This window comes from Teichococcus aerophilus (assembly GCF_014490485.1).
GTDB lineage: Bacteria > Pseudomonadota > Alphaproteobacteria > Acetobacterales > Acetobacteraceae > Pseudoroseomonas > Pseudoroseomonas aerophila.
In genome coordinates, this window is sequence record NZ_JACTVA010000020.1 from 1 (window position 1) to 55,983 (window position 55,983).

Here is a 55,983-nt window from a genome sequence, read left to right on the forward strand (position 1 = left end):
CGACCGCCAGCGCGCGCCGCGCGACGACGACCGCCAGCGCGCGCCGCGCGACGACGCCCGCGCGCCGCGCGAGGAGCGTGGCCCGCGTGACGACCACCGTGTTGCACGCGATGACCGCGGCCGTGGCCGGGACGAATCCCGCCGCGACGAGTACCGGCGCGAGCGGCGTGACCGTGACGACCTTGGCCCGTCGGTGCTGGGCTTCGGCGACGCGGTGCCTGCCTTCATGCTGATCCCGATCCCTCGCCCGAAGCGGGATTCCCGCCCGGCCGAGGCCGACGCCGAAGCGGCCTGATCCGCACGGGCGGGGCGCTGCCACCTGGCATCGCCCCGCCCGGCGCCTGTGCGTGATGCACGCGCACCTGGGGCTCTACGGCCCGGGCGCCCACGCCCCGCCACCCCGGTGAATGCAACACGGGGCCGGCTTGCCGCATGAGGCGGAGGGCGTCACTCTCTGTCTGCTGAGCTGCGCGGCCGAAGGTCTCCGCGACCGCCGGCCGACCGAGGAGGAATACCCAATGAACGTCGTCACCCAGTCCGCCCGCCCGTCCTTCAGCTGGGAAGACCCGCTGCTGCTGGAGGACCAGCTCAGCGAGGACGAGCGGATGATCCGCGAGGCCGCGCACCAGTACTGCCAGGAAAAGCTGTTCCCGCGCGTGCTGGAAGGCAACCGGCACGAGATCTTCCACCGGGAGATCATGAACGAATTCGGTGAGATGGGCTTCCTGGGCGCGACGCTGGACAGTCACGGTTGCGCCGGCGTCAACTATGTCTCCTATGGCCTGATCGCCCGTGAGGTCGAGCGCGTCGATTCCGGCTACCGCTCCGCCTTCTCGGTGCAGTCCTCGCTCGCCATGTTCCCCATCTGGGCCTATGGCACCGACGCGCTGAAGGACCGGGTGCTGCCCGGCATGCAGCAGGGCCAGCTGATCGGCTGCTTCGGCCTGACCGAGCCCGATGCCGGCTCCGACCCCGCCTCCATGCGCACGCGCGCCAAGAAGGTGGATGGCGGCTACCTGCTCTCCGGTTCCAAGACCTGGATCACCAATTCCCCCATCGCCGACATCTTCGTCGTCTGGGCGAAGGACGAGGCCGGCGACGTGCGCGGCTTCGTGCTGGAGAAGGGCGCCAAGGGCCTGACCGCGCCGAAGATCGAAGGCAAGTTCAGCCTGCGCGCCTCCACCACCGGCATGATCATGATGGAAGAGGTGTTCTGCCCGGAGGAGAACAAGCTGGACGTGAAGGGGCTGAAGGGCCCGTTCTCCTGCCTCAACCGCGCCCGCTACGGCATCGCCTGGGGCGCGCTGGGCGCCGCCGAGTTCTGCTGGCACGCCGCGCGTGACTACACCATGAACCGCCAGATGTTCGGCCGCCCGCTGGCGCAGACCCAGCTGATCCAGAAGAAGCTGGCGGACATGCAGACCGAGATCACCCTCGGCCTGCAGAGCGTGCTGCGCCTCGGCCGGCTGTTCGACGAGCACCGCGTGGCGCCGGAGATGATCAGCCTGTGCAAGCGCAATTCCTGCGGCAAGGCTTTGGACATCGCCCGCGTGTCGCGTGACATGCACGGCGGCAACGGCATCGCCGACGAATACCACGTCATCCGCCACGTGATGAACCTGGAAGCGGTGAACACCTACGAAGGCACCCACGACGTGCACGCCCTGATCCTGGGCCGGGCGCAGACGGGGCTGAACGCGTTCTGAACTAGAGCGAGGGAGAAGGCCGGGGGAAGGAATTTCCCCGGAACCCCCATCTTTTTTCTTCGAGTTTAAGACAGGGCTTTGGTGGCAGCGGTAGCGCTGGCATCGAAGCCCTTTTTGTATTCTGGATGCCACGCGCGCGGGGGCATTGGTCGCCGGATGTCCTGCTTTCGGCGCCAGACTGTAAGGGCGTCCTTTAGGGAGGCGGGCTCGGGTTACGCTGGGCCGATGTCCTCCCAACCCTTTCCCTTTTATTTCAATAAACTCCGCTGCCGTGCGTGCCTCCGCCACAGCTTCGACGGCGGTCACTGCCCTGGAACAACCCGCCCTCAGCTCGTCCCCAAAAACTAACAGAAAAAAGGAGGGGGTTTGGGGGAGTTCACTCCCCCAGCCTTTGCTCCCCCAAACACACTAAGGCATGCCCACGGTCATCCCGGCGGAACAGCAGCCCCCGGGTCCAGCGACACGGTGGCGCGAGCGGCGGGCCCCGAGGCCGTGTCGATGCTGACGACGACGGACATGCCGGGCGCAAGGTGCTCGACCTGCGGCTGGTCGGCGTCGATGGCGATCCGCACCGGCAGGCGCTGCGCCACCTTGGTGAAGTTGCCGGTGGCGTTGTCCGCCCGCAGCACGCTGAATTCGGAGCCGGTGGCAGGCGAGAAGGCCTCGATGCGGCCGCGCAGGACGGTATCGGGCAGCGCATCCACGGTGAAGCTGACGGGCTGGCCGACGCGCATGCCGTGCAGCTGGCCTTCCTTGAAGTTGGCGATCACCCATTTCCGCTCCGGCACCAGCGCCGCCAACTGGCTGCCGGCGGCGACGTACTGGCCGAGGCGGACGCCGATCTCGCCCAGCCGGCCATCCTGCGGCGCGACGATGCGGGTGTTCTGCAGGTCGATCTCGGCCAGGTGCACCGCGGCCTCGGCGTTCTCCACCGCCGCCTGCAGGGAGGTGCGGTTGACGATGATGGTCTGCAGGTCCTGGCGGGAGACCTCCAGCGAGGCTTCCGCCTGATGCACGGCCGAGCGCGCCTGGGCGAGGCCGGAGCGCGCCTGATCCGCCGCGCTCTGGGTGGAGATGCCGCGCCCGGCGAGGGAGCCGATGCGACGGGCATTGGCCTCGGCGGTGTCCAGCGCGCTGCGGGCGGCGTCCAGCTGCGCCTCCCCGGCGCCGATGCGCGCCTCGGCGGAGCGGCGGCTCTGGTCGGCATTGCCGAGGTTGGCGCGCTGGATGTCCAGCGTGGCGCGGGCCTGCAGCAGCTTCTGGGCGTAGATGCGGTCGTCGATGCGCGCGACCAGTTCCCCGGCCCGGACGCGCTGGAAGTCCCGCACCGGGACCTCGGTGACATAGCCGGCCAGCTGGGGGGCAATGATGGTGACCTGGCCACGCACATAGGCGTTCTCGGTGGTCTCGACCGCGCTCTGGAAGGGCGGCAGGCGCCAGGCATAGAGGACGGTCAGGGCCCCGGCGAGGCCGACCATCAGGGCGGCGGCGAAGCGGACGATCTGGGCGGCTTTGGGCATGGTTCCCGCGATCCGGGTCAGGCGGCCGTGGCAGGATGGCGGGCGGAGAACCGCGCGCGCCACCAGCCATAGCCGGAGTGGAGGAGGATGAAGGCGAGCGCGGCGACGGCCAGGGCGGCGATCAGCAGGAAGGCGTCGTTATAGGCCAGGATGTTGGCCTCCCGCGTCGCCTGCTGCGCCAGCAGGGCCAGGCCTTCAGCGCTCAGCAACTGGCCGTCGGTCAGCACGCGGCCATAGGCGGCGGAGAGCTGGTGCACACGCTCGGCCACCACCGGGTTGGTCAGGGTGATGTGCTCGACGATCTGGGAGGAGTGGAACTTCTCCCGCAGCGTGACGAAGGTGCCGAAGAAGGCCGAGCCCATCAGGCCGCCGATGCTCTGGGTGAACAGGAACACCAGCAGGAAGCTGGTCATGTAGGCCGGCCCCTGCCGCATGGTCTTGGTCAGCCCCACCAGCAGGGCCGGCGGCAGGAACAACGCGCCGCCGAAGGCGATGAGCGACTGGCTGAGATACATGTCCCCCGGCCGGGTCAGGTTGGTGGCGTGGCCGTCCATCCAGGCGCCGGCGGCGATGAACACCAGCGCGACGGCATGCAGGGTGTTCACCCGCTCCGGCCGCGTCAGCAGGGCGCAGACAACGCCGCCGAGGAAGGTGGCGGCCAGGATGGCGAGGTAGAGCAGCCGGCTCTGCTCGTTCATCAGGCCGAGGGTCTGGAACAGGCCGATGGCGCCCGCGGTCTGCTCTGCCAGCACGATGCGGAAGGCCAGCAGGATCAGCGTGAAGTGCACGATCTCCGGGCTGGTGAGCCACTGGATGTTCATCAGCGGCGTCTGCCGGTTCAGCTCGATCGCGGCGGCCAGCCCGATGGCGAGGGCGGCGATGGCCAGGCAGGCGCCGATCCAAGGCGCTTCGAACCACCAGTAGTAGCGGCCTAGGGCCAGCACCACGGCCAGTAGTCCGAAGCCGAGCGCGACCAGCGGGTAGCTGATGAAATCCAGCCAGTGCAGCACCTTGGCGCGTGGCACCGGCGTCAGCGGCAGCAGGTAGACGACGCAGAGCGCCACCAGCGCCAGCCCGACCTCCAGCAGGTAAAGCCCGTGCCACAGGCCGATATCCAGCAGCCCGGGGGAGAGCAGCCGTGCCACCATCGGCGTGGCGGAAGAGCAGGCCAGCGCCATGCTGAGCCCCCAGCTCATCTTCCGCGCCGGCGGGAAGGCATCCAGCATGTAGAGGAAGGCGAGCGTCGACATGGGCGAGGCCGCGGCACCGGCGAAGAAGCGCACCACCACCGCCGAGTGCAGGTCGAACACAAACAGGTGCAGCAGGGAGACGGCGACGAAGATGGCGATGCTGATCTCGGCGAAGCGGCGCAGGCCGAACTGGGTGCGCACCTTGGTCAGCAGGATCGTCAGGCTGACATTCGGCGCCATGTAGGCGGCGACCAGCCAGGTGGATTCGTTCAGCGTGGCGCCGAGCGCGCCCTGGATCTGCTGGGTATTGACCGCGATCAGGTTCATCCCCAACCCCTGCGTCAGCCACAGCAGCACCGAGGCCGCGATGCAGGCCAGCATGCGCGGCAGCGGCACCGTATCCGGCGCGGGTGCGGGCGCGGCCGGTGGCGCGGGGGCCGGCGTCTCAGCGCCGCTCATCGGCTGCGTCGCCAGCGAGGCTGCCGGCAGGCTGGGCCTCGATATTGCGGATGATGCGGCCGAGGACGCGGCTGGCGACCGCCAGCTCCTCCTCCGTGATGTCGTGCAGCAGGGTGTCGCGCAGGGCAGCGACCAGATCGTCCAGCTGGGCGGCCTGGGCGCGACCGGGGGCCGTCAGCGTCACCTGCTTCGCACGCCGGTCGCCATCGACGGCACTGCGCAGGATCAGGTCCTGCTTCTCCAACCCATCTAGCAGGCGGACAATGGTCGGGTGTTCCAGCTCCAGCATCGCCGCCAGTTCGGTCTGGTTGACCGGCTCGTGCTTGCCGAGTTGCAGCATCAGCCGGGCCCGGGCCAGGTTCAGCCCACGCTCCCGTACCACCCCATCGAACAGCGTCCGCATCTTGCGGCCGGCCACGGACAGCTCCGTCAGGAAGCCGCTGCGCAGGGTGGAGGGGGGCATGTGTGTTGGCGCCTTATATATAGCCAGCTAACTATTAGGTGGCCATCATATGGACTTTGGAGGGACGGAGCGGCAAGCGCGTTGTGCGCAGGTCTCCTGCGATGTCTGAGATGGCTGGCTGGGGTGGACGAGCAAGGGAAGCGGAAGACCGGGGAAGGAATTCCCCGGACCCCTTCTTTCTCTTCTGCGAGTTTGGCGAAGCGCTGCAGGACTGAGAGCGGCGCTGCTTGATGATTTTAAATGGGGCCACCAGGGCTGAACCCTCAGTCGCCGGAGGTCCTAGACCTCCGGCGCACCCCGGCCATCTCCCAAGACCGCCCCCTCAGCAGCCACGCCCGGAAAACTCGAAAGAAGAAAAGATGGGGTCCGGGGAATTCCTTCCCCGGCCTTCCGCCAACGCTTCTTGCGCCAGCGCCGATACGGGGCAAGGCCTTTCCTGCCCCATGTCGTTCGTCAGAGGGCCGCGAGGACCGTCTCGGCCTTCGAGACTTCGAATGCGCCGGATTCCTCGATGCCGAGGTAGGTGACCTTGCCGTCCTTCGCCACCAGGGCGAAGCGCTTGCAACGGACGCCCATGCCGCGCGGCGTCAGGTCCAGTTCCAGCCCCAGCGCCTTGGTGAACTCGGCCGAGCCGTCGGCCAGCAGCACCACTTCATCCGTGATGCCCTGGTCCTTGCTCCAGGCCTGCAGCACGAAGGCGTCGTTCACCGCCATGCAGGCGATGGTGTCCACACCCTTGGCCTTCAGGGCGCCGGCCAGCTGGACGAAGCCGGGCAGGTGCTTGGCGGAGCAGGTCGGGGTGAAGGCGCCTGGCACACCGAACAGCACCACTGTCTTGCCGGCGAACAGTTCGGCGGAGGGCAGCTCGCGCGGCCCTTCGGCGCCGGCCTGGGTCAGCTTGGTGGCGGGGATGGTATCGCCGATCTGGATGGTCATGGGGTGCGTTCCTCGCAGCCTGTGGTGCAGCCTGAGTTTACGACATCGGGGTTGCTGTCAACCGCGGTGCTTGCACGGCGCCGCTGCTGCCGCCATCTTCGTTGAACCATGCCCAAACGTGCGCGCGATCACGAATTCACCGACGCCCGCCTCACCGCTTCACAGGATGGACCGGGCGATGACAGCCGCCCGATCACCGCGCGGGAGGCACCCCCGGTCCAGCAGGAAGGCTATCTTGGCGGCCAGCTGCTGGTGGCCATGCCGGGACTGAACGACCCCCGATTCACCCGCGCCGTCATCTGCGTCTGTGCCCACTCGCCCGATGGCGCGATGGGCATCGTGCTGAACAAGCCGCTGGAGACGCTGAGTTTCGAGGACCTGCTGAAGCAGCTGGAGGTGGAGCCGGTGCCGCCGCAGCGGCAGATCCGCCTGCTGACCGGCGGTCCGGTGGAAGGTGGCCGCGGCTTCGTGCTGCACACCGCGGACTGGGAAAGCGATGCCAGCCTGAAGGTGGCCGGCAACCTGGCGCTGACCGCCAGCGTGGATATCCTGAAGGCCATCGCCGGCGGCGGCGGCCCGCGCCAGGGTCTGCTGGCGCTGGGCTATGCCGGCTGGGGCCCCGGCCAGCTGGAGGAAGAGATCCAGCGCAATGCCTGGCTGAACGTGACGCCCGACGAGGGCCTGCTGTTCGAGGGCGAGGCTGAGAGCAAGTGGCGCCAGGCTCTGGCCAAGCTGCGGATCGACCCGCTGCTGCTCTCCGCCAGCGCCGGACACGCCTGACTGACGTCATCCTGACCGCCGCGGGCTTCGCAGGCCCGCCGTTTCGCGCCAGGATGACCGACCCTGGAGGAAACAAAAACGATGGATATCGCGGTCGATACGCCCTTCATCCGCCTGCACCCGGAGGACACGGTGCTGATCGCCCGGCGCGCGGCGCCGGAGGGTACGCCGGTCGCCCCGGGCATCACCGCCGCCGCCCGCATCCCACCCGGCCACAAGGTGGCCATCCGCGCCCATGCGGTGGGCGACGTGGTCAAGCGCTACGGCCAGATCATCGGCTTCGCCACCCAGCCCATCGCCCCGGGCGACTGGGTGCATGTGCAGAATTGCGGCATGGGCGAGTTCACCAAGGATTACGCCTGGGGCGTCGATGCCAAGCCGACGCTGTATGTGCCGCAGCCTGCCACCTTCATGGGCATCGTTCGCCCGGATGGGCGGGTGGCCACGCGCAACTACATCGGCATCGTCACCAGCGTGAACTGCTCGGCCCACGTCGCCTCGATGATCGCGGATGCGTTCAAGCGCAACCCGTTCATCGGCAACGACCCGCTGGCCGAGTACCCGAACGTGGACGGCGTGGTGGCGCTGACGCACAAGACCGGCTGCGGCATGGGCGACAATGACGGGCTGCGCATCCTGCGCCGCACGCTCGCCGGTTTCGCCCGGCACGTGAATTTCAGCCACGTCATCGCCATCGGCCTGGGCTGCGAGGTCAACCAGATCTCCGGCCTGCTGGAGGAACAGAACCTCGCCGGGCGGCTGCGGAACATGGACATCCAGTCCATGGGCGGCACCCGCAAGACGGTCGAGGCCGGCATTGCCTTCGTGCGCGAGGTGCTGGACGAATCCAACAAGGTGCACCGCCAGCCGGTGCCGGCCAGCCACCTGACCGTCGCCCTGCAATGCGGCGGCTCGGACGGCTATTCCGGCATCACCGCCAACCCGGCGCTCGGCGCGGCGTCCGACCTGCTGGTGCGCAACGGCGGCACCGTCATCCTCTCCGAGACCCCGGAGACCTATGGCGCCGAGCACCTGCTCACCCGCCGCGCCACCTCCCGCGAAGTCGGCCAGAAGCTGGTGGATCTGATGCGCTGGTGGGAAGAATACGCCGAGCGCGGGCAGGCGGAGCTGAACAGCAACCCCTCCCCCGGCAACAAGGCCGGCGGGCTGACGACCATCCTGGAAAAGTCCCTCGGCGCCATGGCCAAGGCTGGCACCACCAACCTGACCGCCGTGTACGACTACGCCGCGCCCGTAACGGACAAGGGTTTCGTCTTCATGGACACGCCGGGCTACGACCCGGTGGCCGCCACCGGCCAGGTGGCCGGCGGCGCCAACCTGGTCTGCTTCACCACCGGGCGCGGCAGCGTGTTCGGCTGCAAGCCCGCTCCCTCCATCAAGCTGGCGACCAACAGCGCCATGTACGAACGGATGGAAGAGGACATGGACGTGAACTGCGGCACCATCCTCTCCGGCCGCGAAAGCGTGGAGGAATGCGGGCAGCGGATCTTCGAACTGATCCTGCGCGTCGCCTCCGGCGAACACACCAAGAGCGAAAGCTTCGATTTCGGCGCGGCGGAATTCGCGCCCTGGCCGATCGGCGCGACGATGTGACGCGACTGGAAGATCGGGGAGCATCCCTTCCCGGTCTTCCCGCTTACCGCTTTTCTTTTTTCGCTGGCTTTGATGCGTGGTGTTGGCGGCCTGTCGAGTGTCGACCGCCTACTGCGTGGCGGTACCGCGCTCTCGCTTCGCTACCTGATGAACAGATTTTTGGAGGCTGGATGGAAGGGGAAGGCCGGGGAAAGAATTCCCCGGACCCCATCTTTTTTTCTGCGAGTTTGGCGAAGCGCTTCAGGACTAGGAGCGGGCGCTGCTTGATGATTTTAATAATGGGCCACGCGGCTGAGCCCTCAGTCGCCGGAGGTCTAGGACCTCCGGCGCACCCAGCCGTGTCTCAGGCGCGACTCATCAATAGCCACGCCCGAAAAACTCGAAAAAAGAAAAGATGGGGTCCGGGGAATTCCTTCCCCGGCCTTCCCCTTCCCCTACCCCTACCCTTTAAACACTGGCTTACGTTTCTCCGCGAAAGCGCGCTGGGCTTCCTTGGTGTCGTCCAGCCCGGCCAGGGCCACGGTCTGGGTTTGCTCGTAGCGGTAGCCGTCGCGCAGCGGCATTTCTTCGGTCAGGCCGAAGGAGCGTTTGGCGGCCTGAACGGCGGAGGGGCTTTTTGCCGCGATTTCGTGCGCGATGCCGAGTGCGGTGGGCAGCAGGTCGTCCGGCTTCACGCAGGCGGAGGCGGCGTTCATCCGCAGCAGCTCCGGCCCGCTGATGCGCCGGGCGGTGTAGATCATCAGCCGGGCGTCGGACTGGCTGAAGGCGCGCATGATGTGACGCACGCCGCCGGCGAGGCCGACATCGACCTCGGTCATGGCCAGGAAGGCGGTGTCGGACACGACCAGGATGTCGCAGCACAGGGCCAGGACGCAGCCGGCGCCGATGGCGGCGCCGTTGACGGCGGCGATGACCGGCTTGCCGCATTCCATGACGGCGTCGAAGGCGGCGCGCACGGTGCGGTTGTGGCGCGGGTAGGCGCCGGCTTCACCGGCCAGGTTGGGGCGCTCGCGCAGGTCGGCGCCGGCGGAGAAGGCGCGGCCATCGCCGGTCAGCACCACGGCGCGCACTTCGGGCAGGTCATGCAACAGGTCGAACAACCGGATCAGTTCCTCGCGGAACAGCCGGTCCTGCGCGTTCACCGGGGGGGCGTGCATGGTCACGGTGGCGACGTGGTCCTGCAGCGTCACGCGGAAACGTTGCAGGTCCTGCAAGGCGGGAAGGGTTGCCATGGCTCAGCCGGCCACCTGGGTGGTGCGGGCGGGCGGCAGGGGCGCCAGGCCGTCCTCCACGTCGCGCAGCGGCTCGGCTACGCCATCCGGCAGCGGGATCTCGTGCGCGTTCAGCGTCATGGAGACCATGGTGTAGTAGCCGATCACCGCCGTCAGCTCGACCACGCCGCGCGCGCCCCAGCGTTGCTCGACGGCACGGTAGAGCGGCAGGGGTACGCGGCCGGTTTCCTGCAGCGCCCTGGCGAATTCGTAGATCTCGGCATCCTCCGGTGCATCCAGCTGCGGCGGCTGGCCGGTGCGGATGGCCTCGATGGCGTCGGCGGGCAGGCCGGCCTCGGCGGCGGCGCGGGCATGCACCCACCATTCGATCTGGCTGCCCCAGCGGCGGCCGGTGACGATGATGGCCAGCTCGTTCAACCGCTTGGGCAACACCGTGTCGAAGCGCAGGATCTCGCCCAGGCTGGACCAGCGCGCGGCGAGTTCGGGGCTGTGGATGACAGCGCGCAGCGGGCCGATCATGGCGCCACGCGGGCCGGCGAGGACGGCATCGTGCACGCGGCGCTGTTCGGGTGACATCTCATCCGGGCTCGGCAGCGGGATGCGGGCCATGGCGGGTCCTTTCATATCCGGCGTTCAGACGACGCCACGTTCGGCGAGGCTGGCGCGCGCGGTGGCATCGATGCCCAGCGCCTCCAGGATCTCGTCGGTATGCTGGCCCAGGGTGGGCGGCGCGCGGTCGTAGCGCAGCGGTGACTCGGCGAAGCGCAGCGGGCTGACCACCTGCGGCACGGTGCCGGCCAGCGGGTGCGGCAGGTGGCGCAGCATCTCCCGGTGGCGGATCTGCGGGTCATCGAAGACCTGTGGCACGGTGTTGATGGGCGCGCAGGGCACGCCGGCCGCATCCAGCCGCGCGATCAGCTCGGCCTGGGTGAGACGGCCGAACGCCTCGTGCAGCAGCGGCGTCAGCTCCGCATTGTTGCGGACACGGCCGGCATTGGCGGCGAAGCGCGGATCGGTGCCCCAGCCGGGCTGGCCGATGGCCTCACACAGCTTGCGGAACTGGCCGTCATTGCCCACCGCCAGCACCAGGTAGCCATCGGCACAGGGGAACACGTCCTGCGGCTGGATGTTGGGGTGGCGGTTGCCGCCACGCTGCGGCGTCTTGCCGCCGACCAGCCAGTTCATCGCCTGGTTGGCCAGGAACGCGGCGCCGACATCCAGCATGGCGAGGTCGATCGTCTCGCCCTGCCCCGTCTCCGCCCGCCGCGCCAGGGCGGCCAGCACGGCGACGGCGGCGTACATGCCGGTCATCAGGTCGATGATCGGCACGCCGACCTTCTGCGGGCCGGCGCCGGGCATGCCGTCGCGCTCGCCGGTCACGCTCATCAGCCCGCCCATGGCCTGGATGGCGAAGTCGTAGGCCGCCTGGTCCCGCCGCGGCCCGTCCTGGCCGAAGCCGGTGACGGAGCAGTAGATCAGCTTTGGGTGCGCGGCGCGCAGGGTGGCGGCATCCAGCCCGTACTTGGCCAGCGCGCCGGCCTTGAAGTTCTCGATGACAATGTCGGATTCGGCGGCGAGCCGGCGCAGCACCGCCTGGCCCTCCGGCTGCGCCATGTCGATGGTCAGCGACCGCTTGCCGCGATTGACCGAGAGGAAGTAGCCGGCCTCCTTCGTCGGGTTGCCGTCCCGGTCCTGCAGGAAGGGCGGGCCCCAGCCGCGGGTGTCATCGCCGGCGCCCGGGCGCTCCACCTTGATCACGTCGGCGCCCATGTCGGCCATGATCTGCGTGGCCCAGGGCGCGGCCATGATGCGGCTGAGGTCCAGCACCCGCACATGGCTCAGCGGGCCGCTGCGGGGCGCGTCCTCAGCCATCGACCGCTTCCGTCGCCTGGAAGGACGGGCGGGCCCGGATGGCCGCGTGCCAGGCCGCCAGCTTCGGGTGCCCCGCCCGCCAATCCAGGTCCGCGAAGCGGAAATCGAGATAGGACAGCGCGCAGCCGAGCGTGACGTGGCCAATGTTGAACGGCGCGGCGTCCAGCGCCGAAGTCTCGCTTTCCAGCCGATCCAGCGTCTTGCCGGTCTTCACGGCGAAGGCGTCCATCCAGGCCTGGGTCTGCCGCTCCACCGGCTTCTCCCGCTCGTTGCGCCACAGGATCAGCGCATCGAGGAAGCCATTGCCGAGGGACTGCCAGGTCAGCGCCTGCCACCGTGCAGCACCCGCCGCCGGGAACAGCCGGCCGCCTGCCAGATGATCCAGATACTCGCAGATGGTCAGCGAGTCGTAGAGGACGGTGCCGTCCTCCAGCACCAGCGTGGGGATCTTGCTGAGCGGGTTGTCTTCCAGCAGTGCCGCGTTCGGCGTGTTCATCGCCGCGACGGTGCGGATGGTGGTAATGCGATCCGCCAGGCCCAGCTCCTGCGCCGCTACCATCACCTTACGCACGAACGGCGAGCGGGGAGACCAGTGCAGCTTCATGGCCGGGAGCGCCACTTCGTGGCAGCGGGACGGTGCATTGGCATGGCGGTGTCTCCCCGGATGGCCACGCCCTGCGGCACGGCGTCCAATATTCTTTAGGTCAGCTTTATGTCCTTTTAAAAGGGGTGGTGTGGTGGCGTCAAGCGGCGGGTCTGGGTGTGGCTGGACAGGGGAGAAGGCCGGGGAAGGAATTCCCCGGTCCCCTTCTTTTACTTTTTCGAGTTTTCAGGCGGGGCTGTTGATAGGTCGGCCTACGAGACGGCTGAGCGCGCCGGAGGCCTGAGACCTTTGGCGACTGAGGGTTCAGCCCGCGTGGCCCATCATCGAAATGATCGAAAGGCGCCCGCTCTCAGTCTGAAGCGCTTCGCCAAACTCGCAGAAAAAAAAAGGGGTCCGGGGAAGCCTTTCCCCGGCCTTCCCTTCCCCTGCCAAGGACCTCAGGCCAGGCTATCCGTCGATAGCTTGATATCGATCCGCACCACGTCCCCACGATAGATGCCATCCGCGATCAGGATCAGCGTGCCGCTGGCATCGGCGGCGGCGCGGCGCACATAGGCCACGGGTGCGTTCAGCGGCATCTTCAGTTGCTCCGCCACTTCCACGTCGGCGGAGCCGATGGTCAGCACCTGCCGCGCGTCGGCGATGGTGACGCCGGGCAGGCTGGCGGCCAGGTTGAGCGCGGTGCGGGTACGCAGGTCGTGCGCCTTCACCTTGGGCCACAGACGCTCATCCAGATACACGTCGGCCAGCAGGAAGGGCTGGCCATCGCGCCAGTGCCGGCGCCGCAGGTGGCGGTAGGAGGGTGCGGCACCGCCCAGCTCGGCCGGCAGGTTCGGCGGGGTCGCGCCGCCCTGGCTGCTGAGGATCTCGATCTCCGCCCCTTCGCGGGACCGCAACAGGCCGGACCAATCGGTCTGCACCTCGCACCACAGCGGGTTGCGGGTCTGGCCGCGGACGAAGGTGCCCTTGGCGCGGAAGCGCTCGATCAGCCCCTCCGCTTCCAGCTGGCCGAGGGACTGGCGGATGGTGGCGCGCGCCACGCCGCATTCGGCCGCCAGTTCCTCCACCGTCGGGATCTGCGCGCCCAGCTTCCAGGCGCCGGAATTCACCCGGCTGCGGAACAGCGTCGCCAGCTGCAGGTAGCGCGGCACGGCGCTGCGGTTGAGATCGACCGCGCCCTTCGGGGTCCGCGCGGCAGGGGACGACTTCATCATGCTGTCTCTTTGCGGCAAGCGGCCGGGCCCGCCAAGCCTTGCCATCGGCCGGGCACACCCCGCACTATAAAGCCCAAAAGATCAATTCTACGGCCTTAAGGCTGATATGGAGGACATCGGACCATGACACCACCCCCGACCAGACGGGCCATCATCGGCGCCAGCCTGGCCCTGCCGGCCCTGCTCGCCCGCCCAGCCCGCGCCCAGGGCGGCCGCCCGGCACGGATGATCGTGCCCTACCCGCCCGGCGGCATCACCGATCTCGTCGCCCGCCGCGTCGCGGATGCGTTGGCGACCCTGCAAGGCCGACCTTTCGTGGTGGAAAACCGCCCCGGCGCCAGCGGTAACCTGGCGGCGGAAGTGGCCGCGCGCGCGGCGCCGGATGGCAACACCCTCTACATGGGCTTCGCCGGCACCCATGCGATGAATGTCAGCCTGTTCCCCAAGCTGGGCTACGACCCAGTGAAGGACTTCACGCCGATTTCCCTGCTGATCGAATCGCCACTGGCGCTGACCGTGCATCCCTCCCTGCCCGTCCGCTCCCTGGCCGAGCTGACGGCCTACGCCAAGGCGCATCCGGACGCGTTGGCCTTCGGCTCCTCCGGCAATGGCGGCGCATCGCACCGGGCGCTGGAACTCTACAAGGCGGCGGCGGGGGTGCAGATCCTGCACGTGCCGTATCGCGGCGCCGCGCAATCCAACACGGACCTGCTGGGCGGCAAGATCCAGGGCATGTTCGATACGCTGATCACCGCCATGCCCAACATCACTGGCGGCACCGTGCGCGTCCTGGCCGTGACCGGCCGCGGCCGCGCCGCCCTGCTGCCAGACACACCCTCCATGGCCGAAGCCGGGTTGCCCGGCTACCTCTTCGTCACCTGGCTGGGCCTGCTGGCGCCCGCCGGCCTGCCCGACGCGCAGCGGGACCGCCTCAACGCCGAACTCCACCAGATCCTCGCCGATCCCGCCATGGCACGCTGGTGCGCCGAGAACGGCCTGGAACCCCGCCCCGGCACGCCACAGGACTTCGCCACCTACATGACAGACGAAACCACTCGCTTCGCCCAATTCGTGCGCGAGACAGGCATGCGGATCGAATAACGCCACCACGCCGGGACGGGACCCGCAACGCACGATGGAGAGGTGGTCTTACCTCTTTCGTCGTTCCTTCTAGATTGGCGCAGACAATGTGGAATGATCCTTCCGGACCCGTCGTGCTGAGAAATCCTTGATATTCTCGAAGGCGAAGAGAAGCGGTAAAGGCCGGGGAAAGAATTCCCCGGACCCCTTCTTTTCCTTTTTCGAGTTTTCCGGGCGGGGCTGTTGAGGGGTTTGCCCGGAAAGACGGCTGGGTGCGCCGGAGGTCCGAGACCTCCGGCGACTGACGGTTCAGCCCGCGCGGCCTATTTTAAAATCATCAAGCAGCGCCCGATCTCAGCGCAGAAGCGCTTCGCCAAACTCGCAGAAAAAAAGAAGGGGTCCGGGGAATTCTTTCCCCGGCCTTCCTCCGCCTCTTCATCAGGCGTGCACGCCCGAAGTTCCAGATAAATCGTCAATCTTATTCGATGGTGATCTTCGCCTCGCGGATCAGCGCGGCCCACTTCTCCGATTCCCGTTTCAGCATGGCGGAGAAGGTGGCGGCATCGGAGCCGACGATGCGGACGCCGAGGTCGGTCAAGCGCTTGCGCGCTTCGCTTTCGGCCAGGGCGGCGAGGATGCCGGTTTGCAGGCGGGCGATCCGGTCGGCCGGTGTGGCGGCGGGGGCGATGACGCCGTACCAGTTTTCCACATCGACGCCGCGGATGCCGGCTTCGTCCACGGTCGGCAGGTCTGGGAGGACGGCGGAGCGTTCGGCGCTGCCGACGGCCAGGGCCTTGATGCCGCCGTCCCGGGCCGGGCCGACCATGGCTGGCAGGTCGGCGAACATCAGGTCGACCCGCCCGGCCATCAGGTCGGTGATGGCGGGGGCAACGCCGCGATAGGGCACGTGGATCAGTTCCATGCCGGAGCGGAGCGCCAGGGAGGCCATGGCGAGATGCGGGGAAGTGCCGTTACCGGAGGATGCGTAGGTCAGTGTGCCCGGCTTGGCCTTCGCCTTCGCCACCACCTCGGCCAGGCTGCTGGCGCCCAGCTTGTTGCTGCAGGCCAGGAGTTGCGGCACGCCCACCACCTGTGCCACCGGCGCCAGGTCGCGCGCGACGTTGTAGGGCATGTCCGGCAACAGGTGGGGCGAGACAGTCATGCTGCCAACGCCGACGAGGCCGATCGTGTAGCCATCCGCCGTGGCCTTGGCCACCGCGTCGGTGCCGATGACGCCGCCGGCACCGGAGCGGTTCTCGACGATGGTGTTTTGGCCGAGATGCTTGTCCAGCGCACTGGCGAGGATGCGGCCGATCGGGTCGGCCGAGCCGCCGGGCGGGAACGGGATGATCAGCCGCACCGGACGGTTGGGGAAGGCGTCGGCGGCGCTTGCGCCACGGGCGGCGGCCAGCCCGGCGAGGCCGGCAAGAATCATCACGTCGCGTCGCAGCATGGCCTTGTCTCCTCATCGCCGGATCGGGAGGGCGCCGGCGTTTGCGCGGAGCCTGCTCGACGCGGGGCCTAAAAGTCAATAAGCTGATTGATAAGATGAACGGCCTCCGCAGGCCGCCACGGGGAGGACGATGCCCATGCTGTTCGATTTCGCGACCCTGCCGCGGGACAAGCGCGCCAAGCTGCTGCTTTCCACCGTCGTGCCGCGCCCGATCGCCTGGGTCACCACCCAGGACGAGGCCGGGCAGTTGAACGCCGCCCCCTTCTCCTTCTTCAACCTGCTGTCGACGGAACCGCCGGTGCTCGGGCTCGGCATCGCGCCCCGGGGGGCGGGGCGGAAGGACACGGCGGCCAACATCCGCGCCGGCGGCGAGTTCGTGGTCAACCTGGTCAGCGCCGCGCTGGCGCAACCAATGAACGTCACCGCCGTGGATTTCGAAGCCGGCACCGATGAGCTGGCGACCGCCGGGCTGCACCCCGCCGCCTCCGACACCGTGGCGCCACCACGCATCGCCGAGACGCCGGTCGCGCTGGAATGCCGGGTCCTCAGCCTCACCGAGTTACCCAGTGGCAGCCTGATCGTGCTGGGCAGCATCCTGGCGCTGCATATCGACCCGGCGCGGCTGCTGGATGCCGAGCGGTGCCACGTGGATACCCCGTCGCTGGACCTGATCGGCCGCATGCACGGCGCCGGCTGGTACGCCCATACCCGCCCGGCCGGACTGTTCGAGATGCCACGCATCCAGCCCGCCGCCCTGGCGCCGGCACAGACACCAGGGCCCCGGTAGCACCGCCGCCCAGCCACCGCGCATTCCCGCGCGACACGCCGGCGGAACACGGCTATGGACACACCGTTCCGCCCGGTTCTCCCAGCCATTCATCTCAGCCGCACGGGCCCGGCCCGGGCCAGCCGCAGGATACCCCCATGGCACAATTGCCGCAGACCCAGGTGCCCGGAGTCTACCACCGCCGTGTCGGCGACATCCTGCTGACGACGCTGGAAGACGGCTTTCAGGACGCGCCGATGGCCAGCGTCGTCAACATCCCCGCCGACGAAGCCGTGGCGATGATGCACGCCGCCTTCCGCCCCGTGCCGCGCCGCACGCCCGTGCAGTGCTTCCTCATCCGCTCCGCCGGGCGCATCGCCCTGGTCGATACCGGCTACGGCCCGGTCAAGCCCACCGTGGGCAAGCTGGCCGCCAACCTGGCCGCCGCCGGCATCGCGCCGGAGGAGATCGACACCATCCTGATGACGCATCTGCACCCGGACCATTTCGGCGGCCTGCGCGACTCTACCGGCCAGGCGGCCTACCCGCACGCCACCCTGCACCTGGCGGCCGAGGAACACGCCTACTGGCACGACGACCGCGCCGCCGCGGCCGAGCCGGACGCCACGCGCCGCGCCGCCTTCTTCACTCAGGCGCGCCTGGCCCTGGCCGCCTATGCCGGCCGAACCCAAACTTTTAACGGCGTGCAGGAGGTCTTCCCCGGCGTCACCACCATGCCCCTGCCCGGCCACACGCCCGGCCATACCGGCTACCTGATCGAATCCGCCGGGGAAACGCTGCTCATCTGGGGCGATATCGTGCACGTACAGGAAATCCAGGTCGCCCGGCCCGAAGCCGGCATGGCCGTGGACGTACAGCCCCTGCAAGCCGAAGACACCCGCCGCGCCATCCTGGAACGCGCAGCCCGCGAACGGCTCACCGTGGCCGGCATGCACCTGCACTTCCCTGCCATCGCTCACGTCGCGCGCTCCGGCGAAGGCCATGCGCTGGTGCCGGAAGCGTGGTCCTCGGCGGCTCTCGTTTGAGAGGTGTTTGTTCGGTTGGTGAAGGCCGGGGAAGGAATTCCCCGGACCCCATCTTTTTTCTTCGAGTTTGGCGTCACGCTGCAGGGTTGAGAGCGGGCGCTCCTTGACGATTTTTATAATGGGCCACAAGGGCTGAACCGTCAGTCGCCGGAGGTCTAGGACCTCCGGCGCACCCGGCCGTGTCTCAAGCGCACCGGCCCAAAAGCCACGCCCGGAAAACTCGAAGAAAGAAAGAAGGGGCCCGGGGAATTCCTTCCCCGGCCTTCTCTTCCCCGCCGCCGCGTCAGACCGTCAGCAAGCGGCGGACAGCGTCCTCGTCCAGGCTGCCGGCGGTGCCGGCGAGGGCGACTTCGCCGCGCACCATGATGGCCAGCTGGTCGCCCAGCGCGCGGGCGAATTCGTAGTATTGCTCGACCAACACCACGGCCATGTTCCGCTCCTTCGCCAGCAGGCTGATGACGCGGGCGATATCCTTGATGACGTTGGGCTGGATGCCCTCGGTCGGCTCGTCCAGGATCAGCAGGCGGGGGCGTGCGGTCAGGGCGCGGGCGATGGCGAGTTGCTGTTGTTGGCCACCGGAGAGGTCGCCGCCGCGCCGGCGGAGGAACTGCTTCAGGATGGGGAACAGCTCGAACAGGTCGTCCGGCACCTTGGAGCCGCGTGGGGCGGCGGCGAGCGCGGTTTCCAGGTTCTCGCGCACGGTCAGGAACGGAAAGATCTCTCGCCCCTGCGGTACATAGCCGATGCCGGCACGGGCGCGGCTGGCGGCGGAGAGGCCGGCGACGTCCTGGCCTTCCCACAGGATGCGACCGGCTTTCACCCGTTCCAGCCCGACGATTGCGCGCATCAGCGAGGACTTGCCCACGCCGTTGCGGCCGAGGACGCAGGTGATGTGCCCCGGGTCCGCCGCGAGGGAGACGCCGCGCAGCGCCCGGCTGGCGCCGTAGAACAGATCGATGCCTTCCACCCGCAACATGCTTCAGCGCCCCAGATAGACTTCGATGACGCGCTGGTCGTTCTGCACGTGGTCGATGCTGCCTTCGGACAGCACGGTGCCCTCGCACATCACCGTCACCTTGGCGCCAAGGGCGCGGACAAATTCCAGGTCATGCTCGACGACGACGACGCTGCGCTGGCCGGCGATGCGGCGCAGGAGGGCAGCGGTGTGCTCGGTCTCCTGGTCGGTCATGCCGGCCACCGGCTCGTCCACCAGCAGCAATTGCGGTTCCTGCATCAGCAGCATGCCGATCTCCAGCCATTGCCGCTGCCCGTGGGAGAGGATAGCGGCGCGGTCATGCGCCCGGTCCGCCAGGCCGATCTCGGCCATCGTGGCTTCGATGCGCCGCTGGTAGTCGGCGCCCAGCACCCAGCGCAGGCAGGACCAGGGGTCGCGCGGCGCCTTCAGCGCCAGTTCCAGGTTCTCGAACACCGTCAGTGCATCGAACACCGTGGGCTTCTGGAACTTGCGGCCGATGCCGAGATTGGCGATGGCGGCTTCGTCCAGCCGGGTCAGGTCGTGGTCGGCGAACTGCACGGTGCCGGCGGTGGGGCGGGTCTTGCCGGTGATGATGTCCATCATCGTCGTCTTGCCGGCGCCGTTGGGGCCAATGATGGCACGCAGCTCGCCCGGCTCGATGATCATGGACAGGTTGTTCAGCGCCTTGAAGCCGTCGAACACGACTGAGACGCCATCGAGGTACAGGACGCCGCTCACCGGCCTTCTCCCTTCCTGAGTAGGCCGACCAGGCCGCGTGGCAGGAACAACGTGACGGCGACGAAGAGGCCGCCCAGGACGAACAGCCACAGATCCGGCGCGAAGGAGGTCAGCCAGGTCTTCAGCGCATTGACCGAGAAGGCACCGAGCAGCGCCCCCACCAGCGTGCCGCGCCCGCCGACCGCCACCCAGATCACCGCCTCGATGGAGTTGCCAGGGCTGAACTCGCCGGGGTTGATGATGCCGATCAGCGGCACGTAGAGCGCGCCCGCCAGCCCCGCCAGCATGGCGGAAAGCACGAAGACGCTCAGCTTCACGCTGGTGGTGTTGTAACCAAGGAACCGCACCCGGCTTTCCGCGTCCCGCACCGCCACCAGCACGCGGCCGAGCTTGGATTGCGTGACCAGGCGGCACAGCAGCAGGGACACGCCCAGCGCCACCAGCGCCGCATAGAACAGCGCCGCCCGCGCGCCGGCCGTATTCAGTGGAACCCCCAGCAACTCCTTGAAGTCCGTAAAACCGTTATTGCCGCCGAAGCCCATGTCGTTGCGGAAGAACGCCAGCATCAGGGCGTAGGTCATCGCCTGGGTGATGATGCTGAGATAGACGCCGGTGATGCGGCTGCGGAAGGCCAGCCAGCCGACGATGCCGGCCAGCGCGCCAGGCACCAGCAGCGCCATCAGCATGGCATAGGGGAAGCTCGAGAATCCCCACCACGGCCAGGGCAGTTCCGTATAGCCCAGGAACACCATGAAATCCGGCAGCACCGGATGGCCATAGACGCCGCGCGGGCCGATCAGCCGCATCAGGTGCATGCCCATGGCGTAGCCGCCCAGCGCGAAGAAGGCACCGTGGCCGAGCGAGAGGATGCCGGCATAGCCCCAGGCGAGGTCGATCGCCAAAGCCAGGATGCCGTAGCAGATCCATTTGCCCGAAACGGCGACGACGAAGTCCGAGACATAGAGTACGGATTCCGGCGGCAGGCGGTTCAACACCGGCAGCATCGCCAGGATGGCCAGCCCGGCCAGCAGTAGCCCGCGCAGGATGGTGCCGCCCTGGATGCGCGGCGCCGGGGTGATCGTGGTGGCGCTCATTGCTCGGCCGCCCTGCCCTTGAGTGCGAACAGGCCCTTCGGCCGCCGCTGGATGAACAGCATGATGCCAACCAGCACGGCGATCTTCGCCAGTACCGCGCCGGCCCAGGGTTCCAGCAGCTTGTTGACGAGGCCGAGCGTAAACGCCCCGATCATGGTACCGGCGAGCGAGCCGACGCCGCCGAAGACGACGACCATGAAGCTGTCGATGATGTAGCCGGTGCCGAGATTGGGCGAGACGTTGTCGATCTGGCTCAGCGCCACCCCCGCCATGCCGGCGATGCCGGAACCGAAGGCGAAGGTCATCGCATCCACCCGCCCGGTGCGGATGCCCATGGTGCTGGCGATGCGGCGGTTCTGCACCACGGCGCGCATTTCCAGCCCGAAGCGGGTGAAGCGGATGGCGGCGACGGTCAGCCCCAGCACCAGCAGGGAGAAGATGATGATCCATAGCCGGTTCTGCGTGACCTCCACGCCGCCCGGCAGGGTGATGACGCCCTGCATCCAGGCCGGGCTGATCACCTCCCGGTTCTGGGCGCCGAAGGCCAGCCGCACCGCCTGCTGCAGGATCATGCCGACGCCGAAGGTCATCAGCAGCGTCTCCAGCGGGCGGCCATACAGGTGGCGGATCAGCCCGCGTTCCAGCCCCGCGCCGACGGCGGCGGTGACCAGGAAGGCGGCGGGGACGGAGAGCGGCAGCGCCCAGGGAAACAGCCAGGGAATGCCGCGGAAGGCTTCCTGCACCACCACAGTGGTGTAGGCGCCCAGCATCACCATCTCGCCATGCGCCATGTTGATGACGCCCATGACGCCGAAGGTGACGGCCAGCCCCAGCGCCGCCAGCAGCAGCACGGAGCCGAGCGAGAGGCCCTGGAAGGCGGTTTCCGCTACCCGGCGCAGTTGCAGCCGCTGGTCGATGGCGGCGACGGCGGCATCGATCTCGGGCGCCAGGTCCGGGCTGGCGGTGCGGGCTTCCAGCAGCAGGCCGCGTGCCTCGGGCGAGGCGGTGCCGCCCAGCATCAGGATGCCCTGGCGCCGCACGCCGGCATCCGGCGCGGCGAGGCGGGAGGCCGCCAGGGCGCGCTCCATCGTCGCGCGCACACCGGGGTTGGCCTCGCGGCCCAGCGCGTCCTCCAGGATCTGGATGTTCTCGGGGCTGCGGGCGCGGAACAGGCCGGCGGCGGCGGCGGCCCGCTCGGCATCGCTGGCGGAGGCCAGCTCCAGCCGGCCGAAGGCGCCGCGCAGGGCGCCACGGACGCGGTTGTTGATACGGATGGCCTCGGTGGCCGTGGGGGCGGGCGCGCCGGTCAGCGCGTCCCGCCCATCGATCGCCAGCGCACCCTCGGGGGATTTCTGCAGCCGCCCTTCGGAGAGTGCGCGGAGGATCGGCACCGCGCGCGGGTCCCCCAGGGCACCGAGGCGCTCCACCGCCTCCGCCTGGGCCGCGAAGCCGCCGGCGAGGCCGGCGACCACAGCCTCAAATCCCTCCTGCGCCCGCAACGGTGCCGCGAACAGCAGGAACACCGCCAGCAGGCGCAGGAAGCGCGTCATCAGCCGCGGCGCCGGCTGGCGTTCTCGGGGATGAAGGGCGACCAGTTCTCCGCCTTGATGGCGGTGGGCGTCTTGTAGACGATGTTGAACTGGCCATCGCCCTGGATCTCGCCGATCATCACTGGCTTGGAGAGATGATGGTTCTCCCACATCTGCTCCTCGTAGCCGCTCGGCGCCATCACCTTCTGGCCGTACATGGCGGTGCGCACCGCATCCACCGCCGTGGTCTTCGCCTGGGTCACCGCCTGCGCCCACATGGCGAAGCCGGTGTAGGTGGCCTCCATCGGGTCGTTGGTCACGCGCTTGTCGTTCTTGATGTAGGCATGCCACATCTTCTTGAATTCGTCGTTCGGCGCGCCCGGCACGCTCATGAAGTAGTTCCAGGCGGCCAGGTGGCCGACCAGGGGCTTGGTGTCGATGCCCGCCAGCTCCTCCTCGCCCACCGAGAAGGCGACGGAGGGGATGTCCTCCGCCTTGATGCCCTGGTTGCCCAGCTCCCGGTAGAACGGCACGTTGGCGTCGCCGTTGATGGTGGAGACGATGGCGGTCTTCTTGCCCTCGCCGGCGAAGCGCTTCACGCGGCTGACGATGCCCTGCCAGTCGGAATGGCCGAAGGGGGTGTATTCTTCCATGATGTCGGCATCGGCGATGCCCTTGCTGTTCAGGAAGGCGCGCAGGATGCGGTTGGTGGTGCGGGGGTACACGTAGTCGGTGCCCAGCAGCGCGATGCGCTTGGCGCCGCCGCCATCCTCGCTCATCAGGTACTCGACCGCCGGGATGGCCTGCTGGTTCGGCGCGGCGCCGGTGTAGAAGACATTCTTGCTCTGCTCCTCGCCCTCATACTGCACGGGGTAGAACAGCAGGCCGTTCAGCTCCTCGAACACCGGCAGGACGGATTTGCGGGAGACCGACGTCCAGCAACCGAAGGTGACGTCCACCTTGTGGACCTGCAGCAGCTCCCGCGCCTTCTCAGCGAACAAGGGCCAGTTGGAGGCGGGGTCGACCACCACGGCCTCGACCTTGCGGCCCAGCAGGCCGCCCTTGGCGTTGATGTTCTCCACCATCATCAGCACCGTGTCGCGCAGCGCGGTCTCGCTGATCGCCATGGTGCCGGAGAGGGAGTGCAGCACGCCGACCTTGATGGGCGCGCCCTGGGCGAAGGCGGGGCGGATGGCCGGCATGGCCAGCGCGCCGGCGGTGCCGGCCAGCAGGGCCCGGCGGGAGAGTTGGAACCTGGCGGTCATGGGTCGTTCTCCTGGCGGCGGCCGGGGCCGCGCTGCATGATGGCGCCAGTGTCGCGACGATCCTTGCGGAAGCGTATACGTCAAATGACGTAGGCGGGGCGTGCTTGACCGCCCCAGCCATGGCACCTCACTCTGCCAGCCGTTGGACAGGGGTTTCCGCATGGCGACACGCCAGCGCATCATGCGGATCCGGCGCGACTACAACCGCTGGGTGGCCGATGAGACGATGGAGGACTACGCCCTCCGCTTCACGGCGGAGAGCGCGCGCAAATGGTCCGCCTTCCGGGTGGCCAACACCGCGCTCGGCTCCATCTCCTTCCTGGCGCTGGAGGCGATCGGCGGCGCGCTGACCGTTGCCCACGGTTTCACCAACAGCGTCTCCGCCATCCTGTTTGTCTCGATCCTCATCTTCGCCGCCTCGCTGCCGATCTGCCTGAATGCCGCGCGGTCCGGCGTGGATGTGGACCTGCTGAGCCGCGGCGCCGGCTTCGGCTATATCGGCTCCACCATCACCTCGCTGATCTACGCCAGCTTCACCTTCATCTTCTTCGGCATCGAGGCCGTGATCCTCGCCGCGATGCTGGACAGCTTCTTCGGCGTTCCGCTCTGGGTGGGCTACATCCTCTGCGCCGTGGTGGTGGTGCCGCTGGTCACGCACGGCATCACGTTCATCAGCCGCGTGCAGACCTGGACGCAGCCGGTCTGGCTGGTGCTGAACATCCTGCCGCTGGTGGCCCTGCTCGTCGCCAACCCGCAGTGGATCGAAGGCTGGACCGGGTATGGCGGCCAGCATGGCGACAACAGTTTTAATCTATTGGCCTTCGGCGCGGCGGCGTCCGTTCTCTTCGCGCTGATCACGCAGACCGGCGAGCAGGTGGACTACATCCGCTTCATGCCGCCACGGCGCACGCAGAAGCGTTGGGTCTGGTGGGGCGCATTGCTGGCCGGCGGCCCGGGCTGGATCGCCTTCGATGTGCTGAAGCTGCTGGCGGGCTCGTTCCTGGCCTATGCGGCGTTGCAAGCCGGCCTCACGATGGCCCAGGCGGTGCAACCGGCGGAAATGTACCGTCTGGCCTACAGTGCGCTGATAGCCTCGCCCACCTTGGTCCTGGTGATTACCAGCATCTTCGTCGCGCTGTCGCAAATAAAGATCAACGTCACCAACGCCTATGCGGGGTCGCTAGCCTGGTCCAACTTCTTCTCCCGCATCACCCACAGCCACCCGGGGCGCGTGGTCTGGCTGGTGTTCAACATCGCCGTGGCGCTGCTGCTGATGGAACTCGGCGTCTACAACACCATCGAGCAGGTGCTGTTCATCTACTCCAACGTCGCCGCGGCCTGGATGGGCGCGCTGGTGGCGGACCTCGCCATCAACAAGCCGCTCGGCCTCAGCCCGCCGGGCATCGAGTTCAAGCGGGCGCATCTGTACGACGTGAACCCGGTCGGCGTCGGCAGCATGGCGCTCTCCGTCGCCGCGTCCTTCCTGGCCTATTACGGCGTGCTGGGGCCGCTGGCGCAGGCGATGTCCACCTTCATCGCCTTCGGCGTCGCCTTCGCCGCCGCGCCCGCCATCGCCTGGGCCACCGGCGGCCGATATTACCTGGCCCGCAAGCCGCGCGCCGCCTGGGCCGACAAGCCTTCCCTGCAATGCGTCATCTGCGAGCATGATTTCGAGCCACGCGACATGGCCTATTGCCCTGTCTATACCGGTCCCATCTGCTCGCTCTGCTGCACGCTGGATGCGCGCTGCGGCGATGGCTGCAAGCCGCATGCCCGCCTCGCCGCCCAGGTGATGACGCCGCTGCGCGCCGCGTTGCCAGAGGCGGTGATCCGCGCGCTGGTCACGCCCGTCGGCTCCTTCCTGGTGGTGTTCCTGCTGTTCGCCGCGACGGTCGGGCTGGTGTTCCTGGGCATCCGCGCACAGGCACCGGGCAGCGCCGACCTGGATGCCGCGTTCTGGAAGGCCTTCTTCGTCCTCGCTGTCCTCGGCGGCATCACCGCCTGGGCCCTGGTGCTGGCGCGGCAGAGCCGGCTGGTGGCGCAGGAGGAGACGCGGCGGCAGACCAGCCTGTTGATGAGCGAGATCCGTGCCCACCAGCGCACCGACGCCGCCCTGCAAAAGGCCAAGGAAACCGCCGAGGCCGCCAACATCGCCAAGAGCCGCTACGTCATCGGCATCAGCCACGAATTGCGCTCCCCGCTGAACGCCATCCTCGGCTACGCCCAGTTGCTGGAGCGCGACGCCGCCATCCCCGAGCGCAAGCGGGACGGCGTGCGCACCATCCGCCGCAGCGGCGAGCATCTGGCCGCGCTGATCGAAGGGCTGCTCGACATCTCCAAGATCGAGGCCGGGCGCATCGAGTTGTACCGGGACGAAGTGCGCTTCCCCGAGTTTCTCGACCAGCTGGTGCAGATGCTGCGCCTGCAGGCGGAGGCCAAGAGCATCGGCTTCAGCTTCGACGCACCGCCCCGCCTGCCCGGCATCGTCCATACCGACGAGCGGCGGCTGCGGCAGATCCTGATCAACCTGCTCTCCAACGCCATCAAGTTCACCCGCACCGGCAGCGTCACCTTCCGCCTGCGCTTCCGCTCCGAGGTCGCGGAGTTCGAGGTCATCGACACCGGCATCGGCATCGCCGAGGACGATCTCGGCCGCATCTTCGAGCCCTTCCAGCGCGGCGGCAATTCGCACGCCCCCTCCACCCCCGGCGTCGGCCTCGGCCTGACCATCACCAAGATGCTGACCGAGGTGATGGGCGGCGAGATCAGCGTCACCAGCCGCCTGGGCGAGGGCAGCCGCTTCCGCGTCCGCCTGCTGCTGTCCGGCAAGGGCGAACTTCCGGCGGTGGTGGAGCGTCCGGTCACCGGCCGGGTGCAAAGCAGCCGCCCGTTGCGCGTGCTGGTGGCCGATGACGATGCCGACCACCGCGCCCTGCTGGCGGACCTCCTGCAGCCGCTGGGCTTCGCCGTGCGCCTGGCCGCCGATGGCGCCGAGTGCCTGGCCCTGGCCGAGGCGGAGCCGCCCGACCTGTTCCTGCTGGACATCGCCATGCCCCGCATGACCGGCTGGGAACTCGCCCGCCGCCTGCGGGAGGAAGCGGGCCACCGCGCCCCCATCCTCATCGTCTCCGCCAACGCGCTGGAACTGGCCCCGCCCGGTGAGGGCCAGCACCATGACGACGTGCTGCCCAAGCCGGTCTCCCTCACCGCGCTGCTGGAGAAGATCGGCCAGCTCCTCGGCGTTACCTGGACGTTCTCGGACCCCGCCCCCGCCGCACCCAGCCAGCGGCTGACCCCCACCCAGGCGGCCAACCTGCGGCAACTGGCCGCCATCGGCTATGTCGGCGGCATCCGCGAACGGCTGGACGCGCTGGAGGCCGAGGACCCCGCCGCCGCCGCCGCCATCGCCGAGTTGCGCGGCTACATCTCGGAATACCGGCTGGACGCCTTCGTCGCCGCCCTGCCGGAGGAGGAAGGCTGATGGAACGCCGCGACATCGTGCTGGTGGTGGACGACGCGCCCGGCACGCTCGGCCTGCTGAACGACACGCTGGAAGGCGCCGGCTACATGGTGCTGGTGGCGCAATCCGCCGCCGCCGCCATGACCATCATCGAGCGCATCACCCCCGACATCGTGCTGATGGACGCGGTGATGCCCGGCATGGATGGCTTCGAGGCCTGCCGGCGGATGAAGCGCAACGCCAACCTCATCTCCGTCCCCGTCATCTTCATGACTGGACTGACGGAGAGCGAGGACGTGGTGCGCGGCTTCGATGCCGGCGGCGTCGACTACGTCATCAAGCCCGTGGCGCCGGACGAGGTGCTGGCCCGCATCAGCGCCCATCTGGCCAATGCCCGCCTGACCCGCAGCGCCCACGCGGCGCTGGACGTCGCCGGCCGCTTCCTGCTGGCGGTGGACCGCGAGGGCACGCTGCTGTGGGCCACCCCGCAGGCGGCCGCCCTGCTGCGCGCCGCCAGCCCGCCCGATGCCGCCGATGCCGGCCCCTCCGGCCTGCGCCTACCCGGCTGGTCTTCCGCCGAGGCGCGCCTGGCTCCTGTCCCGCTCGCCGATGGCCGCCACATCGAGTTCCACCATGTCGGGCAGATCGAGCAGGAGGAACTGCTGCTCCGCGTCACCACCAGCGACCCGGCGCGGGAGGAGACGGTGCTGCGGGACCGGCTGGGCCTGACGGCGCGGGAGGCCGAGGTGCTGCTGTGGCTCGGCCGCGGCAAGTCCAACCGCGACATCGCGGAGATCCTGGTGCTCAGCCCACGTACGGTGAACAAGCATCTGGAAGGCGTGTTTTCGAAGTTGGGCGTGGAGAACAGGGCTTCGGCTGCCGCGTTGTCGGTGCGGGTGCTGGGGGGCGGTTAGAAGGTCGGGGGAAAGAATTCCCCCGAACCCCCATCTTTTTTCTGCGAGTCTGGACTTGGACCTGAGGCCGACGGTCGACGCAACAGGCGAAGCCTGATTGGATCCTATGAGGTCCGCGGGCTGGAGCGTCAGTCTTCGGCGCAACCGGATCGTTTCATAAAGCGAGCGGCAGCAGCAGCCACATCGCGAAGACTGGCAGAGAAAAGATGGGGGGCTGGGGGAATTCCTTCCCCCAGCCTGCTTCCCCGCCCACCCCCACCTTGGCAGACTGGAGCCTGATGTCCCTCCCCCTCCCCCGCCACCAGCGCGCCCACGGTCGGGCGGAGCTGGGCTTCGTCCACACCCAGCGCGGCACGGTGCTGAAGCACCTGTACAATGCCGCGCCCCTGCGGGTGCTGTTCCCGACGCCGGAGCCGGATGACGTGCCTCTGGCCGCGCTGGTGAATGTTGGCGGCGGCCTGGCTGGCGGCGATTCGCTGGAAGTCTCGGTGCGGCTGGAGGCCGGCGCCGGCGCCACTGTCACCACCCCGGCGGCGGAAAAGGTGTATCGCAGCGCCGGCGACATCACGCGGCTGGACACGGCGCTGGAGATCGGCCCCGGCGCCACGCTGGAATGGCTGCCGCAGGAAACCATCCTGTTCGACGGTGCGCGGCTGGAACGGCGGATGCAGGCGAGGCTGGCCCCCGGCGCGCGGCTGCTGGCGGCGGAGATGCTGGTCTATGGCCGCGTTGCGCGCGGGGAGCGGCTGGGGCACGGCGCCCTGTTCGATTCCTGGCGCCTGTGGCGGGACGGGCGGCTGCACTGGGCCGATGCGATGGAATTGGGCGGAGATCTCGCTACGCCCCTGCGATCGCCCTTCGGCTTTGGCGGCGCCGAGGCCTCCGCCCTGCTGCTGCTGAGCGCGGGGCAGGATGCGGCGCTGGCGGCGCGGGACCTGCTGCGCCAGCAGGGGTTCGACGCCACCCTCCCCCGGCCTGGCCTGATGCTGGCCCGCTGGCTGGGCCCCGCCGGCGCGGTGCGGGAAAGCGTGGCCCGGGCATTGCCCATGTTGCGGGCAGACGCTCTCGGCCTGCCAGCCCGCCTGCCCCGACTCTGGACGAGTTGAACGCCTTCGCGCCACAATGGACTCGAAAAGGATGGCCCGATGCACCTGACGCCGCGTGAAAAGGACAAGCTGTTGATCGCCATGGCGGCGGAGGTGGCGCGCAAGCGCCTCGCCCGCGGAGTGAAGCTGAACCACCCCGAGGCCATCGCCCTGATCAGCGACTTCGTGGTGGAAGGCGCCCGGGACGGCCGCAGCGTGGCCGAGCTGATGCGCGACGGCGCCACGGTCCTGACGCGGGAGCAGGTGATGGAAGGCCTGCCGGAGATGATCCACGACATCCAGGTGGAGGCCACCTTCCCGGACGGCACCAAGCTCGTCACCGTCCACAACCCGATCCGCTGAGGAACGCGCCATGATTCCGGGTGAAGTCATCGTCGCCGCCGGCGAGATCGAGCTGAATGCGGGCCGCGCGGGCGTGGAGATCGAGGTCGCCAACACCGGCGACCGGCCGATCCAGGTCGGCAGCCACTACCATTTCTTCGAGACCAACCCGGCGCTCTCCTTCACCCGGGCCGAGGCGCGCGGCAGGCGGCTGGACATCGCCGCCGGCACCGCCGTGCGATTCGAGCCGGGGCAGAGCCGCAAGGTGCGCCTGGTGGATTTCGGCGGCGACCGCGTCGTGCACGGTTTCCGTGGTGAGACGGAAGGGAAGGTCTGAGCCATGGCAACGAGAATTTCCCGAACCGCCTATGCCGGCATGTATGGCCCCACGGTGGGCGACAAGGTGCGGCTGGCGGACACGGAGCTGTTCGCGGAAGTCGAGCGCGACCTGACCACCTATGGTGAGGAAGTGAAGTTCGGTGGCGGCAAGGTCATCCGCGACGGCATGGGGCAGAGCCAGCGCACCCGGGCCGAGGGCGCGATGGACACCGTCATCACCAACGCGCTGATCATCGATCACTGGGGCATCATCAAGGCGGATGTCGGGCTGCGGGACGGGCGCATCGCCGCCATCGGCAAGGCCGGCAATCCCGATACACAACCCGGCGTGGACATCGTCATCGGCCCAGGAACGGAGATCATCGCCTGCGAAGGGCGCATCCTGACCGTCGGCGGCATCGATCCGCATATCCACTTCATCTGCCCGCAGCAGATCGAGGAGGCTTTGGCCTCTGGCATCACCACCATGTTCGGCGGCGGCACCGGGCCGGCGCATGGCACGCTGGCCACCACCTCCACGCCCGGCCCGTGGCATATGGCGCGGATGCTGCAGGCGGCGGAAAGCTTCCCGATGAATCTCGGCTTCCTCGGCAAGGGCAACGCCGCCCTGCCGCAGGCGCTGGAGGAGCAGATCCGCGGCGGCGCCTGCGGGCTGAAGCTGCACGAGGACTGGGGCACCACCCCCAAGGCGATCGATACCTGCCTGCGCGTGGCAGACGAATTCGACATCCAGGTCGCCATCCATTCCGACACGCTGAACGAGAGCGGCTTCGTCGAGGAGACCATCCGCGCCATCGGCGGCCGCGCCATCCAGGCCTTCCATACCGAGGGCGCCGGCGGCGGCCACGCGCCGGACATCCTGCGTGTCATCGGCGAGCCCAATTTCCTGCCGAGCAGCACCAACCCGACCATGCCCTATACGGTGAACACCGTGGACGAGCATCTCGACATGCTGATGGTCTGCCACCACCTCGACCCTCGCATCGCCGAGGACGTCGCCTTCGCGGAATCCCGCATCCGGCGGGAGACGATCGCGGCGGAGGATATCCTGCACGACCTCGGCGCCATCTCCATGATGTCGTCCGACAGCCAGGCGATGGGGCGCGTCGGCGAGGTGATCATCCGCACCTGGCAATGCGCGCACAAGATGAAGGTGCAGCGCGGCCGCCTGCCCGGCGAGCAAGGCCAGAACGACAATCTTCGCATCCGCCGCTACATCGCCAAGTACACCATCAACCCCGCCATCGCGCAGGGCATCGCCGAGCATGTCGGCAGCCTGGAGGTCGGCAAGCTGGCGGATCTGGTGATGTGGAGCCCGGCTTTCTTCGGTGTGAAGCCGGAGATGGTGCTGAAGGCCGGCACCATCGCCATGGCGCCGATGGGCGACCCCAATGCCAGCATCCCGACGCCCCAGCCGGTGCATTACCGGCCGATGTTCGGCGGCTTCGGCCGCGCCATGCAGGCCAGCGCCATCACCTTCGTCTCCGGCGTGGCGCTGGAGCGCGATTTGGCCGGGCAGCTTGGCCTGAACCGCACGCTGCTGCCGGTGCGCAACACCCGCAACATCGGCAAGAAGGACATGGTGCTGAACGACGCGCTGCCCCGCATCCAGATCGACCCCGAGACCTACGAGGTGCGCGCGGATGGCGAGCTGCTGATCTGCGAGCCGGCGCAGACCCTGCCGATGGCCCAACGCTACTTCCTGTTCTGAGCAACACGATGACCGATTCCCCCCTGCCCCGCGCCACCCAGGTCCTGCCCGCCGGCCAATGGCAGGCCCGCACGGCGAAGGACACCGTCACCGCCGGGTTCGACGACCGGCACCGCCGCCGTCGCCGCTACACCGGCGAGAGCGGCTTCAGCTTCCTGCTGGATCTTCCCGAAGCCGTGGCGCTGCGCGACGGCGACGGCCTGTTGATCGAGGGCGGCGGCGTGGTGCTGGTGCGCGCGGCGCCGGAACCGCTGATCGAGGTGCGTGGGCAAAGCGCCGAGCATCTGCTGCGGCTGGCCTGGCATCTCGGCAACCGGCACCTGCCGACGGAGATCGACGGCACGCGCATCCTGATCCGTGAGGACCACGTCATCCTGCGCATGTTGCAGGGGCTGGGCGCCACCGTCGCCAGGATCGACGCCCCCTTCAACCCGGAAGGCGGCGCCTATGGCGAGCACAACCGCCACACCGGCCACCGCCACGGCGAGTTGCACGACCATGGCGATGGCCATGTCCACGCCCACTGACGCAGCCGCGCCGCCCCCCACAGCCGGAGCCGCCACCGATACCGCCGCGCTGCAACGGCTGCTGACCTGGCTCTCCCCGGCCTACCCGGTCGGCGCGTATACCTACAGCCACGGGCTGGAACGTGCGGTGGAGGACGGCGCGGTGCGGGACCGCGCCACCCTGGCCGCGTTTGTCGGCAGCGTGCTGCAGGCCGGCGCTGGCCGCATCGATGGTGCCCTGCTGGTGGCCGCCTACCGCGCCGCCGGGGATGGCCCGGCGCTGGATGCGGTGGCCGACCTTGCCGCCGCCTGGCGCGGCACGGCGGAGACGGCGCTGGAGACCATGGCCCAGGGCACCGCCTTCCTGCGCGTCACCCGCGCCGCATGGCCGGATCAGCGGCTGGATGCATTCGCCGCGCGGCACGGCAACGCCATCGCTCACCCGGTGGCGCTGGGCGCCGCCGCCGCCTGGCAGGGCGTGGACCTGCGTCTGGCACTGTTCGGCTTCCTCTCCGCCTTCGCGGCCAACATCGTCTCAGCCGGCGTACGGCTGGTGCCGCTGGGGCAGACGGATGGGCAGATCGCCACCGCCACGCTGCTGCCGGCACTGGAAGCGGCGACAGCCGCGGCCCTCGACGCCGACCTCGACCGCATCGGCACCGCCGCCCCGGTGCTCGACCTGTTCTCCCTGCGTCATGAGACGCAATATACGAGGCTCTTCCGCTCATGAATGCTGACGATCAGGCTCGCCCCCTCGCGCCCGGCAACCGTGCGGCCACCAACGGCCCCTTCCGCGTCGGCATCGGCGGCCCCGTCGGCTCCGGCAAGACGGCGCTGACCGACCGGCTGTGCAAGCACCTGCGCGACGCCCACAACATCGCCGTCATCACCAACGACATCTACACGCGCGAGGATGCCGAGTTCCTCACCCGCTCCGGCGCGCTGGAGCCCGAGCGCATCATCGGCGTCGAGACCGGCGGCTGCCCCCACACCGCCATCCGCGAAGACGCCTCCATCAACCTCGCCGCCGTCGATGAGATGACCGCCCGCTTCCCCAACCTGGAAGTGCTGTTCATTGAAAGCGGCGGCGACAACCTGGCCGCCACCTTCAGCCCCGAGCTGGCGGACCTGACCATCTACGTCATCGACGTCTCCGCCGGCGACAAGATCCCCCGCAAAGGCGGCCCCGGCATCACCCGTTCCGACCTCCTGGTCATCAACAAGACCGACCTCGCACCCCTGGTCGGGGCCGATCTCGGCGTGATGGACCGGGATTCGAAGAAGATGCGTGGCGAACGGCCCTTCATCTTCACCAACCTGAAGGCCAACCAGGGGGTCGCGGAGATCGCCGCGTTCGTGCTGCGGCAGGGGGGGATCGTGGCGTAGGAAGGCCGGGGAAGGAATTCCCCCGGACCCCTTCTTTTATTTCTTCGAGTTGGGAACAGCGGAGAGGTCGGTCTGGCGTGGCGATGGGGCAGTGCTTTCGCTGCCGGCGAGTAGCAAGCCCGCCTCGGATTCCGATGGATTAAGCCTGCGGCGCTCACCCACCCAAATCGTCTGCTTCCGCCTCGGCGCCGAGGTTGCGCCCACCAGCGCAGTTGCGGCGATCCATTCGCAAAAATGCCCTGAAGTATCGACCAGAGTCCCTCCGGCCACTCTCGCAAGCGAACATCGTCAGCACCGCAAACTCGAAGAAAGGAAGAAGAGGGGGAGCGGGGGAGAATTCATTCTCCCCCGCTCTTCCCTTTCAAAAGCCACAGCGCGGACCGTGCCCCCCCAGCCTACTCCAGGCTCTCCACGAACCGCCGCAGATCCTCCGCGTAGAAGCTGGCGGTCCCGGTGGTGCCGTGGCCCAGGGTTTTCTCGCTGGCCGGGATCAGCAGCATCTGCGCGTTCGGGATGCGCGCCATGGCGGCCTGCATCAGCCCCGTCTCGGGCGGGTTACGCTCGTCGTCGGCGGCGTTGATGGCCAGCACGCGCGCCTTGATACGTTCGAGCTGCGCCGAGGGGTCGTAGTCGCGCGAGGCGTCCCACTGATAGATGAAGTCATTGGCGTCCAGCGGCGGCGGCGCCGCCAGCCGTGCGTCCACCAGCTTGTCGGCGGCGGCGCGGTCGGGCGCGGCGGCTTGCAGGAACAGCGTGCCGCCGCTGGTGCCGAGCGAGTAGAAGACGTTCGCCATCCGCAGGCTCGGCGGTTGCTCGGTGTAGTTGCCGCCCTGGTAGGCCGGGTCGCGGCGGATCAGCTCGATCTGCATCCGGCGCATGATCCAGTTACGGCCGGCCATGGCTGTGGGCTGCGATGCCATGGGCACGATGGCGTCCATCGCATCGGGGTACATCACGCCCCAGAGCCAGGCGTGCATGCCGCCCATGGACTGGCCGAGGATCAGGCGCAGGTGGGGAATGCCCAAACCCTCCGTCACCAACCGGTACTGCGCCCGCACCATGTCGTCATAGGTGTAGCGGGGAAAGCTGGCGCGCATGCCGTCCGAGGGCTTGGCGGACTGCCCGGCGCCGAGCGAGTCGGGGATGATGATGTAGTAGCGGCTGGCATCCAGCGGCTGCCCGGGGCCGAAGAGCTGGCCGGCGAAGATCGGCGTCAGCAGGCTGCGGGCGGAGCCGCCGGTGCCGTGCAGCACCAGGACCGGGATGCCGGTACGCGCACCGATGGTGGTGTAGGCCAGCGGCAGTTCCGCCATCGTCTCGCCGGTGCTGAAGCGGAAGTCGCGGGCAACCCAGCGCCCCTGGACCGGTGCGATGGCTTGGCCCGACGTGGCGGGCTGGGTCGCGGGCGCCTGGGCGGCGGCGGGCGGGGTGCTGGCGGCAAGGGCCGCCGTCGCCGCCAGCCCGAAGGCCGCGCGGCGGGAGAACTGGGATGGCATGGGACGCCTCCTCCGGCCGGTTGATCCGGCGCTGTCGACCTTGGACGAGGCGGCATTCTCGGTCCGGCGCGCGGCGCCGGTCAACGCCCATGCGCAGGACTATGCGCGCGAGGCCATACGCGGGGCCACGGGGCCCCGCGCGGCGGCGTCAGGCGGAGACGGTCTTCTGCGTCTGCTCGCCCAGCCCGGCGATGCCCAGGCGAATGGTCTGGCCCGCCTTCAGGTACAAAGGCGGCTTCTGGCCCATGCCGACGCCCGGTGGCGTGCCGGTGGTGATGACGTCGCCCGGATGCAGCGTGATGAACTGGGAGACGTAGGAGACCAGCTTCTGCACGCCGAAGATCATCGTGCGGGTGGAGCCATCCTGGTAGCGCTTGCCATCGACCTCGCAGAACATCGCCAGATCCTGCGGGTCCGGCACCTCGTCCTTGGTCACCAGCCAGGGGCCGAGCGGGCCGAAGGTGTCATGGCCCTTGCCCTTGTCCCAGGTGCCGCCACGCTCGATCTGGAATTCACGCTCGGAGACGTCGTTGCAGACGGCGTAGCCGGCGACGTGGTCCATCGCCTCGGCCTCGGAAACGTTCTTGGCGCGGGTGCCGATGATCACCGCCAGCTCGACTTCCCAGTCGGTCTTCTGGCTGTTCTTCGGGATCTGCACATCGTCGTTCGGGCCGCTCAGGGCGCCGAGCGACTTCAGGAAGATGATCGGCTCCTTCGGAATCGCCGCGCCGGTCTCGGCCGCGTGGTCCGCATAGTTCAGGCCAATGCACACGAAGTTCTTCATATGCGCGATGGGCGAGCCGATGCGCGGGCTGCCGGAGACCGCCGGCAGGGAGGTGGTGTCCAGCGCCGCCAGCCTGGCCAGCCCGGCGGGGGAGAGCGCCTCACCCGAGAAGTCGGGCAGGACGCCCGACAGGTCGCGGATGGTGCCCTGGGCGTCGAGCAGGCCCGGCTTTTCCTGGCCCGGCGGGCCGAAACGCAGCAGCTTCATGATTCAGCGATTCCTCGTTGGATGATGGGAGCGTGATCGCCTGCGGTGGAATCACCGAGAGGCGCGTGCTCCGTGAACGGATCGTGCTCTAGTTGGTCCAGCCGCCATCGATGACGATGGCCTGGGCGGTGACGAACTGGCTCTCGGGGGCGGAGAGATACAGCACCAGCTCCGCGATCTCCCCGGGCGTGGCCAGCCGGCCCATCGCCTGGCGGCCGACGAAGGCGGCGCGCGCCGCTTCCACGCTGCCGGCCACGCCGGCATTGGCGGCGATGCGGTCGCCCAGCGAGGGTGTGTCCACCGTGCCGGGGCAGACGCAGTTGCAGCGAATGCCCTTGGTAACGAAATCCGCCGCCACGCTCTTGGTCAGCCCGACCACTGCGGCCTTGGTGGTGCCATAGGCGAAGCGGTTGGCCACGCCCTTCACCGAGCCGGCGGCGGAGGCCATGTTGACGATGGCGCCACCGCCCTGCTCCAGCATCCCCGGCAGCGCGGCCTGGATGACTTTCCACTGCGCGCGGACGTTCAGCGCGAAGGCGAAGTCCCAGTCCTCGTCCTTGCAGGTCAGCACATCGTTCTGGTGCACGAAGCCGGCGCAGTTGAAGACGATGTCGAAGGGGCCGTTGGCCTGGATGGTGGCCGTCACGGCCGCGTCGTCCAGCACATTCAGCGCCAGGGCGGTGATGCCGGCCTCGGCCAGCCCCGCCAGCTTGGCGGCGTCCAGGTCGGTGGCCACCACCGTGGCGCCTTCCCGCGCATAGGCCAGCGCGGCGGCGCGGCCGATGCCCTGGCCCGCGGCGGTGACGAAGCAACGCTTTCCTTGCAGCCTTCCGGCCATCCTTGGAATCCCCTTCATGGAAGCGAAGGCCAGGCGAACAGCATCCACCCGGCCCCAGTCTCTGCCACCCGCCCGGTGTCCCCTGGCAGGGCGGCACCTGAACGCGCCGGGCGGAGGGGCGGAAGATGCTTCCCCCGTCCCCTCCGCCCCAGCCGGCTAGACGCAGTCTATAGCCGAGTTGTCGGACATCCTACAGCCACCCGTTCAGTGGTTGTGGCGGCTCTCGCCCCGTGTCTCCAGGATGTTCAGGTACAGTGTCGCCGGCTCCAGGCAGCCGCCGGTGCCAAGCTGACCGACCATGGAACGGTAGATCTCCTCCCACGGCGTCTTGTTCAGCAGCTTGGGCGGCGTCCAGGCGGCGCGGCGGGCGGCCATCTCCTCCTCGGAGATCAGCAGGTCCACCTTGCGGGTCTTCAGGTTGATGCGGATGCGGTCGCCCGAGTTCATCAGCGCCAACCCGCCGCCGACCGCGGCTTCGGGGGAGACGTTGAGGATGGAGGGGGACGCTGACGTGCCGCTCTGCCGGCCATCGCCCATGGTGGGCAAGCTGTGCAACCCGGCTTTGATCATCGCGCCCGGTGGCTGCATGTTCACCACCTCGGCGCTGCCGGGGTAGCCGACGGGGCCACAATTGCGGATGACCAGCACGGTGTGGTCGTCCACGCCGAGATCCGGGTCCTCGATGCGGTCGTGGTAATCCTCGGGCCCCTCGAAGACGATGACCTTGCCTTCGAAGATATCCTCGGGGTCGGAGAGGAAGCGCTTGCGGAAATCGGCGTCGATGACGCTGACCTTCATGACCGCGCTGTCGAACAGGTTGCCGCTGAGCACGACGAAGCCAGCCTGCTCCAGCAACGGCTTCTCGTAGGGGCGGATCACCTCGCGGTCCGGCAGCGGGGCCAGGGCCAGGTCCTCGGCCAGCGTCTTGCCGGTGACGGTGCGGACGGTGGTGTGCAGCTTGCCGGCCTCGGCCAGCTCCTTCATCACCGCCTGCACGCCGCCGCCGCGATAGAACATTTCGCCGAGGAAGCGCCCGGCCGGCTGGCAATCGACCAGCAGCGGAATGTCGGCGCCGATCGTCTGCCAGTCCTCCGTGGTCAGCTCCACGCCCATGTGCCGGGCGATGGCCACCAGGTGCGGCGGGCAGTTGCTGCTGGCACCGATGGCGCTGGCCAGCACGATGGTGTTCTCGAACGCCTCGCGCGTCATGATGTCGGAGGGGCGCAGATTCTCCTTCACCATGTCGACGATCCGCATGCCAGTGGCGTGCGCCATCTGGCCACGCTCCCGGTAGGCGGCGGGAATGGCGGCGCAGCCGGGCAGCGACATGCCCAGCGCCTCGGCCAGCGAGTTCATGGAGAGGGCGGTCCCCATGGTGTTGCAATGGCCGACGCTGGTGGCGGAGGAGGCCACCATCTGCATGAAGCCGTCATAGTTGATTTCGCCGGCGGCGAGCTGCTTGCGCGCCTCCCAGACGATGGTGCCGGAGCCGGAGAGGCGGCCCTTCCAGTGCCCATCCAGCATCGGGCCGCCGGAGAGCACCAGGGCGGGAATGTTCACCGTGGCGGCGCCCATCAGGCAGGCGGGCGTCGTCTTGTCGCAGCCCGTGGTCAGCACCACGCCATCCAGCGGATAGCCGTGCAGGATTTCGACCAGCGAGAGATAGGCCAGGTTGCGGTCCAGCGCGGCGGTGGGGCGCTTGCCGGTTTCCTGGATGGGATGGATCGGAAATTCCAGCGGGATGCCGCCGGCGTCACGGATGCCGGCCTTCACCCGCTCGGCCAGCGCCAGGTGGTGGCGGTTGCAGGGGGCGATGTCGCTGCCGGTCTGGGCGATGCCGATGATCGGCTTGCCGGATTGCAGCTCGCCCCGCGTCATGCCGAAATTCAGGAAGCGCTCGATATACAGCGCCGTCATCCCCGGGTCTTCCGGGTCATCGAACCAGCGCTGGCTGCGCAGCCGGAAATGCTTCTTGGTTTGGTCCATAGACGTCCGTCCTCTTCTCCCGCATGCCAGCCTCCGCCCGGGGTCGGCGGCTGTCAATCCGGCGGGGACGGGCTTTTCGGCGGGCTTCCAGGCCGAGGCACGAACCGGAAAATCAGGGCCACGCCAAAGCTACAGGATCAGGGAAATGCCATGCCCCGAACGCCTGATGATCCATGGGAGTGAAGTTCGGACAGAGGCTGCGGCGCCGCGCCTGTCGGGCCGCTCAGCGCGCCCTTGAGCATGACGGCTTGAGGGGGGGATCGCCGAAAGCCTGGATCACACGGCAAGTCACAGGCAGAGACCATGGTGTGCGAACGAATATGAACGCATCACGCTCTCATGCAGCGCGAGGCAGAGTCCGGGGAATTCCTTCCCCGGCCGTCTCCACCGTGATCGCAAGACCCAGCCGCCACGCCGTGACGATGCTGGGAATCACGGCCTCACCGTCCGGCATAAAACGCCGAACGGCCAGGCCGCGTGGCAAAGACCCGTGACGCTGCCCGGAAAGGCAGCGCTCAGGGTTCAGCCGCGGGCTTCGTCCTCAGGCTCCGGCGCAGGCTCATCGCCCGGTTCGGTGGACATGGTCTTCTCAGCCTTGCGCTGATCACGCTCACGCTGCTTGGCATCGGCCTTGGCCTGCTTGGCCCGGTCGCGGTCAGCGCGCTGTTGATTATAATTGGGGGCTCGCGCCATGGCGGTACTCCCTTCCATCGAGGTCTGGGATATCGCGGGGCGAAGGGCACTGGCGGCAGGGCTGCGAAGCACCTGGCCGCATGGACCTGGGCCGAAAGGACCTTGCGGGTCCCGGCAGGCTCCAAGGCGTCAGTACCAAAGCCGCCCCGGAAGAAGGCCCTGCATGCCCAAAGGCATGCAGGGCCATTCGTCACTTAGGCGCGGCGCAGGTTGCCGGCGGAAACCTTGCCGTCCTTGCCACGCTGCAGCTCGAACTCGACGCGCTCGCCTTCGTTCAGGCCCTGCATGCCGCCGCGCTGAACGTCAGAGATGTGCACGAACACATCCTTGGAGCCGTCTTCCGGCTGAATGAAACCAAAACCCTTGGTCGTGTTGAACCACTTGACGGTACCGATGGCCATCGGGGTGCTCCGTTAAACGAATGTTGCCACCACGCGACATGCGCGGCGGATCAACCTGTGGAACGAGCACCAGGCACGATGCGCGCAGGCCGGGCGCGAGGCACGCGGCCAAAACCAAATCAGTCGACGCATCGTATCTAGGGATAGCCGGGCGACGCCGCAACAACAACCTGACAAAAGGTCAACCGGTCAAGGCTTCCTCCAGGAACACCTGTACCGCCTGGAACAAAGCGCCACGGTTCCGCTCCAGCATGATGCCGTGCGTTCCCTCCCCCAGCACCACCAGACGCTTGGCCGTGACGCCGGCCAGGGACTGGAACAAGGCCAGGGCCTGGGCGGGCGGCGTCTCCCGGTCCCACTCGCCCAGCGTGACCAGGGTGGGGACCGTCACCTTCGCCGCGTCGAACAAGGGCTTACCGGCCGCGGCATCCGCCAGCGGGCCGTTCGGCACGCGCAGGACGGAGGGCACCTGGCGTGCCCCTTCCGGGTCGGTGGCGAAGGTCGTGTCGGCCCAGTGCTCGTACCAGCCGGCAGGGAACAGGGCGGCGCGGCGGTTGTCCGGCACCCCTTCCACCCAGCGCGTGCGCACGTCCGCCCGCGTCAGGCTGCGGTAGGACGGCAGCGGGGCCGCGCCGTTGGCGGGAGCGGCGGGCGCCGCGCCTTCCTTCGGCCATTCCGGCGCGTAGAGCACCACGCGGTCCACCAGCGCCGCATTGTCGGCGGCGAATCGGGCCGCCAGCGCCCCGCCCCAGCCCCAGCCCAGCAGCACCAGCTTGGGCACGCCGCGCTTCTCCCGGATGAAGGCGGCGGCGGCGGCGATATCCGCCAGCGCGTCCGGCGCCCGTGTCAGCGGCGCGCCGCCCGGCGGCTGGCCCATCGCGGCTTCCCGCGTCGAACGACCGAAATTCCGCAGGTCCACCGTCCAGACGTCGAAGCCCCGCCCGGCCATGTAGTCCATCCAGGACACGCCGCCGGCCGGCAGGTCGAAGCTGGTGCTGCCGGGGAAGGTGCCGTTGTGGATGCACAGGATCACCCGGTCCGCCCGCGCGGCGGTCGCGCCATCCTGCCGCTTGTTGCGCAGGTAAAGCTGGATGCCGGTGCCGGACGGCACCTGGAACTCCTCCAGCACCACGCCGGCCGGCTGGGCCTGGGCCCCGCTTATGGCTGGCAGCATCAGGGGGGCGGCAAGCAACGGTGCGGCGAGCAGCACACGGCGGCGCATGGCATTCTCCGGCCAGGATGTTCTTCAGCGGCGGCAGCTCCGCTCCCCCACAGCATAGGCCGGATTCGGCGCGGCGGTCAGGGGGTTCGGAGCCTTCCCGGCTGTTTCAAAAACTTGCGGCGGTGCCGGGCTGTCACCACCGCATCGTATCGCGGACAAAGCCTCGCACGCCCGCCGGCCTGGCCACAGTGAAGAGCCCCGCGCCAGCCAGCGGCGTCACCAACTCACCAACGCAAAAATCTCCGCGTACCCCTCAGCCAGCAGGCGCTTCATGGCTTTGCTTGGGCGCGTGATTCAGGCTTCCGGTGATTCCCCCTCCAGCCATCACACTCCAGACACGCTCAAGCGCTGCTTACCCCCAAGGGTTGCGGCGCGGCGGTGCGCCGGGGCGGGACCACGGCCCCGCAGGCGCGCTGCCGCCCGGCCCCCGGTTGCCGGGGACCTGGTTGCTCGGAACTTGGTTGCCCTGGGTCCGGCTCCCGGGAACCCGGCCGCCCGGCCCGCGCGAGCCGGCCATCGGGGGCGCCACCGGCGCGCCCTGCTGCCAGCCGCCCGTGCCCGTGCCGCCCTGCCCCGCCAGCGCCATCAGCGCCGCCACCCGGTTCTCGGTTCGTGGGTGGGTGGAGAACAGCCCGTCCATCCGCTGCCCGTTCAATGGGTTGATGATGAACATATGCGCCGTCGCCGGATTGGCCTCCGCCGCCTGGTTCACATGCCCCAGCTTGCCCTGCTCCAGCCGCATCAGCGCCCGCGCCAGCCCAGCCGGGTTGCCGGTGATCTCCGCCGCACCCCGATCCGCCTCGTATTCGCGGGAGCGGCTGACCGCCATCTGCACGATGGCGGCGGCGATCGGCGCCAGCACCATCAGCAGCAGCCCGACGATCGGCCCCGGCCCCCGCTCCCGGTCCCGCCCGCCGAACAGGAAGCCGAACTGCGCCAGCATGCCGATGGCACCCGCCAGACAGGCCGTGACCGTCATGATCAAGGTGTCGCGGTTGCGGATATGCGCCAGCTCATGCGCCACCACCCCGGCCACCTCCTCCTCCGTCATCAGGTCCAGCAGGCCGGTATTCACCGCCACCGCCGCGTTCTGCGGGTTGCGCCCGGTGGCGAAGGCATTCGGCTGGTCCTCATGGATCAGGTACAGCGCCGGCATCGGCAGGCCGGCCCGCGCCGCCATCGCCTGGGTCATCCGGTACAGCTGCGGCGCATCCTGCGGCCCGATGGGCTGCGCGTTGTGCATCCGCAGCACCATCCTGTCACTGTTCCACCACGCGAACAGGTTGGTCACCACCGCGACGCCCAGCGCCACCAGCATGCCGCCCCGCCCGCCAATGGCGCCGCCCACAGCGACGAACAACGCCGTCATCGCCGCCAGAAGGATTGTCGTCCGCAGATACCCGCCCATGCACCCCTTCCCAGTCGCACCGTTCGCTCTCAGATGGGGAGGATGACAAAGCCTGGACAAGAGGCCGCGACGCCGGCCGACGAAACCCCCGCCCCCCCGGCCCAGCCGGATGGCACCCCGAAACCCAAACCCACGCCCATGCCACCCGAGATCGGCGGCCCCACCGGGCCGGAACCCACCCGCTTCGGGGACTGGGAACGCAAGGGGCGCGTGAGCGACTTCTAGCTTTTGCACCCTGGCGGGGCTGCCCCCTTCGCAGGTGGTGGCCAGCATGAAGGCGGGGAAAGAATTCCCCGGACCCCTTCTTTTTTTCTGCGGATCTGGCGGAGCGCTGCCGGACTGAGAGCGGACGCTCTTCGACGATGTTTGAAATGGGCCAGGCTGGCTGAACCGTCAGTCGCCAGAGGTTCTAGACCTCCGGCGCACCAGCCGCCTCTCAAGCATGCCCTCTCAACAGCCACGCCCGGAAAACCTGAAGAAAGAAAAGAAGGATCAAACCTATAGGTTTGATGGGGAATTCCTTCCCCGGCCTTCCTGCCTCACCCTGGCAACCTTCATCGCCGCGCCACGAAGAAGGCCCGCAGCAAATCCGCGCATTCGCCTTCCCGCATCCCGCCGATGACGTCCGGCGCATGATGGCAGGACGCTGCGTTGAAGATCCGCGCCCCATGTTCCACCCCGCCGCCCTTGGGATCGTAGGCGCCGAAGACCACACGTTTCACCCGAAAGAAGCTCGCCGCCTGGGCGCACATCGGGCAGGGCTCCAGGGTGACGGTCAGGGTGCAGTCCGGCAGGCGCGGGCTAGCGCGCAGGCTGGCGGCGGCGCGCAGGGCCAGGATTTCGGCATGCGCGGTCGGGTCGTGCAGTTCCTCCACCCGGTTGCCGGCACGGGACAGGACGGTGCCGGCGGCGTCGGTCACCACCGCGCCCACCGGCACTTCGCCCCGTGCCGCGGCGGCACGGGCTTCCTGCAATGCGATTTCGATCGGCGTCATGACCACTCCCATAGCGGGGGAATCACACCGCCGCGACAGGGCCAGGACCAGGGCTTGGTGAGGCCCGCCGCAGCCGCCATACCCATACCAGCCTGTATCGGATGCCTCATGCCACTCCTGCCGTCACGTCTCCTGCCGATGTTGCCGCTGCTGGCCGCCCTGCTGGCGCCACTGCTGCCAGCCCCGGCCGCCCAGGCCCAGGTGGCGCCGGAGGCGGTGCGGCAAGGGACCGACGCGGCGCGGGAACTGGCCCGCCTGGCACCGGAAGGCAGCCCGGCCACCGCGCTGCCCCGCCTCTCCGACCCCCGCGCCGCGCCGCTGCTGAACGCGCTGTGGAACAGCCAGGCCGTGGTGGCCGGCCGGCCGCAGCCGGAAGCCGGCACGCCCGAGCTGCAGCGCTGGGGCGACGGCGCCGCGCGCGTGCTGCGGGTGTACCTGACCGCCTTTGCCGCCAACACCGCCAACCCGGCGGAGGCCGAACGGCGCATGGCCGCCTTCCAGGACGAGACCACCCGCGCCTTCACCTTCCTGCTGCGCATCGGCACCACCCTGCAGCAAGGCGCGCGGGACCGCGTGCGCCGACTGCCCCCCGCCCAGCGCCAGGCAGAGCAGGCGCAGATCGACCAGGGCCTGCGCCGGATGAGCCTCGGCCTCGCCCAACTCAGCCAAGGCATCCTGGTGCAGCTCGGCCAGCCCGTGCTGAAGCCGGAGAACGCCCGGCTGCTGGCCACGGCCGTGGCCGAGGACCTGCCGCTCTTCGCCTCCTCCCTGCCCACCGAAGCCCGGCAGGAACTGCGCCAGACCACCACCCGCCTGCTGCCCACCCTGCGCGACCCCGCCACCCGGACCCAGGTAGAGCGAATCCGCCAGGCCGTTGGAAGCTGAGGATCGGGAAGCCGTCTTGGGCGCCAGGCTGGGTCTTCACTTCGCCAATCCGCCATCGCGGCCCTCTGCCGGAAGAGGAGCTACTGATTAGTGGCGACAGGACAGGCAGAGGGGAGGCCGGGGAAGGAATTCTCCGGACCCTTTCTTTTCTTTTTTCAAGTTTTTCGGGCGTGGCTGCTCAGGGCTCGGCCTTGGAAGACGGCAGGGTGCGCCGGAGGTCCTGGACCTCTGGCGACTGACGGCTCAGCCCGCGTGGCCCACTATTAAAACCATCCATGAAGCGTCCGCTTTCAGTCCTGAAGCGCTTCGCCAAACTCGAAGAAGAAAAAGAAGGGGTCCGGGGAATTCTTTCCCCGGCCTTCCACGTCTCTCTCCCCTGAGCCGCCCGGTGTGTCCCGCGCACGAACCCACCATGGCCGAATAACATTTGTCGCCGCCTGCGGGCCGGTCTAGCAACGGCCCATGCGTAAGCTTCCCCTGATTGGCGTGACACTGGATGCGGAGCCGGCCGGCGGCTGGTCCAAGCTGCCGTGGTACGCCATCCGCCAGAATTACTTGTCCGCCATTGCCGCTGCCGGTGGCCTGCCGGTCGCCTTGCCGCATGAGCCGGAGCTGGCGGAAGCCTATCTGGAGCGGATCGACGGCCTGCTGGTCACCGGCGGTGCGTTCGACGTCGACCCGGCGCTGTACAATGGCGGCCCGGCGCATGCGACCGTCTCGCTGAAATCCGGCCGCACGGCGTTCGAGCTGGCGGTGACGCGCGGTGCCCTGGCGCGGGACATCCCCGTGCTCGGCATCTGCGGTGGGGAGCAGTTGCTGGCGGTCGCCTTCGGCGGCACGCTCATCCAGCATATCCCGGACAGCATCGCCAATGCCCTGGCGCATGAGCAGCCCAACCCGCGTACCGAGCCGGGGCATGAGGTCGCCATCGCCGCCGATACGCTGCTGGCGCGCATCACCGGCGCCGCGCGCATGGCGGTGAACTCGGCGCACCACCAGGCGGTGGAGCGCCCCGGCAACGGCGCGCGGGTCAATGCCGTGGCGCCGGATGGCGTTATCGAGGGGATCGAGCACCCCGGCCACCGCTTCGCCCTGGGCGTGCAGTGGCACCCGGAATACACGGTGGACCCGGCCGACCACCGCATCTTCGACGCCTTCGTGGAAGCCGCCCGATGAACGATGACCTCCCCGACGATCTGCCCCCGGGCGACGACGACGACATCATCGATCCCACCACGGACGCCGGCGGCTCAGCCGCGCCGGAGGACACCGAGGCCGGCCCGCGCGGCGAGCGCATCGCCAAGTGGCTGGCCCGCGCCGGCATCGCCAGCCGTCGGGATGCCGAGAAGCTGATCGAGGAAGGCCGCGTCGCCCTCAACGGCCAGCGGGTGGACACGCCCGCCACCTTCGTCGCGATGGGGGACAGCGTCTCCGTCGGCGGCAAGCTGGTCTCGGCGCCGGAGCACACGCGCCTGTTCCGCTACCACAAGCCCGATGGGCTGGTGACGACCCACAAGGACCCCGAGGGCCGCAAAACGGTGTTCGAGGAACTGCCGGTGGGGCTGCCGCGCCTGGTCTCCGTCGGCCGGCTGGATCTGACCAGCGAGGGCCTGCTGCTGCTGACGAATGACGGCGCGCTGTCCCGCAAGCTGGAACTGCCGGGCAATGCCTGGACGCGCCGCTACCGCGCCCGCGTGCATGGCCATGTGGATGAGCGCGCCCTGGCCTCGCTCGCCCGTGGCATCACCATCGAGGGCGTGGCCTATGGCGCCATCGAGGCCGGGCTGGATTCCCGCCAGGGCACCAATGCCTGGCTGACCGTCAGCCTGAAGGAAGGCAAGAACCGCGAGGTTCGCCGCGTCCTCCAGCATCTCGGCCTGACCGTGACGCGGCTGATCCGCACCGCCTATGGCCCCTTCCAGCTTGGCACCCTGCCCAAGGGCGCGGTCGAGGAAGTGAATGCCAAGGTGATGCGTGACCAGCTGGGCCTGGACGCCGCGCCGCGGGTGAAGCGCGGCACCGTCGTCGCCGCCGAGGAAGCCGCCGCCAGGAGCGCCGAGCCGTTGCCGGAGGCGATCGCCCGCACCCGCCCGGCCAAGCCGCCGCGCGCCCGCAGCGCCGGCGATGATTTGCGCCGCCCCTGGGGCGCCCCGGTGAAGACGCGGGACTCCTTCGGCCCCGGCCCGCGCTCCACCCGGCGTACCCGCGACAAGTAGGGCTGCGTCTCAGCGATGAGGATCGTCGCCGGCCGCCATCGCGGCCGCAAGCTGGTGGCGCCCGAGGGCGCCACCACCCGCCCGACCGGCGAGCGGATGCGCCAGGCGCTGTTCGACATGCTGTGGCACGCCCCCTGGGCCGGCCGCGCGGCCATCGAGGGCCATGCGGTGCTGGATGCCTTCGCCGGCACGGGTGCGCTGGGCCTGGAAGCCCTCTCCCGCGGCGCCGCCACCGCCTGCTTCATCGAGCAGGACCGCGCCGCGCTGGCCGCCTTGCGCGCCAATATCGCCGCCTGCCGGGAGGATGCCGCCAGCCAGGTCCTGCCGGTGGATGCCACGCGCCCGCCGCGCGCCAAGGCGCCGTGCTCGTTGGTCTTCCTCGACCCGCCCTATGCGAAGGATCTGGTGCCGCGCGCCCTGGCGGCGCTTGGCGCGGCGGGCTGGATCGCCCCCTCCGCCCTTATCTGCGCCGAGACGGGGCGGGACGAGGACCCTGCCCTGCCCGATTTTACCCTGCTGGCGGAACGCACGCACGGCGCCGCGCGTATCCTGGTGCTGCGCGCACCGGGCTAAGGGACGGCTTCAGCCGCCTCCCGGCTGAGGCGCATAGCCAGGATGTTGCGCGTCGGCCGGGAAACGTAGTGAACCGCCGGCACAGCCCAGGCCGCCTTGGCCGGCCTTCCTGAAGCGAGCTCTTGGGGCCCTTACTGCTGCAACGCCTGCCGCAGCTCGGCCAAGGTGGATTGCAGGGCGGCATGCGCGGCCACCACCTCCGGCCGCAGCACGAAGCGGGTCTGGCGCTCATGAAACTCTTCGTCCTCGCCGTCGGCCAGCGCCGTCGCGGTGGAGAGGAAGCCCTGCATCGCTTCCGGCGACGGCTTGGCGCCCTTGGCGTTGGCCTCGTCGATGCGGACCATCAGGTCGCTGACCTTGCGCAGCCAGGTGAATTCCGGGTCGTGCATCACGGCCTGCAGCAACGCATAGGGATTGCCACCCGCCGGGTGGCCCGCCGCCTGCGCATTGAGCAGTGCGCGGTGCCAGCCCGCCAGGGCGGCCGCCAGCTTGCGTGACGGATGCGACACGGCCGCGCGCGGGGTTGGGGTCACAGTCATGCGGCGGTTCTCCTGCTGCGGGCGGCCGTGCGGTCGGGCACGGGCCGGAAGGCGTTGTAGCTCAAGGGGAAGGTAAGGCCAGGGGCGCTGCCCCTGGAACCCCGCCGGGGTGGAAAGTCCACCCCGGACCCCGCTGGGCATTTGTCGAGAGGATGGGGGGTTGGGTTAGCGGCGCGTTGGCATTGGCTGGATGTCAAAGAGGTGTGCCGTAGCGAGATGCCGGCGGGCCAGCGCCGGGTTTGGCTGGCGGAGTGCCTTCTGCCCGGATGGGTTGAGCCTGCGGCGCTTGGGGGCCACGCTGGATGGCAGCGTCCTCAAGGACATCTGGGATTGTCCGGAAACCTGTTGGCTGAGGGCGCGGGGGGAATTCTTATGCCGACAGGGGCGGCGCAGACCAGATGCAGGAACATTGGGCCAAGCTGCCGGAAAATACGGGCCCAGAAAGGGGCGCCGAGCCCGGCCCAGCAGGGTCTCGAAACAGTCTCTTGGAGTAAATCTCATCAGACTGATGGCGGGGGCCTGGGGTAACCCTGTCACCCCAGCGGGAGAGTCCAGACGGGGCAGCGCCCTCTCTGGCCCCGGCCCACAACTCCTCTCAGACCCGGCGCCACACCCAGTACATCGGCTGGCGACCCTCGCGCAGGGCCTTGGCCTCGTAGCGCGTGCCTGGCCAGCCTGCCGGCCGCTCCAGCTCCAGCGAGACGCGCTCGAACAGGCTCTGGTTCCCCATCACCTCGGTCACCCAGGCCTGGTAGGTCGGATCATCGCTGGCGATGCGCCATTCGCCGCCCGGGCGGATGGCGGTGGCCAGCGTCTCCAGGATGGAGGGATGCACGAAGCGGCGCTTGGCATGGCGCGCCTTCGGCCAGGGGTCCGGAAACATCAGGAACAGGCGGGCCAGGCTGCCGGCCGGCAGGGCGCGGATCAGGTGCCGCGCATCCTTCGTCCACAGCAGCAGGTTGGGCGGCAGCGGCGCGGTGGCCTCGCCCCCTTCCGGCACGACCTTGCCGAGCAGCGAGCAGATGCCGTTCTCGAACACCTCGGAGGCGATCAGCCCGACCTCCGGGTTGGCCTGGATCTGCGCGTAGCTGTGCTCGCCGCCGCCGAAGCCGACTTCCAGCCAGACGTCCTTGACCGGGGCCGGGAAGGCGCCGGCCGGGTCGGTCGCGGCCGCCTCGGCCGAGAGGTGCAGGCGGGGCAGCGTCACTTCCAACAGGGCCTGCTGGCGCGGGCGCAGCGGGTGGCCCCGGCGGCGGCCATACAGGCGGTCGGGGACTGGCGGCGGGCTGTCGTGCGTTTCGTCGGTCATCGTGCGGCCATCAATACCACAAAGGGCGGTGCCAACCGGCACCGCCCCCGTGAAGGTCGTCGGAGCGTGATCTGCCTGCGGCGGAGTAGCCGAAGGCGTCCATCACGTGGTCAAGCCAAGGCCCGGAGCGTGCTTCGCGAACGGATCACGCTCCGGCATGAGATCCGCCGGGGCCTTGTCAGCCCCCGGCGTGCCTCACGCATTTATGCCCGGGGGGCAGGTCGATCAGCGGTTGAAGGCGCGCTTCAGCTCGTCCGCCAGATCGGTCTTTTCCCAGGTGAAGGTGCCCAGCTCGGCATCCGGCGTGCGGCCGAAATGGCCGTAGGCGGAGGTCGGCACGTAGATGGCGCGGTTCAGGTGCAGATGCTCCCGGATGCCGCGCGGGGAGAGGTTGACCATGCCGTTGACGACCTTGGCCAGCTTCACCTCATCCACGTCGCGCCCGGTGCCGTGCAGGTCGAAATAGACCGACAGCGGCTTGGACACGCCGATGGCGTAGGACACCTGGATGGTGCACTTCTCGGCCAGGCCGGCGGCGACCACGTTCTTGGCGAGGTAGCGGCAGGCATAGGCGGCCGAGCGGTCCACCTTGGTGGGGTCCTTGCCGGAGAACGCACCGCCGCCATGCGGGGCCGCGCCGCCGTAGGTGTCCACGATGATCTTGCGCCCGGTCAGACCGCAATCGCCATCGGGGCCGCCGATGACGAAGGTGCCCGTCGGGTTCACGTACAGCTCGTCATCCGGCACCGTCCAGCCATCCGGCAGGGAGGTGGCGACGATCGGCTGCACCAGCGCGCGGACCTGGTCCTGGGTCAGGCCTTCCTCGTGCTGGGTGGAGACTACCACGGAGGTCACACCCACCGGCTTGCCGTCCACATAGCGCAGCGTCACCTGGGACTTCGCGTCCGGCAGCAGGCCGGCGACGGTCTTGTCCTTGCTCCGGCGCAGCTCGGAGATGCGGCGCAGGATCAGGTGGGAATAGTACAGCGGCGCCGGCATCAGGTCCGGCGTCTCGGTGCAGGCATACCCGAACATGATGCCCTGGTCGCCGGCGCCTTCATCCTTGTTGCCGGCCGCGTCCACGCCCTGCGCGATATGCGCGGACTGGGCGTGCAGGTGCACGGAGATGTCGGCATTGCGCCAGGAGAAGCCTTCCTGGTCGTAGCCGATATCCTGCACCGCCATGCGGGCCAGGTGCGCCAGCAGCTCATGCGTCACGCTGCCGGGGCCGCGCGTCTCGCCGGCGAGGACGATGCGGTTGGTCGTGACCAGAGTCTCGCAGGCCACGCGGGCATACGGATCGGCTTCGAGGAACGCGTCCAGCACCGTATCGCTGATACGGTCCGCGACCTTGTCGGGGTGGCCCTCGGAAACACTCTCCGAGGTAAACAGGTATTCGCCCTTGTCGCGCATGGCCTTATCGTCCTCTTGTCGCGATGGCGACCGGTTCGCCCCGGCCTGGCTATCCCCCGGCAACCCGGGCGCAGCTGTTTCGCAGTCGCGGAAAGGGGGGTCAAGCCACGATCAGAAGTCAGGAGCCCTGCGCAGGCTCGATAGGTCGTGATGCCACGAGCGCAACAGGCGCGTCCGGTATGGCGTAGGGAACGACCACTTCCACCACCGGTTTGCCATCGGGCCGAGGATACGCCGCCAGAGGTTGAAAGGTGCCCTCGCCCCGCGCGGCAGGGTTGCCGCCGAAAGGCGCACCGCTGTTCAACGGCGTCGTCATCGCAGCATTGGCCCAGGAGGCCAGCAGGCGGGCGGTGTCGAATTCCAGCAGGACCTGCGGCTGGGCAAGGCTAGCGGCATGCAACCGCTGCACCCGGCGGGGATCTGCCCATAAGAAGGTGTAGCCGTTCAATAGCGCCCGCCACGCACGGGGCTGCCCCTCATAGCTGCCCGTCAAACAGCGCCGCAGCACATGGTCCGGCAGCAGCTGGTCGCGCAGCGTAATGGCCGGCAGGCCAGGGGCAGCGAGCACTGCGAAGTTGCCCTTGCCGCGATCCTCCTCCAGCAACGCCACGCGCTCCGCCGCCGGGACAGCATAGAGGTCGCACAGGGCGCGGGCAGAAAGCAGCCCGTGCTTCTGAAAGGAATCCCAGGACGCCGCCGGCAACAGATGGAACAGGCGTGGATGCCTGATAGTGAACTGAGACAGGTCCACGCCTCAGGCGATCCCCATCACTTGCCGCATCGAATACAGCCCTGGCTGCTGCCGCGCCGCCCACACCGCCGCTTGCACCGCACCTGTGGCATAGACCCGGCGGTCGAAGGACCGGTGCGTCAGGCTGACATGCTCGCTGCGCCCGGCGAACAGCAACGTGTGCTCGCCCACCACCTGGCCGCCTCGCAGCGCCGCGAAGCCGATGGGGCCGGTGGCGCGTGGGCCGGTATGGCCGTCCCGGCCACTTTCCATGCCCACCTCCGCCAGCGTCTTGCCCCGCCCGCGCGCCACGGCCTGGCCCATCATGACGGCGGTGCCGGACGGCGCATCGACCTTCTGCCGGTGATGCATCTCCACGATCTCGGCATCGAACTGCTCCGGCGGCAGAGCCGCGGAGAACTTCTCGATCAACGCGAACAGCACCGTCGCCGCCGGCGCGAAGTTAGAGGAATAGACCAGCGGCACCGACCGCGCCGCCACCTCCACCGCCGCCTCCTGCGCCGGGGAGAGCCCGGACGTGCCGAGGATGAACGGCTTGCCCGCCCGCGCCGCCGCCGCCGCATGCCCTTCCGCCGCCGCGGCAATGGTGAAGTCGATCACCACATCGCTGGCAGCGAACAACGCATCGGCATCCGGAAACACCGTCACGCCCGCCGCGCCCCGCCGTGCCGTGCCGCCGGACAGCTCAGCCCCCGCCGCCGCGATCTCCTCCACCAGCAACTGACCCATGCGGCCGGAAATGCCGGCAATGCCGATGCGGAGCTTGGTCATGGGGAAAGGCCGTCCTGCGCTGAGATGGAAGAATGCGCAGTGTCGTGGGGATGCGCCCGGCGTCAAGCCGGCGGGCTGGGCGATGGCCTTTGGTGCTTTGGCCGCGCCGTGTGGAAGAGAAGGAAGGCCGGGGAATGAATTCCCCGGACCCCTTCTTTTTTTCTGCGAGTTTGGCGTTGGCGCTGCAGGATTGAGGGGGGACGCTGCTTGATCATATGTAAAATAGGCCGCGCGGGCTGAACCGTCAGTCGCCAGAGGTCCAGGACCTCCGGCGCACCCAGCCGTATCTCAGGTTCACCCCCTCAACAGCCCCGCCCCAAAACTCGAAAAAGAAAAGAAGGGGCCCGGGGAATTCTTTCCCCGGCCTTCCTCCCCACCCATCAGACCCCAGACGCAGCAACGGCTGGCGCACCTTTCGGTGGCCAGCCGCGGGAAGAGATGAAACGGGACCAGGGTGATGCCCCTAGCCAAGTCTCCGTCAGGTATTCATCGCGTCGAAGAAATCCTGGTTGGTCTTGCTGTACTTCAGCTTGTCCAGCAGGAACTCCATCGCATCCTGCGTCCCCATCGGGTTCAGGATACGCCGCAGCACCCACATCTTGGACAGCGTGGCGCGGTCCACCAGAATTTCTTCCTTACGGGTGCCGGACTTGGTGATGTCGATCGCCGGGAAGACGCGCTTGTCGGAGAGCTTGCGGTCCAGGATCAGCTCGGAGTTACCGGTGCCCTTGAACTCTTCGAAGATCACTTCGTCCATGCGGCTGCCGGTATCGATCAGCGCGGTCGCGATGATGGTCAGCGAGCCGCCTTCCTCGATGTTGCGCGCCGCGCCGAAGAAGCGCTTGGGGCGCTGCAGGGCGTTGGCGTCCACACCACCGGTCAGCACCTTGCCGGAGGACGGCACGACCGAGTTGTAGGCACGGCCGAGGCGGGTGATGGAGTCCAGCAGGATCACCACGTCGCGCTTGTGCTCGACCAGGCGCTTCGCCTTCTCCAGCACCATCTCGGTGACCTGCACGTGGCGGGTCGCCGGCTCGTCGAAGGTGGAGGCCACGACTTCGCCGCGCACGGTGCGGGCCATGTCGGTGACTTCTTCCGGCCGCTCGTCGATCAGCAGCACGATCAGGAAGACGTCGGGGTGGTTGGCGCTGATGCTGCGGGCGATGTTCTGCAGCATCACGGTCTTGCCGGTGCGCGGCGGCGCCACGACCAGGGCGCGCTGGCCCATGCCGATCGGGGCCACCAGGTCAATCACGCGGGGCGTGTTGTCCTTCTGCATGCCCTTCGGCGGCGGCTCGGCGTTCTCGTTCTCCATCTTCAACCGGCGCGTCGGGTAGAGCGGCGTCAGGTTGTCGAAGTTGATACGGTGGCGGAGCGCCTCGGGCGGCTCGAAATTGACGGTGTTGACCTTCAGCAGCGCGAAGTAACGTTCACCGTCCTTCGGCGCGCGGATCTGGCCTTCCACCGTATCGCCGATGCGCAGGCCGAAGCGGCGCACCTGGGCGGGGGAGACGTAGATGTCGTCCGGCCCCGGCAGGTAGTTCGACTGCGGGGACCGCAGGAAGCCGAAGCCGTCGGGCAGGATTTCCAACGTGCCGTCGCCGTGGATCGCCTGGTCGTTCTCGGCGAGCTGCTTCAGGATCGCGAACATCATGTCCTGCTTGCGCAGGCTCGAAGCGTTCTCGATCTGGAGGGACTCGGCGAAACCCAGCAGGTCGGCGGGGCTTTTGGCCTTGAGTTCAGAAAGATGCATGGGCGGGACGCGTTCCGTTCCGGCGTAGAGCAGGGGACACTCCCAAAGGCGCGGCCAGATGGCTTGCCCATGTGCGGCCGCAGCCCGAGGGCGCCTGGCCGTCTAATGTCCCGTATAGGATCAAGGAGGGGAGTCTAGGCGGTATGCCAAACCGGCAAGGTCCGGTACGCCGCCAAGGACGAGGAGCGCCGCAACGCTAGGGTCGCAGCCACTTCGTCGTCAATGGGCAAATAGTGCATTCCGGCGGTTCTTCAAGGAGTTCGCGCGGATTTTTCCGGGATTGATGCGTGGGCCAAGGGGCTTTGCCCCTGGCCCCCCACCGGGGTGGAAAGTCCACCCCGGACCCCGCTGCGAGTTTTTCAGGGCTTTCGGTGCTTAGGTGCCTCGCAAGCCGGCAGCGCATTCAACCTGTTCTAAAGGCTACTGGACTGAACGCTCAGCCGGCAGCAGCCATGGCCTTCCCTGCAAGATCCGCCATCACTTAAACTGATGGCAGGGCCTGGGGGGATACTATCCCCCCAGGTTGGGTCCAGGGGGCAGCGCCCCTGGTGACGGGACCTTACCGCCCCAGCCCCTCCCAGAAGTCCCGCACCTTGGCGAAGAAGCCGTCGCTATCCGGGCTGCTGCGGGCATGCTCGCCCGCCTCGGCCTCAAACTCCTCCAGCAATTCGCGCTGGCGGGCCGTCAGATGGCGCGGGGTTTCTACCGCGACCTGCACGTACATGTCCCCCCGCGCGGCGGAGCGCAGCACGGAGAAGCCCTTGCCGCGCAGACGGAACTGGTCTCCCGACTGCGTGCCGGCCGGGATGGTCACCCGCGCCCGCCCGCCATCGATGACCGGCACCTCCACCGCATCGCCCAGCGCGGCCTGGGACATCCGCAGCGGCACGCGGACGAAGATATTCGCCCCGTCCCGCTGGAAGATTTCATGCGGCTGCACGCCGATATCGACATACAGGTCGCCTGCGGGGGCGCCCCGCAACCCGGCCTCGCCCTCGCCGGTCAGGCGAATGCGGGTGCCGTCCTCGACGCCGGCGGGGATGGTCACGTTCAGGGTGCGCTCGCGGTGCACGCGGCCAGCGCCGTTGCACACCTTGCAGGGGTTCTTCACCACCCGGCCGCTGCCGCCACAGGTGGGGCAGGCGCGCTCGATCAGGAAGAAGCCCTGCTGGGCGCGCACCTTGCCGGCGCCGCCGCAGGTCGGGCAGGTCTGGTTGGCGGTGCTGCCCGCCTCGGCGCCGGAGCCGTTGCAGGCATCGCACTGCACGCTGCTCTGGACGCGGATATTCTGCTTGGCGCCGGCGAAGGCCTCCTCCAGGGAGATCTCCACCTCGGTGCGCAGGTCGGCACCCCGGCCGGCCGCCTGGCCGCGCTGGCGCCCGCCACCGCCGCCAAAGCCGAACATCTGCTCGAAGATGTCCTCGAACCCACCGCCGCCGAAGGGGTTGCCGCCGCCACCGCCGCCGCCGCCCATGCCACCCTCGAAGGCCGCGTGGCCGTAGCGGTCATAGGCGGCGCGCTTCTCGCCATCCTTCAGGACCTCATAGGCCTCGGAGCATTCCTTGAAGTTGGCTTCCGCTTCCTTGTCATCCCGGTTGCGGTCCGGGTGATACTTCATGGCGAGCTTGCGATAGGCCTTCTTCAGCTCATCGTCGCTGGCGCCCCGGGCGACGCCCAGCACTTCATAGTAATCCCGCTTGGCCATGGCCGGGTCAGTCCCCCGCTATACAGTCAACAAGGCTGCGCCCGGTCCCCTCGCGGGGCCGGGCGCGACGCTTCAGTCAGGTCGGAAACCCGGCGTTCAGCTGGGCTTCTTCTTGCTCGGGTCGACTTCCTCGAATTCGGCGTCGACCACCTTCTCGCCATTGGCCGACTGGCCCTGGCCGCCCGGCGCACCCTGCTGGGCACCGGCTTCCGGCGCGCCTTCCTGCGGCGTCGCCTTGTAGATGGCCTCGCCCACCTTCATCGCGGCGGCGGAGAGGCGCTCGGTCGCGCTGGTGATGGCGTCCAGGTCGTCGCCGTCCTTGGCGGAACGCGCGGCTTCCAGGGCACCCTCGGCCTCGCCCTTCTCGGCGTCGCCGATCTTGTCGGCGTTCTCCTTCAGCGACTTCTCCGTGGAGTGGATCAGCGCTTCCAGCTGGTTCTTCGCCTCGACGGCCGCGCGGCGCTTCTTGTCCGCCTCGGCATTCGCCTCGGCGTCCTTCACCATCCGCTCGATATCGGCGTCAGACAGGCCGGACTTGGCCTGGATCTTGATCTGCGTCTCCTTGCCCGTGGCCTTGTCCTTGGCCTGGACGGAGACGATGCCGTTCGCGTCGATGTCGAAGGTCACCTCGATCTGCGGCACGCCACGCGGCGCGGGCGGAATGCCCTGCAGGTCGAAGTTGCCCAGCAGCTTGTTGTCCGCCGCCATCTCGCGCTCACCCTGGAACACCTTGATGGTGACCGCGGTCTGGTTGTCGT

At 68.7% G+C, this 55,983-nt stretch carries 51 protein-coding genes and 2 pseudogenes (1 of these 53 only partly in view); 21 read left to right on the forward strand and 32 right to left on the reverse strand.

Annotated features, from left to right (window positions below):
* Together IBL26_RS12335 and IBL26_RS12340 are read left to right on the forward strand one after the other, a co-directional pair.
* A pseudogene (locus tag IBL26_RS12335) lies at positions 1-295 on the forward strand (DEAD/DEAH box helicase); the annotation flags it as partial.
* 223 nt (positions 296-518) lie between these two features.
* Positions 519-1,706 (forward strand): acyl-CoA dehydrogenase, encoded by a 1,188-nt coding sequence (locus IBL26_RS12340; protein WP_187784793.1) that lies wholly within the window; start codon positions 519-521, stop codon positions 1,704-1,706.
* A gap of 425 nt (positions 1,707-2,131) precedes the next feature.
* Here IBL26_RS12340 and IBL26_RS12345 read toward each other — a convergent pair whose 3' ends face one another.
* The 4 genes from IBL26_RS12345 to IBL26_RS12360 all read right to left on the reverse strand — a co-directional run bounded on the left by IBL26_RS12345 (position 2,132) and on the right by IBL26_RS12360 (position 6,274).
* On the reverse strand, positions 2,132-3,226 hold the full coding sequence (locus IBL26_RS12345; protein ID WP_187784794.1) for an HlyD family secretion protein: 1,095 nt from the start codon (positions 3,224-3,226) through the stop codon (positions 2,132-2,134).
* Positions 3,227-3,243: 17 nt separating this feature from the next.
* Entirely contained in the window at positions 3,244-4,875 is a 1,632-nt protein-coding gene (locus tag IBL26_RS12350; protein WP_187784795.1) for an MFS transporter, read from the reverse strand.
* On the reverse strand, positions 4,862-5,338 hold the full coding sequence (locus IBL26_RS12355; RefSeq protein ID WP_187784796.1) for a MarR family winged helix-turn-helix transcriptional regulator: 477 nt from the start codon (positions 5,336-5,338) through the stop codon (positions 4,862-4,864). The genes IBL26_RS12350 and IBL26_RS12355 overlap by 14 nt, the downstream gene beginning before the upstream one ends.
* A 453-nt stretch (positions 5,339-5,791) precedes the next feature.
* Entirely contained in the window at positions 5,792-6,274 is a 483-nt protein-coding gene (locus IBL26_RS12360; RefSeq protein ID WP_187784797.1) for a peroxiredoxin, read from the reverse strand.
* A gap of 108 nt (positions 6,275-6,382) precedes the next feature.
* Here IBL26_RS12360 and IBL26_RS12365 point away from each other — a divergent pair, with 108 nt between their 5' ends.
* Both IBL26_RS12365 and IBL26_RS12370 read left to right on the forward strand, forming a co-directional pair.
* A complete protein-coding gene (locus IBL26_RS12365) occupies positions 6,383-7,054 on the forward strand; it encodes a YqgE/AlgH family protein (RefSeq protein WP_187784798.1) in 672 nt (223 codons plus the stop codon).
* A gap of 81 nt (positions 7,055-7,135) precedes the next feature.
* Entirely contained in the window at positions 7,136-8,668 is a 1,533-nt protein-coding gene (locus IBL26_RS12370; RefSeq protein WP_187784799.1) for a UxaA family hydrolase, read from the forward strand.
* A gap of 440 nt (positions 8,669-9,108) precedes the next feature.
* On the opposite strand, the gene IBL26_RS12375 is transcribed toward IBL26_RS12370, so the two are convergent.
* The 5 genes from IBL26_RS12375 to IBL26_RS12395 all read right to left on the reverse strand — a co-directional run bounded on the left by IBL26_RS12375 (position 9,109) and on the right by IBL26_RS12395 (position 13,587).
* Positions 9,109-9,900: an enoyl-CoA hydratase/isomerase family protein gene (locus IBL26_RS12375; protein ID WP_187784800.1), complete on the reverse strand. Its 792-nt coding sequence runs from the start codon at positions 9,898-9,900 to the stop codon at positions 9,109-9,111.
* A 3-nt stretch (positions 9,901-9,903) separates the two neighbouring features.
* Positions 9,904-10,509: a carboxymuconolactone decarboxylase family protein gene (locus IBL26_RS12380; RefSeq protein WP_187784801.1), complete on the reverse strand. Its 606-nt coding sequence runs from the start codon at positions 10,507-10,509 to the stop codon at positions 9,904-9,906.
* A 24-nt stretch (positions 10,510-10,533) separates the two neighbouring features.
* Positions 10,534-11,772: a CaiB/BaiF CoA transferase family protein gene (locus IBL26_RS12385; RefSeq protein ID WP_187784802.1), complete on the reverse strand. Its 1,239-nt coding sequence runs from the start codon at positions 11,770-11,772 to the stop codon at positions 10,534-10,536.
* Complete coding sequence (locus IBL26_RS12390) at positions 11,765-12,376, reverse strand: glutathione S-transferase family protein (RefSeq protein ID WP_187784803.1); 612 nt, start codon at positions 12,374-12,376, stop codon at positions 11,765-11,767. Before IBL26_RS12390 ends, IBL26_RS12385 begins: the two co-directional genes overlap by 8 nt.
* Before the next feature lie 437 nt (positions 12,377-12,813).
* On the reverse strand, positions 12,814-13,587 hold the full coding sequence (locus IBL26_RS12395) for a GntR family transcriptional regulator (protein WP_241749312.1): 774 nt from the start codon (positions 13,585-13,587) through the stop codon (positions 12,814-12,816).
* A 126-nt stretch (positions 13,588-13,713) separates the two neighbouring features.
* Between IBL26_RS12395 and IBL26_RS12400 the strand changes: the two genes are divergently transcribed.
* On the forward strand, positions 13,714-14,691 hold the full coding sequence (locus IBL26_RS12400; RefSeq protein ID WP_187784805.1) for a Bug family tripartite tricarboxylate transporter substrate binding protein: 978 nt from the start codon (positions 13,714-13,716) through the stop codon (positions 14,689-14,691).
* A gap of 457 nt (positions 14,692-15,148) precedes the next feature.
* On the opposite strand, the gene IBL26_RS12405 is transcribed toward IBL26_RS12400, so the two are convergent.
* Positions 15,149-16,123, reverse strand: coding sequence for a Bug family tripartite tricarboxylate transporter substrate binding protein (locus IBL26_RS12405; RefSeq protein ID WP_187784806.1), 975 nt, complete (start codon positions 16,121-16,123; stop codon positions 15,149-15,151).
* 136 nt (positions 16,124-16,259) lie between these two features.
* Between IBL26_RS12405 and IBL26_RS12410 the strand changes: the two genes are divergently transcribed.
* Positions 16,260-16,910 carry a flavin reductase family protein gene (locus tag IBL26_RS12410; RefSeq protein ID WP_187784807.1) on the forward strand — a complete coding sequence of 217 codons (651 nt, stop codon included), beginning with the start codon at positions 16,260-16,262 and terminating at the stop codon, positions 16,908-16,910.
* 137 nt (positions 16,911-17,047) lie between these two features.
* Positions 17,048-17,935, forward strand: a complete 888-nt coding sequence (locus IBL26_RS12415; RefSeq protein ID WP_187784808.1) for an MBL fold metallo-hydrolase — start codon at positions 17,048-17,050, stop codon at positions 17,933-17,935.
* 283 nt (positions 17,936-18,218) lie between these two features.
* Here IBL26_RS12415 and urtE read toward each other — a convergent pair whose 3' ends face one another.
* The 5 genes from urtE to urtA are packed head-to-tail and all read right to left on the reverse strand — an operon-like array spanning position 18,219 to position 23,537.
* Complete coding sequence (gene urtE, locus IBL26_RS12420; protein ID WP_187784809.1) at positions 18,219-18,911, reverse strand: urea ABC transporter ATP-binding subunit UrtE; 693 nt, start codon at positions 18,909-18,911, stop codon at positions 18,219-18,221.
* 3 nt (positions 18,912-18,914) lie between these two features.
* The gene (urtD, locus tag IBL26_RS12425) at positions 18,915-19,649 is read right to left on the reverse strand and encodes an urea ABC transporter ATP-binding protein UrtD (protein ID WP_187784810.1); all 735 of its coding nucleotides are present in this window, start codon (positions 19,647-19,649) and stop codon (positions 18,915-18,917) included.
* Positions 19,646-20,743, reverse strand: a complete 1,098-nt coding sequence (urtC, locus tag IBL26_RS12430) for an urea ABC transporter permease subunit UrtC (RefSeq protein ID WP_187784811.1) — start codon at positions 20,741-20,743, stop codon at positions 19,646-19,648. The genes urtD and urtC overlap by 4 nt, the downstream gene beginning before the upstream one ends.
* Entirely contained in the window at positions 20,740-22,293 is a 1,554-nt protein-coding gene (urtB, locus tag IBL26_RS12435) for an urea ABC transporter permease subunit UrtB (protein WP_187784812.1), read from the reverse strand. Before urtB ends, urtC begins: the two co-directional genes overlap by 4 nt.
* Positions 22,293-23,537, reverse strand: a complete 1,245-nt coding sequence (urtA, locus tag IBL26_RS12440; RefSeq protein WP_187784813.1) for an urea ABC transporter substrate-binding protein — start codon at positions 23,535-23,537, stop codon at positions 22,293-22,295. The genes urtB and urtA overlap by 1 nt, the downstream gene beginning before the upstream one ends.
* 160 nt (positions 23,538-23,697) lie before the next feature.
* Here urtA and IBL26_RS12445 point away from each other — a divergent pair, with 160 nt between their 5' ends.
* The 9 genes from IBL26_RS12445 to ureG all read left to right on the forward strand — a co-directional run bounded on the left by IBL26_RS12445 (position 23,698) and on the right by ureG (position 33,280).
* Positions 23,698-27,018, forward strand: a complete 3,321-nt coding sequence (locus IBL26_RS12445) for a hybrid sensor histidine kinase/response regulator (RefSeq protein WP_187784814.1) — start codon at positions 23,698-23,700, stop codon at positions 27,016-27,018.
* Positions 27,018-27,911, forward strand: a complete 894-nt coding sequence (locus tag IBL26_RS12450) for a response regulator transcription factor (RefSeq protein ID WP_187784815.1) — start codon at positions 27,018-27,020, stop codon at positions 27,909-27,911. The genes IBL26_RS12445 and IBL26_RS12450 overlap by 1 nt, the downstream gene beginning before the upstream one ends.
* A gap of 278 nt (positions 27,912-28,189) precedes the next feature.
* The gene (locus IBL26_RS12455; RefSeq protein WP_187784816.1) at positions 28,190-29,017 is read left to right on the forward strand and encodes an urease accessory protein UreD; all 828 of its coding nucleotides are present in this window, start codon (positions 28,190-28,192) and stop codon (positions 29,015-29,017) included.
* 39 nt (positions 29,018-29,056) lie between these two features.
* Positions 29,057-29,359: an urease subunit gamma gene (locus IBL26_RS12460; protein WP_187784817.1), complete on the forward strand. Its 303-nt coding sequence runs from the start codon at positions 29,057-29,059 to the stop codon at positions 29,357-29,359.
* A gap of 10 nt (positions 29,360-29,369) precedes the next feature.
* Positions 29,370-29,675 carry an urease subunit beta gene (locus tag IBL26_RS12465; protein WP_187784818.1) on the forward strand — a complete coding sequence of 102 codons (306 nt, stop codon included), beginning with the start codon at positions 29,370-29,372 and terminating at the stop codon, positions 29,673-29,675.
* A gap of 3 nt (positions 29,676-29,678) precedes the next feature.
* Positions 29,679-31,388: an urease subunit alpha gene (ureC, locus tag IBL26_RS12470; RefSeq protein ID WP_187784819.1), complete on the forward strand. Its 1,710-nt coding sequence runs from the start codon at positions 29,679-29,681 to the stop codon at positions 31,386-31,388.
* An 8-nt stretch (positions 31,389-31,396) separates the two neighbouring features.
* A complete protein-coding gene (locus IBL26_RS12475) occupies positions 31,397-31,915 on the forward strand; it encodes an urease accessory protein UreE (RefSeq protein WP_187784820.1) in 519 nt (172 codons plus the stop codon).
* Positions 31,899-32,624 (forward strand): urease accessory protein UreF, encoded by a 726-nt coding sequence (locus IBL26_RS12480; protein ID WP_187784821.1) that lies wholly within the window; start codon positions 31,899-31,901, stop codon positions 32,622-32,624. The genes IBL26_RS12475 and IBL26_RS12480 overlap by 17 nt, the downstream gene beginning before the upstream one ends.
* A complete protein-coding gene (gene ureG, locus IBL26_RS12485; RefSeq protein WP_187784822.1) occupies positions 32,621-33,280 on the forward strand; it encodes an urease accessory protein UreG in 660 nt (219 codons plus the stop codon). The genes IBL26_RS12480 and ureG overlap by 4 nt, the downstream gene beginning before the upstream one ends.
* 395 nt (positions 33,281-33,675) lie before the next feature.
* Here the strand turns inward: ureG and IBL26_RS12490 are convergent, their stop codons facing one another.
* The 8 genes from IBL26_RS12490 to htpX form a co-directional block, all read right to left on the reverse strand.
* Complete coding sequence (locus IBL26_RS12490) at positions 33,676-34,776, reverse strand: alpha/beta fold hydrolase (protein ID WP_187784823.1); 1,101 nt, start codon at positions 34,774-34,776, stop codon at positions 33,676-33,678.
* Positions 34,777-34,924: 148 nt separating this feature from the next.
* A complete protein-coding gene (locus tag IBL26_RS12495; protein WP_187784824.1) occupies positions 34,925-35,767 on the reverse strand; it encodes a fumarylacetoacetate hydrolase family protein in 843 nt (280 codons plus the stop codon).
* Between the two features lie 88 nt (positions 35,768-35,855).
* Positions 35,856-36,605 (reverse strand): SDR family oxidoreductase, encoded by a 750-nt coding sequence (locus tag IBL26_RS12500; RefSeq protein WP_187784825.1) that lies wholly within the window; start codon positions 36,603-36,605, stop codon positions 35,856-35,858.
* Between the two features lie 204 nt (positions 36,606-36,809).
* On the reverse strand, positions 36,810-38,591 hold the full coding sequence (locus IBL26_RS12505; RefSeq protein ID WP_187784826.1) for an IlvD/Edd family dehydratase: 1,782 nt from the start codon (positions 38,589-38,591) through the stop codon (positions 36,810-36,812).
* Between the two features lie 522 nt (positions 38,592-39,113).
* Positions 39,114-39,284, reverse strand: coding sequence for a hypothetical protein (locus tag IBL26_RS12510; RefSeq protein WP_187784827.1), 171 nt, complete (start codon positions 39,282-39,284; stop codon positions 39,114-39,116).
* A 194-nt stretch (positions 39,285-39,478) separates the two neighbouring features.
* A complete protein-coding gene (locus IBL26_RS12515; protein ID WP_187784828.1) occupies positions 39,479-39,685 on the reverse strand; it encodes a cold-shock protein in 207 nt (68 codons plus the stop codon).
* Between the two features lie 181 nt (positions 39,686-39,866).
* On the reverse strand, positions 39,867-40,907 hold the full coding sequence (locus IBL26_RS12520; RefSeq protein ID WP_187784829.1) for an alpha/beta hydrolase: 1,041 nt from the start codon (positions 40,905-40,907) through the stop codon (positions 39,867-39,869).
* A 352-nt stretch (positions 40,908-41,259) separates the two neighbouring features.
* Positions 41,260-42,315 (reverse strand): zinc metalloprotease HtpX, encoded by a 1,056-nt coding sequence (gene htpX, locus IBL26_RS12525; RefSeq protein ID WP_187784830.1) that lies wholly within the window; start codon positions 42,313-42,315, stop codon positions 41,260-41,262.
* Positions 42,316-42,357: 42 nt separating this feature from the next.
* Here htpX and IBL26_RS26275 point away from each other — a divergent pair, with 42 nt between their 5' ends.
* Positions 42,358-42,540 carry a succinate dehydrogenase assembly factor 4 gene (locus IBL26_RS26275; RefSeq protein ID WP_187784831.1) on the forward strand — a complete coding sequence of 61 codons (183 nt, stop codon included), beginning with the start codon at positions 42,358-42,360 and terminating at the stop codon, positions 42,538-42,540.
* A 329-nt stretch (positions 42,541-42,869) separates the two neighbouring features.
* On the opposite strand, the gene IBL26_RS12535 is transcribed toward IBL26_RS26275, so the two are convergent.
* Positions 42,870-43,310 (reverse strand): nucleoside deaminase, encoded by a 441-nt coding sequence (locus tag IBL26_RS12535; RefSeq protein WP_187784832.1) that lies wholly within the window; start codon positions 43,308-43,310, stop codon positions 42,870-42,872.
* A 108-nt stretch (positions 43,311-43,418) separates the two neighbouring features.
* Here IBL26_RS12535 and IBL26_RS12540 point away from each other — a divergent pair, with 108 nt between their 5' ends.
* The 4 genes and pseudogenes from IBL26_RS12540 to rsmD all read left to right on the forward strand — a co-directional run bounded on the left by IBL26_RS12540 (position 43,419) and on the right by rsmD (position 46,984).
* On the forward strand, positions 43,419-44,195 hold the full coding sequence (locus IBL26_RS12540; protein ID WP_187784833.1) for a hypothetical protein: 777 nt from the start codon (positions 43,419-43,421) through the stop codon (positions 44,193-44,195).
* Between the two features lie 462 nt (positions 44,196-44,657).
* Positions 44,658-45,371, forward strand: coding sequence for a gamma-glutamyl-gamma-aminobutyrate hydrolase family protein (locus tag IBL26_RS12545; protein WP_187784834.1), 714 nt, complete (start codon positions 44,658-44,660; stop codon positions 45,369-45,371).
* Positions 45,368-46,210: pseudogene (locus IBL26_RS12550) on the forward strand (pseudouridine synthase); the annotation flags it as partial. The gene IBL26_RS12545 and the pseudogene IBL26_RS12550, both read left to right, overlap by 4 nt.
* A gap of 216 nt (positions 46,211-46,426) precedes the next feature.
* A complete protein-coding gene (gene rsmD, locus IBL26_RS12555) occupies positions 46,427-46,984 on the forward strand; it encodes a 16S rRNA (guanine(966)-N(2))-methyltransferase RsmD (RefSeq protein ID WP_187784836.1) in 558 nt (185 codons plus the stop codon).
* A 131-nt stretch (positions 46,985-47,115) separates the two neighbouring features.
* Here the strand turns inward: rsmD and IBL26_RS12560 are convergent, their stop codons facing one another.
* The 8 genes from IBL26_RS12560 to dnaK form a co-directional block, all read right to left on the reverse strand.
* Entirely contained in the window at positions 47,116-47,523 is a 408-nt protein-coding gene (locus tag IBL26_RS12560; protein ID WP_187784837.1) for a hypothetical protein, read from the reverse strand.
* 595 nt (positions 47,524-48,118) lie between these two features.
* Positions 48,119-48,832, reverse strand: coding sequence for a tRNA (guanine(46)-N(7))-methyltransferase TrmB (trmB, locus tag IBL26_RS12565; protein ID WP_187784838.1), 714 nt, complete (start codon positions 48,830-48,832; stop codon positions 48,119-48,121).
* A 225-nt stretch (positions 48,833-49,057) separates the two neighbouring features.
* Positions 49,058-50,245, reverse strand: coding sequence for a methionine adenosyltransferase (gene metK / locus IBL26_RS12570; protein ID WP_187784839.1), 1,188 nt, complete (start codon positions 50,243-50,245; stop codon positions 49,058-49,060).
* Positions 50,246-50,363: 118 nt separating this feature from the next.
* Positions 50,364-50,996 carry a DUF7002 family protein gene (locus IBL26_RS12575; RefSeq protein ID WP_187784840.1) on the reverse strand — a complete coding sequence of 211 codons (633 nt, stop codon included), beginning with the start codon at positions 50,994-50,996 and terminating at the stop codon, positions 50,364-50,366.
* A gap of 3 nt (positions 50,997-50,999) precedes the next feature.
* Positions 51,000-51,767, reverse strand: a complete 768-nt coding sequence (dapB, locus tag IBL26_RS12580) for a 4-hydroxy-tetrahydrodipicolinate reductase (protein ID WP_187784841.1) — start codon at positions 51,765-51,767, stop codon at positions 51,000-51,002.
* A 478-nt stretch (positions 51,768-52,245) separates the two neighbouring features.
* Positions 52,246-53,520, reverse strand: coding sequence for a transcription termination factor Rho (rho, locus tag IBL26_RS12585; protein ID WP_187784842.1), 1,275 nt, complete (start codon positions 53,518-53,520; stop codon positions 52,246-52,248).
* Between the two features lie 559 nt (positions 53,521-54,079).
* On the reverse strand, positions 54,080-55,225 hold the full coding sequence (gene dnaJ / locus IBL26_RS12590) for a molecular chaperone DnaJ (protein ID WP_187784843.1): 1,146 nt from the start codon (positions 55,223-55,225) through the stop codon (positions 54,080-54,082).
* A gap of 96 nt (positions 55,226-55,321) precedes the next feature.
* Positions 55,322-55,983, reverse strand: partial view of a molecular chaperone DnaK gene (gene dnaK, locus IBL26_RS12595; RefSeq protein WP_187784844.1) — the 3' portion only. It continues 1,273 nt past the right edge of the window; 662 of the gene's 1,935 nt are visible here — the last part of the coding sequence; its start codon lies beyond the right edge, outside the window; its stop codon occupies positions 55,322-55,324.

Bases quoted from the DNA above. Each gene is read 5' to 3' on its own strand.
- IBL26_RS12340 (WP_187784793.1), top strand. From the start codon at position 519: ATGAACGTCGTCACCCAGTCCGCCCGCCCGTCCTTCAGCTGGGAAGAC.
- IBL26_RS12345 (WP_187784794.1), bottom strand. From the start codon at position 3,226: ATGCCCAAAGCCGCCCAGATCGTCCGCTTCGCCGCCGCCCTGATGGTC.
- IBL26_RS12350 (WP_187784795.1), bottom strand. From the start codon at position 4,875: ATGAGCGGCGCTGAGACGCCGGCCCCCGCGCCACCGGCCGCGCCCGCA.
- IBL26_RS12355 (WP_187784796.1), bottom strand. From the start codon at position 5,338: ATGCCCCCCTCCACCCTGCGCAGCGGCTTCCTGACGGAGCTGTCCGTG.
- IBL26_RS12360 (WP_187784797.1), bottom strand. From the start codon at position 6,274: ATGACCATCCAGATCGGCGATACCATCCCCGCCACCAAGCTGACCCAG.
- IBL26_RS12365 (WP_187784798.1), top strand. From the start codon at position 6,383: ATGCCCAAACGTGCGCGCGATCACGAATTCACCGACGCCCGCCTCACC.
- IBL26_RS12370 (WP_187784799.1), top strand. From the start codon at position 7,136: ATGGATATCGCGGTCGATACGCCCTTCATCCGCCTGCACCCGGAGGAC.
- IBL26_RS12375 (WP_187784800.1), bottom strand. From the start codon at position 9,900: ATGGCAACCCTTCCCGCCTTGCAGGACCTGCAACGTTTCCGCGTGACG.
- IBL26_RS12380 (WP_187784801.1), bottom strand. From the start codon at position 10,509: ATGGCCCGCATCCCGCTGCCGAGCCCGGATGAGATGTCACCCGAACAG.
- IBL26_RS12385 (WP_187784802.1), bottom strand. From the start codon at position 11,772: ATGGCTGAGGACGCGCCCCGCAGCGGCCCGCTGAGCCATGTGCGGGTG.
- IBL26_RS12390 (WP_187784803.1), bottom strand. From the start codon at position 12,376: ATGAAGCTGCACTGGTCTCCCCGCTCGCCGTTCGTGCGTAAGGTGATG.
- IBL26_RS12395 (WP_241749312.1), bottom strand. From the start codon at position 13,587: ATGAAGTCGTCCCCTGCCGCGCGGACCCCGAAGGGCGCGGTCGATCTC.
- IBL26_RS12400 (WP_187784805.1), top strand. From the start codon at position 13,714: ATGACACCACCCCCGACCAGACGGGCCATCATCGGCGCCAGCCTGGCC.
- IBL26_RS12405 (WP_187784806.1), bottom strand. From the start codon at position 16,123: ATGCTGCGACGCGACGTGATGATTCTTGCCGGCCTCGCCGGGCTGGCC.
- IBL26_RS12410 (WP_187784807.1), top strand. From the start codon at position 16,260: ATGCTGTTCGATTTCGCGACCCTGCCGCGGGACAAGCGCGCCAAGCTG.
- IBL26_RS12415 (WP_187784808.1), top strand. From the start codon at position 17,048: ATGGCACAATTGCCGCAGACCCAGGTGCCCGGAGTCTACCACCGCCGT.
- urtE (WP_187784809.1), bottom strand. From the start codon at position 18,911: ATGTTGCGGGTGGAAGGCATCGATCTGTTCTACGGCGCCAGCCGGGCG.
- urtC (WP_187784811.1), bottom strand. From the start codon at position 20,743: ATGAGCGCCACCACGATCACCCCGGCGCCGCGCATCCAGGGCGGCACC.
- urtB (WP_187784812.1), bottom strand. From the start codon at position 22,293: ATGACGCGCTTCCTGCGCCTGCTGGCGGTGTTCCTGCTGTTCGCGGCA.
- urtA (WP_187784813.1), bottom strand. From the start codon at position 23,537: ATGACCGCCAGGTTCCAACTCTCCCGCCGGGCCCTGCTGGCCGGCACC.
- IBL26_RS12445 (WP_187784814.1), top strand. From the start codon at position 23,698: ATGGCGACACGCCAGCGCATCATGCGGATCCGGCGCGACTACAACCGC.
- IBL26_RS12450 (WP_187784815.1), top strand. From the start codon at position 27,018: ATGGAACGCCGCGACATCGTGCTGGTGGTGGACGACGCGCCCGGCACG.
- IBL26_RS12455 (WP_187784816.1), top strand. From the start codon at position 28,190: ATGTCCCTCCCCCTCCCCCGCCACCAGCGCGCCCACGGTCGGGCGGAG.
- IBL26_RS12460 (WP_187784817.1), top strand. From the start codon at position 29,057: ATGCACCTGACGCCGCGTGAAAAGGACAAGCTGTTGATCGCCATGGCG.
- IBL26_RS12465 (WP_187784818.1), top strand. From the start codon at position 29,370: ATGATTCCGGGTGAAGTCATCGTCGCCGCCGGCGAGATCGAGCTGAAT.
- ureC (WP_187784819.1), top strand. From the start codon at position 29,679: ATGGCAACGAGAATTTCCCGAACCGCCTATGCCGGCATGTATGGCCCC.
- IBL26_RS12475 (WP_187784820.1), top strand. From the start codon at position 31,397: ATGACCGATTCCCCCCTGCCCCGCGCCACCCAGGTCCTGCCCGCCGGC.
- IBL26_RS12480 (WP_187784821.1), top strand. From the start codon at position 31,899: ATGTCCACGCCCACTGACGCAGCCGCGCCGCCCCCCACAGCCGGAGCC.
- ureG (WP_187784822.1), top strand. From the start codon at position 32,621: ATGAATGCTGACGATCAGGCTCGCCCCCTCGCGCCCGGCAACCGTGCG.
- IBL26_RS12490 (WP_187784823.1), bottom strand. From the start codon at position 34,776: ATGCCATCCCAGTTCTCCCGCCGCGCGGCCTTCGGGCTGGCGGCGACG.
- IBL26_RS12495 (WP_187784824.1), bottom strand. From the start codon at position 35,767: ATGAAGCTGCTGCGTTTCGGCCCGCCGGGCCAGGAAAAGCCGGGCCTG.
- IBL26_RS12500 (WP_187784825.1), bottom strand. From the start codon at position 36,605: ATGGCCGGAAGGCTGCAAGGAAAGCGTTGCTTCGTCACCGCCGCGGGC.
- IBL26_RS12505 (WP_187784826.1), bottom strand. From the start codon at position 38,591: ATGGACCAAACCAAGAAGCATTTCCGGCTGCGCAGCCAGCGCTGGTTC.
- IBL26_RS12510 (WP_187784827.1), bottom strand. From the start codon at position 39,284: ATGGCGCGAGCCCCCAATTATAATCAACAGCGCGCTGACCGCGACCGG.
- IBL26_RS12515 (WP_187784828.1), bottom strand. From the start codon at position 39,685: ATGGCCATCGGTACCGTCAAGTGGTTCAACACGACCAAGGGTTTTGGT.
- IBL26_RS12520 (WP_187784829.1), bottom strand. From the start codon at position 40,907: ATGCGCCGCCGTGTGCTGCTCGCCGCACCGTTGCTTGCCGCCCCCCTG.
- htpX (WP_187784830.1), bottom strand. From the start codon at position 42,315: ATGGGCGGGTATCTGCGGACGACAATCCTTCTGGCGGCGATGACGGCG.
- IBL26_RS26275 (WP_187784831.1), top strand. From the start codon at position 42,358: ATGACAAAGCCTGGACAAGAGGCCGCGACGCCGGCCGACGAAACCCCC.
- IBL26_RS12535 (WP_187784832.1), bottom strand. From the start codon at position 43,310: ATGACGCCGATCGAAATCGCATTGCAGGAAGCCCGTGCCGCCGCGGCA.
- IBL26_RS12540 (WP_187784833.1), top strand. From the start codon at position 43,419: ATGCCACTCCTGCCGTCACGTCTCCTGCCGATGTTGCCGCTGCTGGCC.
- IBL26_RS12545 (WP_187784834.1), top strand. From the start codon at position 44,658: ATGCGTAAGCTTCCCCTGATTGGCGTGACACTGGATGCGGAGCCGGCC.
- rsmD (WP_187784836.1), top strand. From the start codon at position 46,427: ATGAGGATCGTCGCCGGCCGCCATCGCGGCCGCAAGCTGGTGGCGCCC.
- IBL26_RS12560 (WP_187784837.1), bottom strand. From the start codon at position 47,523: ATGACTGTGACCCCAACCCCGCGCGCGGCCGTGTCGCATCCGTCACGC.
- trmB (WP_187784838.1), bottom strand. From the start codon at position 48,832: ATGACCGACGAAACGCACGACAGCCCGCCGCCAGTCCCCGACCGCCTG.
- metK (WP_187784839.1), bottom strand. From the start codon at position 50,245: ATGCGCGACAAGGGCGAATACCTGTTTACCTCGGAGAGTGTTTCCGAG.
- dapB (WP_187784841.1), bottom strand. From the start codon at position 51,767: ATGACCAAGCTCCGCATCGGCATTGCCGGCATTTCCGGCCGCATGGGT.
- rho (WP_187784842.1), bottom strand. From the start codon at position 53,520: ATGCATCTTTCTGAACTCAAGGCCAAAAGCCCCGCCGACCTGCTGGGT.
- dnaJ (WP_187784843.1), bottom strand. From the start codon at position 55,225: ATGGCCAAGCGGGATTACTATGAAGTGCTGGGCGTCGCCCGGGGCGCC.